The sequence below is a fragment of the Mycobacterium sp. genome (assembly GCF_036273375.1).
GTDB lineage: Bacteria > Actinomycetota > Actinomycetes > Mycobacteriales > Mycobacteriaceae > Mycobacterium.
The window spans coordinates 1-46,689 of the sequence record NZ_DASUHS010000243.1; the positions used below are offsets into that span (position 1 = coordinate 1).

The window sequence follows — 46,689 nt, forward strand, 5'->3', positions numbered from 1 at the left end:
CAGCTGGTGGGCGACCGTCACCGTCTTGGTGGGGCCGTTGCGGTGTTTGGCGAGAATGAAGTCCGCCTCTCCCCCACGTGGATCGTCGCGCTCGAACGCGTCGGGCCGGTTCAGCAGGATCACCATGTCCGCATCCTGCTCCAGCGATCCCGACTCACGAAGGTCCGACAGCATGGGCTTCTTGTCGGTGCGCTGCTCGGGACCACGGTTCAGCTGGCTGATCGCGACGACGGGCACCTCCAATTCCTTGGCCAAAAGCTTGAGCTGGCGCGAGAACTCGGATACCTCGAGCTGCCGCGACTCGACCTTCTTTCCCGACGACATCAGTTGCAGATAATCGACCACCACCAGACGCAGGTCGGATTTCTGCCGCAGCCGGCGCGCCTTGGCGCGGATCTCCATCATCGTCAGGTTCGGCGAGTCGTCGATATACAGTGGCGCCTCGCTGATTTCGCTCATCCGCCGAGCCAGCCGCGTCCAGTCTTCGTCGCTCATGCGACCGGACCGCATGTCGGCGAGTTTGATTTTCGCTTCCGCCGACAGCAGCCGCATGACGATCTCGGACTTGCTCATCTCCAGCGAGAAGATGACGCTGGCCATGCGGTGCTTGATCGAGCACGACCGCAAAAAATCTAGTCCCAGCGTCGATTTACCCACTCCAGGCCTGGCCGCCACGATGATCATCTGCCCGGCGTGCAGACCGTTGGTCACCTCGTCGAGCTCGGTGAAACCGGTCGGGACGCCGCGGGCGACACCGCCGTTCGAGGCGATGGCGTCGATCTCGTCCATGGTCGGCTGCAGCAGATCCTCGAGCGGAACGAAATCCTCCGACGTCCGGCGCTCGGCCACCTCGTAGATCTCGGCCTGTGCACGGTCGACCACCTCGGCCACGTCGGCGCCCTCGGCGCCCGCGTAGCCATACTGCACGACCCGGGTGCCGGCCTCCACGAGGCGCCGCAGGAGCGCTTTTTCGGCCACAATGGTCGCGTAGTAGCTCGCGTTGGCCGCGGTCGGCACCGTCGAGATCAGCGTGTGCAGATACGGTGCCCCGCCGATGCGGCGCAGTAGGTTGCGGCGGTCCAGTTCCGCGGCGACCGTCACCGCATCGGCCGGTTCGCCACGCCCGTAGAGGTCCAGGATCGCGTCGTACACGTTCTGGTGGGCGGGGCGGTAGAAGTCGCCGGGCCGCAGCCGTTCGAGCACATCGGCGATGGCGTCCTTGCTCAGCAGCATGCCGCCCAGCACCGACTGCTCTGCCGCCAGGTCCTGCGGTGGCTGCCGCCCGAAGTCCTCGCTTGGCGGCGAGGAATCCATGCCCGACGCCAGGTCATCGACGACCGCCACGGATTCCCTCCTCCCCTGAATCACGCATCCGAACATACATTCGATAGTCGGCATCGAGCGTAAGTCAAGGTGCCGACAATCTGCACGGCACAGCACCCGCACGCTCGGCGCCGGGACGACGTTAAGCGTTGCTGGCTAGTAGGCAAAGGGGGTGCTGTTTATGAAGCTGTGCATCGTGTGTGCATATCCATCGACACCTGTGTTGAGCGGGGTGTGGAGAACCTGTGGATTAATGCAAAGGGCTGGGACATCACTGCAGATACCGGCCATACAACGCCATGAAAATCGTGTGGACAAGAATCTCTACGGCGTGTCGTGCCAGGTTACTGCCCCGGGCGTGTTGGCTTTCCGGCATATTTTCCCAGCGTTACGGGCCGGTAACGCGTGGCAGCCGAATACGCCCCGGAAACAGTTCGCCACGAAGCGCATCCGCGATCGTTGCCCCGGAGCGCGGCCGCAAGCGTGCAGCGAGACGAAGCCCGGCGGCGGCCGATCAGGGCCACCGCCGGGAATGAGCAAATGTCGGGTGCTTAGCTCTGCGCGACGACCTCGAGCGCGACCTCGACGTCGACCTCGGGATGCAGGTGCACCGCCACCGGGTGCGTCCCGAGGGCCTTGATGTGCGATTTGGGCAGCCGCACGATCCGCTTGTCCAGGTTGGGCCCGCCGGCCTTCTTGATCGCCGCGACGACATCTCCGGCGGTCACCGAGCCGAACAGCTTCCCGGAATCCGCTGCCGTCTTCACCGGCAGCGGCACTGGGCCGAGCCCCTGGATCGCGGTCTTGAGTTCATTGGCGTGCCCGAGGTCGCGCACCGCCTTGGTTTCGCGGGCCCGGCGGATGGCGTCCGCCTGCTTTTGGGCGCCGCGGGATGCCACGATCGCCAGGCCGCGCGGAAGCAGGAAGTTGCGGCCGTAACCGTCTTTGACCTCAACAGTGTCGCCGACGGCACCAAGGTGGTCGACGTCACCCGTCAGAATCAGCTTCATCGTTTCGTACTTTCGGTAGGCCTCGGCGGCTATCGCGCCGAGGAGGTAAAGGGCAGCAGCGCCACCTCGCGGGCGTTCTTCACCGCGATCGCGACGTCGCGTTGGTGCTGCACGCAGTTGCCGGTGACCCGGCGCGCGCGGATCTTGCCGCGCTCACTGATATACGTGCGCAGCAGCGCGGTGTCCTTATAGTCGATCGCTTGTCCCTTCTTCGAGCAGAAGATACATTTACGCGCCTTGACCGGCTTTTCCGGAGCCGGGCGCCGCTTATTGGACTTAGCCATGTCTGTCTTTCTTTTCGATTCCTACTGCTGAGTCTTGGTCAGAACGGCGGTTCGTCGTCTCCGCCGGCGAACGATCCCGAAGCCGGGGCACTGCCCCACGGGTCGTCAGCGGGTGCGCCGCTCGCCGGCGCCGATTGCTGGCGGGATCCACCACCACCGCCGCCGAAGCCACCGCCTCCGCCGCCACTGCGGCTGGCCTTGTTGACCTTGGCTGTGGCATACCGCAGCGAGGGGCCGATCTCGTCTACCTCGACCTCGAAGACTGTGCGCTTCTCACCTTCACGAGTCTCAAACGAACGCTGCTTGAGCCGGCCGGTGACAATCACACGGGACCCACGCGTGAGGCTCTCCGCGACGTTCTCGGCGGCCTCCCGCCAGATGTTGCACCGCAGGAACAGCGCCTCGCCGTCTTTCCATTCATTGCTCTGCCGGTCATAGATCCGAGGTGTCGACGCCACGGTGAAGTTCGCGACGGCGGCGCCCGACGGCGTGAACCGCAATTCGGGGTCGGCGGTCAGGTTTCCGACAACGGTGATAGTGGTGTCACCAGCCACAATTTCCTCCTGGGTCCGCCGCTTGGGTGGTGGGTGTCATGAGCGTACTTTCGCTGAGCTCTCCACAGCCTAAGCAAGTGCGCCGACGAGAAGCACGCGACGCAGCCAAGGCTGTTAGTGCTTGTCGGTGCGCATCACCTTGGTGCGCAGTACCGACTCATTGAGGCTCAGCTGGCGGTCGAGCTCCGATACCGTCGCCGGCTCGGCTTTCAGGTCGACGACGACGTAGATGCCTTCGGCGTGCTTGGCGATCTCGTAGGCCAGGCGGCGCCGGCCCCAGATGTCGACCTTGTCGACGGATCCACCATCCTTGCGGACGACGTTGAGGAACGTCTCCAAGGACGGAGCAACGGTGCGCTCGTCGAGCGTGGGGTCAAGAATGACCATGATTTCGTATGGACGCATGGAAACCTCACCACCTCCTCTGGTCTGTGCGGCCACGGACGTTCCGTGGCAGGAGGGTCGCCTGCGTCGGCAACCGCATCAGGCTACCGGATACCGGGCTGACCAAAGAAATCCGGCCGATTGGACAACCTCGCTACTGCCGGGCGGCCAAGTATTCGTCGGCCCTCGCCACCGTCGCGGGATCCGCCTTGGCGAGCGCGCCCGAGTCGAAGGGCGGCTGCGGATCGTATTCGATGAGCAGCTGAGCCGCCTGTGCGGCCTCGCGATCGACGAGCAGTTCTACCAAACGCAAAGCCATGTCGATGCCGCTGGACACCCCGGCGGCGGTGATGATCCGCTGCGGCAGGTGTTCGACGACCCGTTCCGGCACGTAGTAGGCGCCCAAACCGTTGAGCAGGTCGGCAGCCCGCCAATGGGTGGCGGCGGTGAGCCCGTCCAGCAGACCTGCCGCAGCCAGCAACAGGGCACCGGTGCACACCGAGGTGGTGAACCTGGTGTTGGGGTGCACCGCCTGCAGCCACGCCCGGATAGCCTCGTCATGAACCAGCTGCCGGGTGCCAATGCCGCCCGGGAATACCAGCACATCGGGTGCATCCACCTCATCGAAGGTGGCGTCACAGCTGACACCGAGCATTCCGTTCTCGGTCCGCACCTCACCGCGGTGATGCCCGACGAACACGACGTCGATCGACGGAATGCGTTGCAGCACCTCGTAAGGACCCACCGCGTCGAGCGCGGTGAATCGCGGAAAGATCGGAATGGCGACCTGGGTCATGGCCTGGCGCCGCTTACGACTGCGGGTTGTTCGTCCGCGTCATCGGATACCGGGATTCTGGAACGGCGCGATCCAACCGGCCGCAGCCAGTCCGGCAACCAACCGGGTGGGGCGTCAGGCGCGCGATCGAACGGTCCGCCCGCCGGATCGTCCACCCGTGCGCCCCATCGCACCAAATCCTCACCGGGTCGGTATATCTGGCGAACCACCAACGCGCACATCATGATAACCGCGAGGTCCCGCAGCAGCACGGTCGTGGTGAAGAACTGTTCGGGCAGCGAGCGGTTCGGGTTGCCGTACAGGTAATACATCCGCGGCACCCACACCAGCGCGTCGACGGTCATCCATGCCAGCAGGACCCGGCGATGCGGCAGTGCCAGCACCGCCAGCGGCACCAGCCATAGCGAGAACTGCGGGCTCCACACCTTGTTGGTCAGCAGGAAAGCCGCGATCACCAAGAACACCAGCTGCGCCACCCGCGGGCGTTGTGGCGCCGTCAACACGATGTATGCGATTGCGGCACAACATGACACGAACAACACCGCGACGACAGTGTTAAGCAGCGTCGGCGGCTGCCAGAACCCGAGCTTGGCATCGAATCCCCGCCATCCGGTGAACGACTTGATGACGTTGTACAGCGAGTCCATGTCCTCGCCGCGACGCGTGTTGAGCCGGAAGAACTCCGACCAGCCGCGCGGAAAAAACACCAGCACAGGCAGGTTCACCAACAGCCAGGTCACCCCGGCAGCCACCGCGGTGCGGACCCACGCGCGCAGCTGCCCGGTTCGGACTCCTAGCAGCAGCATAGGGCCCAAGAACAGCAACGGATACAGCTTCGCCGCGGCGCCCAAGCCGATCAGCACGCCGGCCAGCACCGGTTTTCGTCGCGCCCAGGCCAATAGCCCGGCCATCGCGAAAGCCGTTGCCAGCGCGTCGAAGTTGGTGAAAATCTGAAAAATCAAAATCGGCGAGCCCGCGACCAATGCCGCGTCCCAGATCCGCCGCCCGGCCAGGCCCGCACTCGCCCTGACGGTGGCAAGCCAGGCCAGCGCCAACCCGAATGCCGCGACATCGAAGAACATCACCACCTCGGCGACCACCGGAAGCGGGGTGAGCTTGCTCAGCGCTGTGTAGGTCTTAGCCAGGGCCATCGACACGTACTGATAAATCCCCGTCAGCACCGGATACTCCATGTAGCGAACCGCGGGCTGGCCGTCGTAACGGATCTGCTGGGCGCCGGTCGAGTCGGTCTCGACCCAGCTCGACTTGTAGGGAAACTTGCCTTGACTCAACAACTCTGCGCCGTAGAGCGGCACGGTATCGGAGTAGCACAACTCGTAGTAAGCGCGTTGATTATTCCAGTTGGCCACCCGCTGATCGCCGGCCCCGGTGCCGGTGCTTTGCAGACAGGCCGCCTTCGTTGACCAGCCCAGCGCCAGGAAGACCAGCGCTATCAAAAACATCACCCGCAGCGGGGTCATCAGCCGAGAGCGGCCGATCAGCGCGTGCCGGCCCACCGGTCCCCCGACGACGTCGGCGAGCGCGGCGCCCAGGAAGTCGGTGCGGCTCGGGCAATCTCGGTTGTCGGCGCTGCGCAGATCCGCGGCGAGCCGCTGCGGTGAAGTGGTCGCGCCGTGCTCCGCGGCGTCGGTCACGGTGGCGGTGGCGGCGCTTGGGGTCCACCCGGCGGGACGCCACCACCCGGGGGGCCACCAAACGGCCCGCCCGGTTGCGGACCACCCGGCGGGCCGCCGGGCGCCGGTGGCGCCGCGGTGATCGTCGTGGGCGGACCGACCGGAATGGTGATGCCCGGCGCCACCTCGATGGTGGGCTGGATGACAGTCTCCGATGGCGGCGGAGGCGGCGGTGGCGCAACGGGCACGCCCGCGTAACCGCCGATCTCCGTCGGCTTGGGGAAGGATTCGTTGGATGTGCCCTTGAGCGCGCCGTCCATCGTGGACTTCCAAATATCCGACGGTAGCCCCGAACCGTAAACCGGTCCGCCCGAACTGGTTACCAGCGGGCTATCGCCTTTGGCCGTGCCGACCCACACCGCCGTCGACAGCGATGGCGTGTAGCCCACCATCCACGCGTCCTTGTCGGAGGTGGTGTCACCGAGCTGGGTGGTGCCGGTCTTGGCCGCCGACGGCCTGCCGCCGGCTAGGGCATGGCCGCGGGAATAGGCGGCGATCGGAGCCATGGCCGCGGTGGTGTTGTCGGCAACGGCCTTGGGGATCCGTTGCTCGTTCTTGTTGTCGGAGTTGGCGGCGTCGAAGAGAACCTGGCCGTCGGAGTTGACGACCTTTTGCACGAAGTGCGGTTGATGATAGGTACCGGAGGCAGCCAGCGTGGCGTAGGCGGAGGCCATGTCGAACACCCGGGTTTGATACTGGCCCAGCACAACTCCGTTGTTCGGCGGGCCGCCCTTGCCGTCCTCGGAAAGGGTGTGGTCCACACCGGGGAAGCTGGTCGCGACGCCGGCTTGGTGGGCTGCATCGGCGACGGCCTGCGGTCCCCCCTTGAGCTTGAGCATCAGCCGGTAGTAGGAGGTGTTGAGCGATTGCTTGAGCGCCTGGGCGATGTTGCAGGTCCCGCAGCTCTCACCGTCGACGTTGGTGATCTTGATGCCATCGACCGTCAGCGCTGAGCTGTCCACCTGGTAGCCCAGGCCGATCCCCTGCTCGAGCGCGGCGATAAGGCAGAACACCTTGAACGACGACCCGGTCTGCAGCCCGGCCTGGGCGAAGTCGAACCCGTTGGCGTCGGTGCCGCCGAAGTATGCGCGTATGGCGCCGTCGTGCGGATCGACCGAGACCGCGGCCGAACGCATATCGGGGTCTTGGCCGTCGAGGTACTTCGACACCGCCTTCTCCGCCGCCTGCTGGGCCTTCGGGTCGATCGTGGTGGTCACCTGCAATCCCTGAGTGTTCAGGGTCCGCTCGTCGATGTTGAACAGCTCCATCAACTCTTTGGTCACCTGACGCTCGATCAGCCCATTGGGCCCGGTCGTCTGGTTCTGCGCGCGCGCCTGATCCGGCGGCACGGTCGGCGGGAACTGCTGAGCGGAACGGTCACTCGGAGACAGCGCCTTGGTTTCCACCATGCCGTCGAGCACCCACGCCCAGCGCGCACGAGCGCCCTGCGGATCGACGGCCGGGTCCAGTGAGGACGGCCGCCGGATGAGCGCCGCCAGCAGTGCGCCTTCGGAGACCGTGAGCTGCTCGACGGGTTTGTTGAAGTAGGCCTTGGCGGCGGCTGAAATTCCGTAGGCGCCGCGCCCGAAGTAGATGATGTTCAGATAGGCCTGCAGCACATCGTCTTTCGACCACTCCCCCGACATCTTGGTCGCGATCACCAGTTCCTTGGCCTTACGCATCAAGCCGCTGACTCCGTGCTGGGCCGAGCCCACCAGCGCGTTCTTCACGTACTGCTGCGTGATCGTCGAACCGCCCTGCAGGTCACCGCTGCCGAAGAGGTTGTTGTTCAGCGCACGCACGAAACCGGTGAAATCGAACCCCGGGTTCGAGTAGAAATTGCGGTCTTCGGCGGCGATCACCGCCTGGCGCACATGCACGGGAACTTGGTTGATGTTGACGTCGACTCGATTGCCTTCCGGCGGGATGATCTTGGCGATCTCCGAGCCATCACTGGCCAGGATGGTCGAAACCTGGTTGGTGCGAAGGTCACCCGGTTTGGGAATGTCGACGATGAAGTACGCCATCGCGAACGTGACGATCGGCAGCAGCACCAGCACCGCCGCACTGAGGTACGCCCCTCGCCGGACCCACAGCCAGTTGATCTGCTCGGTCCAGGCCCAGTCGCGCCACGGTGGGATGGGCCGCCCGCCGGGACCGCCGGGCCCTCCCGGGCGACCGGGCCGCCGGGGCGGAGGGGGCGGTCCGCCGGGCGGACCACCGCCGAGGCTCGCCCGCTCGGGCCGGCCGGACGTCGGCCCCCGGCTGTCCAGTGCGGCCTTGACCTCGTCGAGCGCGTCGCGCCGTAAGGGCGCCGAAGGGGGGCCGGCCAGCGCGGCTTTGACTTCCTCGATGGGATCCGAGCGCCGGGGCGCCCGGTCATCTTTGACCGCCGGCAGGATCGTTGTCATTCGATCATCGGGTGGGGCCTGACGGCGACGGTTGATCGTGGGCGGCGCCTCCCGGCGTTCGGGATCGCGCGGACCGCCGTCCGGACGGTGCGGGCCCGGACGGTCGTCAGAACTCTGATTGCCTACATGCTCAGTCGCTGGCCCACGTTGGTCACCGGACGACTGGTTGTGGCGTCCTTCGTTATTCAATGGCCGTGCGGGCGTTGTTGCGCGCCGTCCGCGTGCGTCCGGTGCCCCTTGGAGGAGGTGCCGTGCGAGCCGCACCGAGCACATATGACTTGACGAGATGGTTCCAGCTGCAGGTCCGGCATACCTCCACCACGTGGACCGCGAACTCCTCGAAGCGGGTTGCCAGCATCACCAATTCTTCGGCCGTGCGCGCCGAGCCCGACACCGCACCGAGGTGTTCCCCGAATACCCATGACACCAGCGTCAACTGCTCCTTGCGGCAGATCGGGCACATGACCTGGCTCGGTTTCCCGTGAAACTTGGCGGCGCGCAGCAGATACGGGTTCGCGTCACAAACCTCGGACACACCGGTGCGGCCCGAGTACACCTGGGCCAGCAGTGAGCGCCGCCGGAGCGCGTAGTCCACCACTTGTCGCTGCAGTCGCACGCCCACCAGAGTACGTCGCCATCTCGAGCAGGGATACGCAACCGAACCGTGGCGGTCCGTGCGGGGTAATCGACGGTGGTTTCTGCGCCAATCGGGGACCGGACTTCTACGATCATCCCCGTGGCGAAATGGCACGGGACAACGCTGGCCGGTGGCGCGACAACGACTACGCCAAGGACTCCGACCGCCAAGACACCTGCATGGTCCTCGACGACGCCATGGCGGATGGCGAGCTCTCCGCCGAAGAGCACCGCCATCGGTCTAACTGGATTCGCGCGCGCGTCGCTACCGCCCCAGCAGTCCCGGCTCTGGGAGTGCACGGGCTTTTCGAAATGCGATAGCGCCGGCGCTAGCACGTTTAGAAGTCGCCTCATGGGTGCCACGGCGGTGCCCGTGTGGCTGGTGTGGCGGTAGGCCGGATCGATTGTTCGCGCCGAGTGAGCGCGCTTTCGCTGTCCCTGTATGTCTCCAGCGACTACGGAGGCGGACACGTCACCTTCTCAGGCGACGGCATCGTCAAGCAGACGAGTCTGCCCGCGTAAAGGCCGGTCCCGCGGCGATTTCCACGCCCACGCCCTGTGACGAACTCCAAACCAACAGTTAGTGGTGTTGTGGCTAATATATCGAGACGATACGATTGCGCGAGGCGTCGAACCGTCGTAACCAGCCACGCAGATCTTTTTCAGGAGGTGAATCGATGCTGGAGCTTGCCATCCTGGGTCTCCTGATCGAGTCGCCGATGCACGGCTACGAGTTGCGCAAGCGGCTGACCGGTCTACTCGGTGCGTTCCGGGCGTTTTCGTACGGATCGCTCTACCCGGCCCTGCGGCGCATGCAGGCCGAGGGGTTGATTGCCGAGAACGCCGCCCCGGCCGGGACGCCGGTTCGGCGGGCCCGGCGCGTCTACCAGCTGACCGACGAGGGCCGCCGGCGCTTCGGGGAGTTGGTGTCCGACACCGGTCCCCACAACTACACCGACGACGGCTTCGGGGTACACCTGGCGTTCTTCAACCGGACTCCGGCAGAGGCGCGGATGCGCATTCTGGAAGGCCGCCGCCGTCAGGTCGAGGAAAGGCGGGAAGGTCTGCGCGAAGCAGTTGCGCGGGCCAGTAGCTCGTTCGACCGCTACACCCGTCAGCTTCATCAATTGGGGCTCGAGTCCAGTGAGCGCGAAGTCAAGTGGCTCAACGAGCTCATCGCTGCGGAGCGGGCTATGCCCGGCCTCTCCGAGCAAACGTAAATCCCTGCACGAACCCAGCATCCCAGTCAGTGGTTAGAGGTTAGGAGAACGCCCATATGAGTGAGCAGAACGCGCCGCAGGCGTCGACGGAGGTACGAGTCGCCATTGTCGGCGTCGGTAACTGCGCGTCTTCGCTGGTTCAGGGCGTGCAGTACTACTACGACGCCGACGCGAACAGTGCCGTGCCCGGCTTGATGCACGTGAAGTTCGGCCAGTACCACGTCCGCGACGTGAAGTTCGTCGCCGCGTTCGACGTGGACGCCAAGAAGGTCGGCTTCGACCTGTCCGAGGCGATCTTCGCGTCGGAGAACAACACCATCAAGATCGCCGACGTGCCGCCCACCAACGTGACGGTGCAACGCGGCCCGACGCTGGACGGCATCGGTAAGTACTACGCCGACACCATCGAGGTGTCCGACGTCGAACCCGTCGACGTGGTCCGGGCGCTGCGCGAGGCCAACGTCGACGTGCTGGTGTCGTACCTGCCGGTGGGCTCCGAAGAGGCCGACAAGTTCTACGCCCAGTGCGCAATCGACGCGGGCGTGGCGTTCGTCAATGCGCTGCCGGTGTTCATCGCCTCGGACCCCGTGTGGGCCAAAAAGTTCGCCGACGCCGGTGTGCCGATCGTGGGTGACGACATCAAGAGCCAGGTCGGCGCGACCATCACCCACCGCGTGATGGCCAAGCTGTTCGAAGACCGCGGTGTGCAGCTGGACCGCACCATGCAGCTCAACGTCGGGGGCAACATGGACTTCCTCAACATGCTCGAGCGCGAGCGCCTCGAGTCCAAGAAGATCTCAAAGACGCAGGCCGTCACCTCTAACCTGCAGCGCGAGTTCAAGACCAAGGACGTGCACATCGGCCCGTCCGACCATGTCGGCTGGCTCGACGACCGCAAGTGGGCCTACGTGCGGCTCGAGGGCCGCGCCTTCGGTGACGTGCCGCTCAACCTCGAGTACAAGCTTGAGGTCTGGGACTCGCCGAACTCCGCGGGCGTCATCATCGACGCGGTGCGCGCCGCCAAGATCGCCAAGGATCGCGGTATCGGCGGTCCGGTGATCCCGGCATCGGCCTACCTGATGAAGAGCCCGCCGCAGCAGCTGCCTGACGACATTGCGCGTACGCAGCTCGAAGAGTTCATCATCTCGGGCTGAGGACCGACGTGCGGCCGGGCGCCCGCGCCCGGTTTGCCGAGACGGTAGCGCCCTGAACCATTAACTGTGGTTCCGAAGTGCTAGCCCATGCGCTGGCGCATTCGCAGATCACCTAATGGTCGGGCGCGATACCGATGTGGCCGGTGAGGCGCAATCGCCAAAGCATCGACACACTGCTGTGCAGGTGCTTAGCATCATGTCTCGATGACCGTTCAGCCCGCAGCGTTCCTGCGCACCACGCTCCCCCTTGACTTGTCCGGGCTCGCCGGACTCGACAGCGGTCGCTACCACTCCATCTGGCTGCCCGATCACATGGTCAGCTTTTGGCCGGACTCCATCTGGACGCCCGAGTTCACCGACCTGGCCACCGCTTCCCCCTCGCCGCACCGCCACTTGGACGGGCTCGCGGTGGCGGCCGCGGCGGCCGTGCTGACCGAGCGGGTTCCTCTGGTCAGCGCCGTGGTCGATACCGTGCGCCGCCATCCCGCCATGCTCGCGCAGACGGCGTTGACCATCGATCACCTCGCCAAGGGGCGTTTCATCCTCGGACTGGGCAGCGGTGAGAGCGAAAACACGCTGCCCTACGGCTTCGACTTCTCGCGTTCGGTCAGCCGCTTCGAGGAAGCGCTGGCGGTGATCCAGTTGCTGTGGCGCAGCGACGGCCCGGTCGACTTCGACGGCCAGTTCTATTCGCTGCACCATGCCCGTTTGGACACCGAACCCTACGAGGGCCGGCTGCCGCCGATCTGGATCGGCGCCAGCGGTCCACGGATGCTCGACATTGCGGGCCGGTACGCCGACGGCTGGTGGCCGGCGGGCGCCTGGACTCCATCGCACTACGCCCAGATGCTCTCCGCGGTGCGGTCATCCGCCGAACGCGCCGGCCGTGATCCGATGGCGATCACCCCCTGCTTCATCCAGGTGTGCCTGATCGGTGCGGACGACGACGCCCTCGCCGAGATCCTGCAGGCGCCTCTGGTCAAGGCCTTTCTGCTGCAGGTCTCTGCAAAGACGCTGCACGGCTTTGGATTTGAACACCCGATGGGCGAAAACTGGCGCGGATTCCAGGACATCGACCCGGCCGTACTCACCCGGGAACGGATCGTCCAGTTTCTGGACAATGTGCGCCCCGAGATGGTCCTCGCCCTCGTGCCCCACGGCACACCGAAAGAGGTAGCCAAGATCGTCAAGACGTACGTTGACGCGGGCCTGCGTGTGCCCAAGATTCTCGACTACGGCGCCATGGCCGGCTTGGAATACGCACAGGCTTCGGCAGCGAACGTCCGTGCGGCCGAGGATGAGCTGGTGCGACTCTGCGGAGACCTGTCGTGACAACACGTTTGGACGCCGCGGACATGCTCGCCGCCGCCGAGGCGGAAACCGGGCTGCGCGACTACGGCGATCCCACCTTGCCCGAACGTTTCGCCGTCGCCGTCGACCACCTGAACGATCTGGGTATGGATGCCGATGGCCGCTTCGAAGCCGCGCAGGTGTGTCGTTGGCTGCTGACGTCGCGCCTCGAACTCATCGAGGACCGCAACCGCTACCCGATCGGCGCTGAAGTGATCGCCGCGCCGATGTTCGTCACTGGCGAACCCCGCTCGGGGACAACGCTTATGCACGCCCTCATGTCGGTCGACCCGCGAGCCCGGGCGCTGCGGTTCTGGGAGGTGATGTACCCATCCCCGCCACCGGGACTGGCCACAACGGACGACGACCGCCGAACGCGCGCCGACGCCGACTGGCGTGAGATCAACGCGAAGATGCCGAAGTGGCTGCACAGCCATCCCTACAACGACATGCTGGGCGACGGCCTTCCCGAAGACGAACGCACCTGGGCGTTCGACTTCCGGGTGATGACCCCCACCGCGTGGTGGCGGGTACCGATGCAGTCAATGGTCGGCGGTCTGGCAACCGACCCGGCTGCGCAATACCGGCTGCACAAGGCCATGCTGCAGCAGTTGCAATACCGAAGATCGCGAAAGTACTGGGTACTGAAGGGTTTTCATGGCTTCCGGCTCAAGGAGATGTTCGACACCTACCCCGACGCGACGCTGGTGTGGCTACACCGCGATCCGGTGCAGGTCGCGGCCTCACGCACGATGATGATGACCGACATCGCGGAAGGAATGGTCGGTCCCGTTGACCTCCACGCCCAGGCGAAGCTGCATTTGGAGTTGACGCGCGCCGGCGTCGCCAACACGATGAGCAATCCCATGGTGGACGATCCGCGCATTCTGCACATCCGCTACACCGATTTCGTCGCCGATCAAGTGGGCACGGTGCAGCGCTACTACGCATTCGCCGGCCGCGAGGTCACGCCCGAAGCCGAATCCGCCATGCGCGACTACCTGGCCAACAATCGCGGCGACCGGTACGGCAAGTTCCGCTACTCCACTCAGCTGCTGGTCGATATCGGCGAAGACCTTGATGCGCTGCACGCCGAATTCCGCCCGTTTCGTGAACGATTCGGCGTCGAGATCGAATCCCGTGACTGACGTGACGACGCCGCACAAACGCCTGTCGGTCCACGACGTCACCTTCTTCGGCGCTTCGTTGGCCGAAATGGAACAGCATTGGGCGGCACTCGGTGTGTCGCGATTGAGCGTCTTGGACAGTGAGCTGCTCGACCCACAATTCTCAAAGCTATTGCAGCGCAACATCTACACCGTCGAGGCGGTGTGCCACATCTTCGGCGGTGGCCGGCTGGACACCGCCGCGCGTGCGGCACAGGACGCGCTGCTGCCGGTGATCGACGCTGCGGCCGGGGTGGGTGCGCGCGTGGTCTATATGCTGACTGGCGGCCGGGGCACACGGACCTGGCCGCAGGCCGCCGACCGCTTCAGCGCAATGATCGCTCCCTGCGTCGAGCACGCGAAGCAGGCGGGCGTGGCGCTGGCGATCGAGAACGCCTCGAGCCTGTACGCCGACATTCATCTCGCCCACACCCTGCGCGATACCGTGGCGCTGGCCGAGATGAGCGGGCTCGGCATCTGCATCGAACTGTTCCACTGCTGGGCGGAGGGCGATTTCGAAGCGATGGTGCAACGGGCATTGCCGCGGACCGAGCTCATTCAGCTCAGCGATTACGTGCTGGGCGACCGGGCGCTTCCGGGTCGCGCGGTGCCCGGCGACGGCGCGATTCCGCTCGAAACGTTCATTGCCCAAGCTCTGGCCGGCGGGTACGCGCACGGATTCGACCTGGAGCTCATCGGGCCCCGCATCGAAGCGGAGGGCCGCTTGCAGTCCGCGCGACGCGCCTGCGACGCCGTCGGCGCGATACTGAGCAGATTGGGTGCCTGACAATGGGTTTCGGCGATGGTCGCGATGACGAGGCGCTGCAATCGGCATGGACCGAATTCTGTGCCCAGCTGCAGCGCGCGGGCGAACGGGTCTTCAAAGACGCCAACCCGACCGCCGCATTGCAGCGCGTTGATGCGTACCGGTTTCTTACCCAGAACCTCGGCCAGGCCTTCGATCTGGCGCTCGAAACCCGCGACACCGGCTACCCGGTGCTGCACACCTTCTGCGGCCCCACCCGCAAGCTGGGCGGGGACTGCGCCGACTTCACCTATCAACAAGCATGGATCGACGGACACTCGACCTACCGGCTCACCGGCACCCGCGGCACCGCGCGCTTCTTCAACGTCACCGTGCAGGGGCGACGCACGCCCGGCCCAGGCGTCTTGCACGAGCCCTTCGGCGACACACCGCAGGCCAACCTGCTGGGCCATCAACTCGATATCGATAACGACGGACGGTTCGAGCTGTACATCGGCGGTCCCGAGCGGGGGCCGAACTGGCTGCCCACCACGCCGGAGTCACGAAAACTGTTCATCCGCCAAGGGTTTGACCGCTGGGACGAATCGCCGGCGCGGATGCGCATCGAACGCATCGACATGGCCTCTCCCAAGCCCTTGCCCACCCCTGCCGACATGGTCGACGCGATGCGCTGGGCCGGTGATTTCGTCACCGGTCTGATGTCCGATTGGCCTGAATTCCCCTTCAACTACGGCGGCGTGGACGCCGAGGACCCGAACACGTTTCCGCGCGTCGGCGCCACCGACGCCGACAACAAGCGCGGCCGAGCCGCCGCCAACATGTATTGGGAGCTGGCGGCCGACGAGGCACTGATCGTCGAATTCGACGCCCATGACGGGCTGTGGATGTTCACCAACATGGGGGTCTTCTTCAACAGCATGGACTACCTGTATCGCCCGGTGAGCTACACACCGAGCCGCACCAAAACCGACCACGACGGCCGCATCCGGCTTGTTATGGCTCACCGTGATCCCGGCGTGCACAACTGGCTGGACACCCAGGGCTTCGAACGCGGCAATCTGACCTACCGACACATGCTCGAGGGCGAACCCGCCGTGCTGGACACCCGGGTGGTCAAGCACGACGAAGCGCTCGGCGCTCTGCCCGAAGGAACCGCCATGGTGAGCCCACCGGAGCGCACCACCGCGATGTGGGAACGCTTCCATGGCATTCGCCGCCGCTATGTCCTCTAGACGCCGGCGCTAGTGTCAAAGATCGTGACCGAGATCTCCGAAGACGAACTGGCCGGCCTGTCCGAATTCTCGCTGCTGTCCGAAAACGCCGAGCAGGCCGGGGTCTCCGGGCCCCTGCCCGAAGCGGAGCGCGTCGAGTCCGGCACGGGCGAAAGCAGAATCAGCGCCTTGCGCTGGGGCAGCACTCCCCCGCGGATCGTATTCGTGCATGGTGGCGGCCAGAACGCGCACACCTGGGACACGATCATCGTCGGCATTGGTGAACCCGCGCTCGCGGTCGACCTGCCCGGCCACGGCCACTCCGCCTGGCGCGAGGACGGCGACTATTCGCCGCAGCACAATGCAGACACCTTGCTGCCGATCCTGCGCGAGCACGCAACGACGGCCGACCTCGTCGTCGGCATGTCGCTGGGCGGACTGACCGCGATCCGGCTAGGCGCGGTCGCACCCGAGCTCGTCAAGGAACTCGTGCTGATCGACGTCACCCCCTCGGCGCTGCAACGCCATTCCGAGATGACCAAGGAGCAGCAGGGCACCGTGGCGCTCATGCACGGGGAACGCGAGTTCCCCAGCTTCGAGGCCATGCTGGACTTGACGGTCGCCGCCGCGCCGCACCGCGAGGTGAAGGCGCTGCGCCGCGGGGTGTTCCACAACTCGCGCAAGCTGGAAAACGGCAAGTGGACGTGGCGCTACGACGCCATCCGCACCTTCCCCGACTTCGCGAGCCTGTGGGACGACGTCGACGCCTTGCCCGCACCCGTGACCCTGGTGCGCGGCGGCTCATCGGGTTTCGTCAGCGACGAGGACGCGGCCGAACTCGCCCGTCGCGCAAAGCATTTCCGCGCAACGCACGTGGTGGAGAATTCGGGACACTCCGTGCAGAGCGACCAACCTCGCGCGTTGATCGACCTGCTGCGCGGGGTGCTCGACGCACGCTGAGCCTACGGTGGGGGGATGCCGTTTCCGTTTCCGATCCGCATCGGTGTCCAGCTGCAGCCGCAACACGCGCCGCAGTACAGCCAGATCCGCGATGCCGTGCGCCGCTGCGAGGACATCGGCGTCGACATCGCCTTCAACTGGGATCATTTCTTCCCGCTCTACGGCGATCCCGACGGCGGGCATTTCGAATGCTGGACGATGCTCGGCGCCTGGGCCGAGCAGACATCGCGCATCCAGATCGGCGCGCTGGTGACGTGCAACTCCTACCGCAATCCGGAGCTCCTGGCCGATATGGCCCGCACTGTCGATCACATTTCCGACGGCCGGCTCATCCTGGGCATCGGTTCGGGTTGGAAACAAAAGGACTACGACGAGTACGGCTATGAATTCGGTACCGTCGGCGGTCGCCTGGACGACCTGGCGACCGCACTGCCTCGAATCCAAGCTCGGCTGGCCAAACTGAACCCGGCTCCCACCCGCGACCTCCCGATCCTGATCGGCGGGAAGGGCCCACGAAAGACGCTGCGAATGGTCGCAGAATTCGGCGACATCTGGCACGGCTTCACCACCGTCGAAACCTATCCGGCCGCGGCGGCCGCGCTGGAGGAACATTGCGCCGCCGTAGGGCGCGACCCGTTTACCATCGAGAGGTCGGCCGGGGTCGAGAACAACAGCGGTGTTCGCCGCGGCGAGGGCATCGACGGGTTGATCATCAACGCCGAAGGCCTCACCGCGCTGGGCGTGACGCTGCTGACCGTCGGAGTGAACGGCCCGGACTACGACCTGACCGCGGCCGAAGCGCTGTGCAAGTGGCGCGATAGCCGTTAAAGCGGCCGCGCCGCATCAGATTCATCGGCCAAACACCTAAACGCACGCGCCAATTCGTGAGAAACTCTCACCGCTAGATGGTCGAACCGTGGTGTGAAAGAGACTCAACCAAAAGATGCCGAAGAAATACGGGGTCAAAGAAAAGGACCTGGTTGTTTCGCACATCCTCCACCTCTTGTTGACCGGGAAGCTGCGCACTGGGGACCGCGTCGACCGCAATGAAATTGCGCTGGGCTTGGGAGTGAGCCGCGTCCCTATTCAAGAGGCGCTGGTCCAACTCGAACACGACGGCATTGTGTCCACGCGCTATCACCGTGGCGCATTCGTCGAGCGGTTCGACGAAGCCACTGTCCTCGAGCACCACGAACTCGACGGGCTGCTCAATGGGATCGCGTCCGCCCGCGCGGCGACCAGTCCAACGCCGCGGATCCTCGGACAGCTCGATAGGCTCATGCGCTCGCTGCGCAGCGCCAAGGATTCGCGCGCCTTCACCGACATCGCCGCCGAATACCGGCGCACGGTCAACGACGAGTACGCCGGTCCGCGACTGCATGCCTCGATCCGCGCCTCGCAAAACCTCATCCCCCGCCTGTTCTGGACGACCTATCAAAGCGGACGCGACGAGATGCTGCCGTTCTACGAAGACGAGACCTCGGCGATACAGCGGCGCGACCCCGAAGCCGCGCGGGCAGCGTGCGTCGAGCGCTCCTTTCTGATGGCCCAGACCATGCTGGCCGAACTGTTCCGCCGGCGGGTCTTCATCCCGACCGACGACTTCAGTCGGGTCGTTCCCGGCCCGCTGCAGGTCATCTCCAACGCGGACACCGTCCGCGGCGAAGCATCGCTGTCGCTTTGAACCGACTCTGAGCGGGCCGCGTCGCCGTTCAGTCGTTACGGTGACAGTGATGAGTTCGCGCGGGGGCCAGCACACCAAGCGCCGCGGAAGGGCATTCGGCCTGGCCGCGACAGTCCTCATCGCATGCGGCGTCGCGTTGGGTGGACCCGTTGCGCCGGCGGCCGCCGACTGGAATCAGTGCGCGCCGGCCGGCGTGGACAGCGCGCGGACCCTCCCTAAAGACCTGACCGAGAACCCGGCCACCGGCGAGGACGACCGCGACACAACGGCATCGGTCGAGCCAATCAGCGCGGTCGACGTCGGCGCCTTGGGCCTGGGCACCCCGGGCGTCCTGACGGTCGGCACGCTATCGGACGCCCCGCCCAACATCTGCATCAATCCCACTGGCGAATTCAGTGGCTTCGACAATCAACTGCTGCGTGCCATCGCCGACAAGCTGGGTCTACAGGTCCGCTTCGTCAGCACCGACTTTTCCGCGCTGCTCGCCCAGGTGGCGTCCCGGCGGTTCGACGTCGGCTCGGCAGCGGTCAAGGCCACCGACGCCCGTCGGCACACCGTCGCATTCACCAACGGCTACGACTTCGGGTTCTATTCGCTGGTGGTTCCGCCCGGTTCGGCTATCCACAAGTTCAGCGACCTCGCGGCGGGCCATCGCATCGGCGTCGTGCAGGGCACGGTAGAGGAGTCGTACGTCGTCGACGTACTACATCTGCAACCCGTGAAGTATCCGGGCTTTGCCACCTTGTACGCCAGCCTCAAGTCCCGCCAGATCGATGCGTGGGTGGCGCCAGGAACCCTCGCGGCGACCGTCATTCGCCCGGGTGACCCGGCGGTGGTCGCCGCGAATACTTACAGCCCAGGCAATTTCGTGGCTTATGCGGTCGCGCAAGACAACAAGGCGTTGATTGACGCGCTCAATTCCGGGCTGGACGCCGTCATCACCGACGGCACCTGGGGGCACCTGTACACCCAATGGGTGCCGCGGACGATGCCGCCCGGCTGGAAGCCCGGCTCCAAAGCCGCGCCCATCCCCAAACTGCCGGACTTCGCCGCGATTGCGAAACAACATCGCTCGCCCGCGGGCCCACCCGCCCCGAAATCACCGCTGGCCCAGTTGGGTGATTCGTTCTTCGACTGGAATATGTACCTACAGGCCATTCCCATTCTGTTCACCACCGGATTGCCCAATACCTTGATTCTGACCAGCAGCGCGCTCGTGATCGGCCTGGCGCTGGGGATGGTGTTGGCGATGGCGGGAATCTCGCACCGGCGCTGGCTGCGTTGGCCGGCCCGGGTGTACACCGACATCTTCCGCGGGCTGCCCGAAGTGGTGATCATCTTGCTGATCGGGATGGGCATCGGCCCGTTGGTCAGCGGGCTGACCAACAAGAATCCCTACCCGCTCGGCATCGCCGCACTGGGATTGATGGCCGCCGCCTACATCGGTGAGATTTTGCGCTCCGGAATCCAAAGCGTCGATCCCGGACAACTGGAAGCGTCTCGGGCGCTGGGCTTCAGCTATGTCACCGCGATGCGCCTGGTGGTGGTACCGCAGGGAATCCGCCGCGTACTCCCCGCGCTGGTCAATCAGGCCATCGGGCTGTTGAAGGCCTCCGCGCTGGTGTACTTCCTCGGCCTGATCGCCGATCAGCGGGAACTGTTCCAGGTCGGACGAGACCTCAACGCCCAGACCGGAAGCCTGTCGCCGTTGGTGGCGGCCGGTCTCTTTTACCTGCTATTGACCATTCCGCTAACGCATTTGGTGAACTACATCGACACCCGCCTTCGCCGCGGCCGCCGCGCCGCCGCGGCAGAGGACGACGCCGACATGCTTGCGACGACGTTCGGGCAGGAAATCACGTGACCTCCGGCATTCACGCGCGTACGTCAGTCTCGCTGGCGGCCAAAGACGTTCACCAAACCCTGGGCGAAAGCAAGGTGCTGCGCGGGGTCGATATCGAAGCACCCGCGGGCAGCACCGTGGCGATCATCGGGCCGTCTGGCTCGGGCAAGTCGACACTGCTGCGCACCTTGAACCGTTTGCATGAGCCTGACAGCGGCGACATTCTGCTGGCTGGCAGATCGGTGCTGCGCGATGATCCCGACGAGCTGCGCCAGCGTATCGGCATGGTGTTCCAGCATTTCAATCTCTTCCCGCACCTTAGCGTTCTGGAAAACGTTGCGATGGCTCCACGAAAGTTGCGACGTCTGCCGGCCGGCGAGGCCCGCGACCTGGCGCTGACCCAGCTGGACCGAGTTGGCCTGAAGCACAAGGCCGGTGCCCGGCCCAGCATGCTGTCCGGCGGGCAACAACAGCGGGTGGCGATCGCCCGTGCGCTGGCAATGGCGCCGCAGGTGATGTTTTTCGATGAGGCGACCTCGGCGTTGGATCCCGAAATGGTCAAAGGAATACTGCAACTCATTGCCGACCTTGGCGCCGATGGCATGACAATGGTTGTGGTAACCCACGAAATGGGATTCGCGCGGTCGGCATCCGACGCCGTCGTGTTTATGGATCACGGCAAGGTCGTGGAATCGGGCCCCCCTGAGCAAATATTCGACGCCGCAGAGACCGAACGGCTGCGGCGGTTTTTATCCCAAGTGCTTTGATCTCAACTATCTACTGGGCGATAGCCTTGTAAGCACCTCATATCGGGATAGACTCCCGATTTATGGCAGACAGCGAATCGACCCCGGCCGAGGTAGCCGAGCTCGCCGAAGGTTTGCACCGCGCGCTGTCTAAATTGTTTGCCATTCTGCGCCGTGGAGACCCCAGCGGTGCGGCGGCCGGAGAGTTGACCCTCGCGCAGTTGTCGATCCTGGTCACACTGCTCGACCAGGGCCCGATCCGGATGACCGATCTCGCCGCACACGAACGGGTGCGGACTCCCACCACGACCGTGGCGATCCGCCGGCTGGAGAAGGTGGGGCTGGTCAAGCGTTCCCGCGACCCGTCCGACCTGCGTGCGGTGCTCGTGGACATCACCCCGCGGGGGCGCGCTGTCCACGGTGAATCACTGGCTAATCGGCGTGCTTCGCTGGCCGCGATGCTGAGCCAGCTCCCGACGTCCGACCTCAATACCCTGATGCAGGCGCTGGCGCCGCTGGAACGGCTGGCCTCCGGTGACCCGGCGTCCGGACCAGCCGGCGTGCCACCCGCACGCAAGGAAGCCTGAAAATAACTCCGCATCAACGCTTTTCGGTTTGCGTCTACGGTGTCGGTAAACTGCAGGGCATGCCCAACGCACTCATAACCGGCGCCGGCGGCGGTATCGGATCGGCCATTGCCACAGCGCTGGCACCCACGCATACCCTGCTGCTGGCCGGCCGGCCGTCCGATCGGCTCGACGCGGTCGCGGAGCGACTCGGGGCCACCACGTTCCCGCTAGATGTCACCGACTCCGGCGATATCGAAGCCGCCTGCGAAATTGTGGACGAACTCGACGTGCTGGTGCACAACGCGGGGTTGGCGATACCCGGCAGTGTTGCCGACTCGAACGTCGACGAATGGCGTGCCACATTCGCCGTGAACGTCTTTGGACCGGTGGAACTTACGCTGGCGCTGCTGCCGGCGCTGCGGCGGGCCCGCGGGCAGGTGGTGTTCATCAACTCCGGCTCGGGCCGCACCGCTTCGCGGGATATGGCCTCGTATTCGTCCAGCAAGTTCGCGCTGCGCGCCTTCGCGGATTCGCTGCGCAGCGATGAACCGGAGTTGAGGGTGACGACGATTTATCCGGGACGGACCGACAGCGACATGCAGCGAGAACTCGTCGAATTCGAGGGCGGCACCTATGACCCCGCCAACTTTTTGAAGCCCGAAACGGTCGCGGCCGCGGTCGCCAATGCGGTGGCCACCCCGCCTGACGGTCATATGCACGAGGTGGTGCTGCGGCCCGCCGAGCGCTAAGCGGCACTAGACGACCAGGTTGACCAGTCGGCCCGGGACCACGATCACCTTGCGCGGATTCGCACCCGCCAAAAACGCCTGGACCTTTTCGTCGGCGAGCGCGGCGGCCGTCAACGTGTCCTGATCGGCATCGGCGGCCACCAACACGCGTCCGCGCACCTTGCCGTTCACCTGAACCGGGTACTCGACCGTGTCGTCGACCAGATAGGCGGGGTCGGCGACCGGGAAGGGACCGTGCGCGAGCGGGGTCTGGTGACCCAGTCGCAGCCACAACTCCTCGGCCATATGCGGGGCCAGGGGCGCCAACATCAACACCAGCGGCTCGACGGCCGCACGCGGCACCGCGTCGCGATGCTCCTTGGTGAGATGGTTGGTGTATTCGATCAGCTTGGCCGCAGCGGTGTTATTGCGCAGTGCGGCATAGTCTTCCGCGACGCCGGCGATCGTCCGATGGAGTGCTCGCAGCGTATCGGTCGCCAACTCTTGTGCCGGCTCGTCGATCACGCGGGTGTCACCGGTCTGCTCGTCGATCACCAAACGCCACACGCGCTGCAGGAAGCGGTGGGCTCCTACGACGTCCTTGGTCGCCCAGGGCCGGGAGGCCTCCAGCGGGCCCATCGACATTTCGTAGACACGCAGGGTGTCGGCGCCGTAGTCGTCGCAGATCTCGTCGGGCGAGATCGAGTTTTTCAGGCTCTTACCGATTTTCCCGAACTCCTGGAAGACTTCGACCTCTCCCCCGGGCCCCGGGTAGACAAAACGGCCGTCCCGTTCGACCACTTCTTCCGCCGGGACGTACGAGCCGCGAGCGTCGGTGTAGGCGAAGGCCTGGATATAACCCTGGTTGACCAGCCGGCGAAAGGGCTCACTAGAGCTCACATGGCCCAGGTCGTAGAGGACCTTGTGCCAGAACCGCACATACAGCAGATGCAGCACCGCGTGTTCGGCGCCGCCGACGTACAAGTCGACACCGCCCGGATCCTGCGGCCCATGCTCAGCAGGCCGCGGACCCATCCAGTAGGCCTCATTCTCCTTGTCGCAGAACCTTTCCGAATTATGTGGATCGGTGTAGCGCAGTTCATACCAGCAGCTTCCGGCCCACTGCGGCATCACATTGGTGTCGCGGCTGTAGGGCTTGAGGCCGTCGCCGAGGTCCAGATCGACGTGCACCCACTCCGTCGCCTTGGCCAGCGGCGGCGAGGGCTCGCTGTCGGCGTCGTCGGGGTCGAACAGCACGGGCGAGTAATCCGCCACGTCAGGCAGCTCGACCGGCAGTGCGGCTTCGCTGAGCGCATGCGCACGCCCGTCCGCGTCGTAGACGATGGGAAACGGTTCGCCCCAGTAGCGCTGACGGGCGAAAAGCCAGTCACGCAACTTGAATTCGATGCGCGCCCAGCCGCGACCCTCGGCCTCCAAGCGCGCGGTGATCTTTTCCTTGGCCGCGGCCACATCCAATCCGTCCAGGTAGCCGGAGTTGATCAGCACCCCGTCGCCGGCGTAGGCGGACTCCGAAATGTCGCCGCCGGCAATGACTTCCACAATCGGAAGACCGAACTCGTGGGCGAAGTCCCAGTCGCGCTGATCGTGGCCGGGGACCGCCATGATCGCCCCGGTGCCGTATCCGGCCAGCACGTAGTCGGCAATGAAGATCGGCACCGGTTTCCCGTTGGTGGGATTGGCGGCGTAACTGCCCAAGAAGACGCCGGTCTTCGCTTTACTCTCCTGGCGTTCGAGGTCCGACTTGGATCCGATCGCCTGCCGGTAGGCGGCGACGGCCTCGCGCGGTGTGGCGGCGCCGTACGTCCAACGTGAGTCGGTGCCATCCGGCCAGGCGGCCGCCGCCAACTCGTCGACCAGATCGTGCTCGGGCGCCAGCACGAGGTAGGTGGCGCCGAACAGCGTGTCGGGCCGGGTGGTGAACACCTCGATTTCGACCGTCTCGCCGTCGGCACCAGTCGCCGCGAACAGCGCTTTGGCGCCGGTGGACCGGCCGATCCAGTTGCGCTGCATCGTTTTGACCGGCTCGGGCCAGTCCAGTACGTCGAGGTCGTCGAGCAGCCGGTCGGAGTATGCGGTAATTCGCATCATCCACTGCCGCAATCGTTTCCGGAACACCGGGAAGTTGCCGCGGTCGCTGCGCCCGTCGGCGGTCACCTCTTCGTTGGCCAGCACGGTGCCCAGACCGGGGCACCAATTCACCATCGAGTCCGCCCGGTAGACCAGCCGGTGGCCGTCGATCACGTCGGCGCGCTCCCCCGCCGACAGCCCGGACCAGTCCCGCCCGTCCTCGAGGCCGCGGGCGCCGGAATCGAATTCGGCGACCAATTCGGCGATGGGGCGTGCCTTATTGGCGGCGGTGTCGAACCAGGCGTTGTAGATCTGCAGGAAGATCCACTGGGTCCACTTGTAGAACTCGACGTCGGTGGTGGAGAAGCTGCGCCGGCTATCGTGGCCGAGGCCTAGGCGTCCGAGCTGGCGCCGGAAATTGACGACGTTGGCCTCGGTCCGGGTGCGCGGATGGGTTCCGGTCTGGACCGCGTACTGCTCGGCGGGCAGCCCGAATGCATCGAACCCTAACGCGTGCAGCACGTTACGGCCGGTCATCCGGAAGTAGCGGGCGTACACGTCCGTTGCGATGTAGCCCAATGGGTGGCCGACATGCAGCCCCTCCCCCGACGGGTAGGGAAACATGTCCTGCACGAACAATTTGTCGTCGGGGACCGGGGCTCCGTCCGCCGGTGCCAGCGAACCGACCGGGTTGGGCACGTTGAACGTCCCAAGCTTCGCCCAGTTCTCCTGCCACGCGCCTTCGATACGACCCGCCAGCGCCGCGGTGTAGCGATGCGGCGGCGCCTCAGAGTCGGGCGCGGCGCCGCCAGAGCTGCTCGCTGGCGAAGCGGTCGGGGAGTCGGTCACCTGAACAGGGTATAAGGGCCGACACGTCGGGTCCGCCGGCCACAGGTTGGTCTCGGTTCCGTTGCGCGCCGATCAGAGGTTCATCCCAGGTGTGTTTCGACCCTGTTCACCGCCTTTGACCTCTAGTTACAGTCAGCCACTATCGACGGGTTCTGGTAGGCAGCCATTGGAAGGACCGACGCAGATGATTGAGATCGTCCCCGTCCACCGGGCACTCCTCGGCGGTGTGGTCGCTGGCCTGATGGGTCTGGCGGTTGTTGCGGGCGGCACGGCATCGGCAGACCCGGTGCCTCCGGCGCCGACACCCGTCCCCGCGGTTCCCGCGCCGGCGCCGCAGAACCTCGGGCCCGAGCTGGTGCCGCCGAGCAGATATCTCGCGGCCCCGCCGGCCGGCAACCAGATCGCCCCGCGGGCGACCGCCACGGCACCGGGAACCACGGCTCCGGCCGCGATCACCCCGGCGGCTCCGGTTCCGGCGACGTCCGGAACGATCCACGAATTCCTGCAATCGAAGGGCGTGAAGCTCGAGGCGCAAAAGCCCCAGGGCTTCAATGCACTCGACATCACCCTGCCGGTGCCCGCGCGCTGGACCCAGGTGCCTGATCCCAACGTGCCCGATGCGTTCGCGGTCATCGCCGACCGGCACGGCAGCAGCATCTACTCGTCGAATGCGCAGGTCGTGGTGTACAAAGTGGTCGGCGACTTCGATCCGAAAGAGGCCATCACCCATGGCTACGTCGACAGCCAGAAGCTTCTGGCCTGGCAGCCCACCAACGCCGCGATGGCCGATTTCGGCGGCTTCCCGTCGTCGATCGTTGAAGGCACCTACCGCGATGGTGACTTGACGCTCAACACGTCGCGGCGCCACGTCATTGCCACGTCGGGACACGACAAGTACCTCGTGTCGCTCGCGGTGACCACCGATCGCGCGGTGAGCGTCGCCGACGCACCGGCCACCGACGCCATCATCAACGGATTCCGCGTCAGCGCTCCCGGTGCGGCCGCCCCGGCGCCGGCGCAGGCTCCCGCCGCCTCTCCGGTTGGGCTGCCCGCTCAGGCTGCCGTCGCTGGACCGGTCGCGCCTGCCGCTCCGGCACCGGCCGCTGCTCCGGTCGTCCCGGCGCCGGCAGTGGCTCCAGTCGCGCCTACCGCCCCGGCACCCGGCGCGACGCCGCTGGTACCGCTCGCCCAGACGTCACCCGCGGCCCCGGTCGGGCTCCCCGCGCAGGCGCCGATGACAAATCCGCAGCGCACACCCAGCCTGTTGGCCATGGTGCCGGGACTGCCCCCGCTACCGAACTTCTCGTTCCTGCAGCACTAAAGGGCGGCGGCGCCGGCACCCGCAGAGCCGGGTGCGCGGGCCGGTGACCCGGCTCGTATTGTGAGCCCATGCTGATTGCGGGCGTGCTGTGCATGTGTGCGGCGCTGGCCTCGGCGGGGTTCGGCACCTGGTCGCTTGCGCACAACCGCAATTTCGGCGCCACCGCATTGGCGCTGCGCGCGATGGCGCCGACGCAGTTGGCGGCCGCCGTGATGCTGGCAGCCGGCGGCGCGGTGGGCGTGGCCGCGGTCCCAGACACCGCGCTGGTTGTGCTGGTCGTCTGTGTGGTGGGCGCGCTGGGAACGTTGGCCGCGGGCTCGTGGCAGAGTGCGCGCTTCGCGCTGCGCCAGGAGGCAGCGGCGCCCGCCTGCGCCGGCAGCTGCGCCGGCTGCACGCAGTCGTGCCACTGAACTGAACCGGGGAAGAGGCCCTAATTTCGGCTGACGTCGATGGGGTGGGTGGCGAGCAGCGAAAGCGGCAGCGGCTGGCGACGCAGGACTTGGCCCCACAGGTCGGACCTCGGTCCGACCAGCACGTCGGATGGCAAGGCGGACAATACAATCCAGTCGTCGCGTTCGATCTCGCCTTCCAGCTGACCGATAGTCCAGCCCGAGTACCCCGCGAAGATCCGCACCCCTTCGACCAGTGGCGCGATCACGTCGGGGTCGGCGTCCAGATCGACCATGACCACCCGGCCGTCCACGTGCCGCAAGCCCGGCACTTCTTCGGGATCGGCGCCGACGCGCAGCGTCGCCAGACACAGCGCCGCGTCACGCTTCACCGGCCCGCCGATGAACATCGTCTTCGGCTTGGCCGACAGCTTGGTCCACTGCGGCAACACGTTGTACACCGCTGTTTCGCTGGCGCGGTTCAGGACGACGCCCAGCGTGCCTCCGTCGTTGTGCTCGACGATGTAAATCACGCTGCGCCGAAAAGTCGGTTCGAGAAGGTCGGTGTTGGCGAGCAGCAAAGTGCCCGCGCGCACCCGTTGCGCGGCAGGTGCGACGTAGTCCTCAGGATCCTCCGGCGGTGGCACCACACCATCATCGCATCCGGTGCATCGTGGTCCGGGGCAATCGAGAGCGTGGGCCAGGGGGATTTGTACTGTTATTAAGCGGCTCTGATCGCGCGAGCTTTGCCAGCCCCAATCGTGGAAGTCGGTTTCGGTGATCCCAACCCGGATGCAGTCCAGCGCACCCGTAGAAATTTGGCGGTCGGCGCGCGGTTTGCCTGATTTCTGGCGGCTGCTGCAGGTGCGCGTCGCGAGCCAGTTTGGTGACGGTTTGTTTCAGGCGGCGCTGGCCGGAGCCCTGCTGTTCAACCCTGATCGGGCCGCCGATCCGCTTTCCATAGCGCGCGCCTTCACGGTTCTGTTCTTGCCGTACTCGCTGCTGGGTCCGTTCGCTGGTGCGTTGATGGACCGTTGGGATCGGCGGCTGGTGCTCGTCGGCGCCAACGTGGGCCGGCTGATCCTCTTCGCCGCGATCGGCACGATCCTGGCGATGCGGGCCGGCGATATAGCGCTGTTGCTGGGCGCCCTGTTCGCCAACGGATTGGCCCGGTTTGTCGGGTCCGGGCTGTCGGCGTCGCTGCCGCATGTGGTGCCGCGCGAGCAGGTGGTGACGATGAACTCGGTTGCCACCGCATCCGGGGCCATCGCGGCGTTCTTCGGCGCAAACTTCATGCTGGTGCCCCGATTCATCTTGGGGGCCAGCGACAAGGGCGCCTCGGCGATCGTGTTCATCACGGCGATTCCCGTGTCGATCGCGTTGCTGTTGTCCTGGCGGTTCGGTGCGCGGGTGCTGGGCCCCGACGACACCCGGCGAGCGATCCACGGACCCGTCATCTACGCGGTGATCACCGGCTGGTTGCACGGCGCACGCACGGTGGCGCAGCGTCCTACGGTCGCCGCCACCCTGTCCGGCTTGGCCGCCCACCGGATGGTCGTCGGCATCAACTCGCTGCTGGTTTTATTGCTGGTCCATCACATGCCCAATCTCAAGGGTGGGGGATTCGGCACTGCCCTGCTGTTCTTCGGCGCCGCGGGCCTGGGCGCCTTTTTGGCTAATGTCCTGACACCACCCGCGATCCGCCGCTGGGGACGCTACGCGACGGCAAACGGCGCGCTGGCGACGTCGGCGATCATCGAGGTCGCCGGCGCCGAGCTGCTCGTCCCGGTCATGGTCGCGTGCGGCTTCTTGCTCGGCATCACCGGGCAGATGGTCAAGCTTTGCGCCGACACCGCGATCCAGATGGACGTCGACGACGCTCTTCGCGGGCATGTGTTCGCGGTGCAGGACGCGGTGTTCTGGGTCGCGTTCATCGTCTCGATCACGGTGGCCGGCATCTTGATTCCCGACGACGGGCACGCGCCCACCTTCGCGCTGTTCGGATCTGTGCTCTACCTGATCGGCCTGGCCGTGCACATCATCATCGGTCGCAGCGGCGAGACGGCGAGCGATCGTTAAGGTACAGACGTGAGTTGTTCGACCTCCGCAGCCGATAGTCGAGGGCGGCGATGACCGGTCCCGCGCCCATGGTCGACGACCTGCGTGCCGAGAGCGACGCGCTCGACGAGCTGGTCGCGCCATTATCGTCCGACCGCTGGGCCGACCCGACGCCGGCGCCCGGCTGGACCATCGCACACCAGATCGGCCACCTGCTGTGGACCGATCGGGTCGCTCTGATCGCGGTCACCGACGAGGCCGGATTCGCCGAGGTGTTGTCGGGCGCGGCCGCCGACCCGGCGGGCTTCGTAGACAACGGCGCCGAGGAGCTGGCGGCACTGGCGCAGGCCGAGCTCCTCGCCGACTGGCGGCTCACCCGGGGACGGCTGCACGACGCGCTGCTCACGGTGCAGTCCGGTCGCAAGCTCCCGTGGTTCGGCCCACCGATGAGTGCGGCATCGATGGCCACCGCGCGCCTGATGGAGACCTGGGCACACGGCCTCGATGTCGCCGATGCCCTGGGCGTGACGCGACCCGCGACCGAGCGCCTGCGGTCGATCGCTCACCTGGGGGTACGCACCCGCGATTTCGCCTTCGCGATCAACGATTTGGCGCCACCGGCCGAGCCGTTTCTGGTCGAGCTGCGTGGTCCCGGCGGCGACACGTGGACCTGGGGGCCGGCCGATGCCGAGCAGCGAGTCAGTGGGTCCGCGCAGGATTTCTGTTTCCTGGTCACTCAACGGCGTCCGTTGAGCGCCCTCGACATCACTGCCCAGGGCGCCGACGCCCAGCGCTGGTTGCAGATCGCTCAGGCTTTCGCGGGGCCTCCCGGCGCCGGTCGATGAGCGCGTGAAACGCGCGAAGAGAGCCGGGGCCCATCAATTCACGCGCCGGTCGATGAGCGCGTAGAGCACGCGTCAGTGCAGCGGCCCGCCGTAACTCGCCTGGTTCTCGGCCTCAGCCTCCTCGCGCAGTGCGGTAATCGCGACGTTCAGTCTTTCGGCCAACTCGACGTGGCCGTACCCGGTCATCACCCCGGGATGCAAAGTCAGTGTCAGCAACCGGCCATCGGAATTCGCAACTGCGTAAATGTCACCGAGGTCGACACTGTAGGTGACGGCTTCGGCCTGCGCCACAAGGGCTTCCCACTTGTCGGCCGCCTCGCTCAGTTCCCGAAGAACCGATTCGACGAGATCCTTCTCGCTGAGATTCGCGCGACTGCCCGAACCCGCCACCATGACAGTATCGTCGACCCCTCCGACCAGCGTCAATTCATATGCGAGCAGGTTTGCGGCAAACCGCCGGGCGCTCACCCGGCAAGCTTTTGATACCAGGCTAGGTGGTAGTTCGCGGACACAGCGTCTCCGCTGGCGATGCCCTCGGTGGCGGCCATCAACAGGCACTTGAGCAGGAGCGCGGGATTGACGTTCGGATACTGAACCAAGAGCTGGTAGCGCGAGGTATCGAGATGGACCCGCAGGACGTCGACCTCCTGGTCGACGACAACCGTTCCCGCGGCGGCAGCTCCGGCCAGCCTCAGCACGATCTTGGGCAAATCGTCACGCCCACGCGTGGCCGCGCTCAGCACGCTCGCAAGATCATCGATGCCGGGCAAGGTGCGTGGCTCCACCGACGACCTGGTCGCGGTGAAGTTGACTGAGCGGTGCAACGAATCACCGGGGGTGTACGTGACGACGCGCGCCGTTTCGCCGATCAGCGCGGCGACCCTGCCGCTGCGACGCTCGGGTTCCAACAACCGCACACCCCCCGGAAGGTTGATGCCTGAAGGTATCCAACCGTGAGCGAGATCGGTGACCAGTACCGTCGTGCCGTCGCCACGATCTCCGATCGCCCAATTCAGGCGCGGCTCCTGCCGGACCACGAACTCGAGCAACCGGTTCAGCCGCTCATTGTCGAAACCCGCTGAGGTTGATGGCTTTTCGGTGCTGGGCCGGGTGGCGGAGGAGGCCCTGTCGCGTTCAGCAACGACGGGCGTAGCGTCGGCCGCGGCAGGCGTGGCTTCGGCAACGGGTTCCTGCGGCTCCGCGTCAGTGGTGTCCGGCTCGTCGACGACCGCGTGGTGGCGACCGGAGTCGGCCTGGTCCGAAGCCGGCTCGGGCGCACGCTGCACCGGTTCGAACGCCGGCTCCGCCTGCGTGACCACCGGAATGACCTGCGTCTGCTCGAGATGCGCTGCGTCGGCGGTGCCCGCAAGCTCATCCTCGTTAGTGGTCGGCTCGCTGGCCGCCTCCTGTTGGTTCCCACCGACCGGCTCGAAGACGGCGTGGTGGCGACCGGAGTCGGCCTGGTCCGAAGCCGGCTCGGGCGCAGGCTGCACCGGCGCCGTTGCCGGCGCCGGCGAAACAGGTTTGTCCCTGACCACCGGGATGACTTGGGTCTCGCCGAGATGTGACACATCGGCGGTGCCGCGGGCGGCGTCGTCGGCAGGGGCTTCCTGCCGGGGTGCCTGCGGTGTGCCGGGGTCGGCGACTGGCTCGACCGCAGACTCTCGACGACGCCTTCCTCCCGGGTGTGGGGTTGCCTCCGCTGGAAGCGGCGTGGGCGCCTCGGCGACGGGCTTTGCCTCGCGGATTGCCGGCAGCACCTGCGTCTTTTCAGGGTCCGCCTCGGACGGCTCGAGCCTCGGTGGGGGACTAGCGGGGGCGTGGGCTCCACTTCGCATGGCATGCAGATAACGAATCGTCGATTCCACTCGGCGCACCGCACGGCCGCGGGCCTCGTCGATGACTCGCGCCTCCGCCGCCTGACGGGAAAGGTCGGTCATTCCCGATCGCTTGAGCAACTTCAGCTCATCGTTGGCGGCATGCGCAATTCGTTGCAGGTCGGCCTTGAGATGTTCAGCGAGAGTGGCAGTTTCGGCTGTGGCCGTCGACAGTTCGGCAGGCCACAACCCGCCTGTCACCCACGGGGTGCAGTCGATAGGGGAGCTGAAAGCCGGCATCGCCAGTGATTCCCGGGTAGCTCTCCGGAGGCGCTGACGCGCCGACATCCGACCGAAGACCGCCACCGGCTAAGCGTACCGGGACGCGGCCGGCGACTTATGCGGTCGGTGAATTGTGCGGTCGCAAGGCCCTGGGTAGCGTAAGGGCATGGCTGATTCTGCACTGCAGCAGCAACTCGATGAGGTGCGCGCCTTCCTCGCTCGCGCGCGAGAGTTGTTCGGCCCCAATCCGGTAGAGCCGCCAACCGGTGTCGCTCCCGATCCCAACGCGGCTAGGCCCCGGTTACGCTAGGCCTGCGGCTCGCCTGACAACCCTCTAGATCGCGCCGTTACGGCGGCGCAGTTTGTGCGCCAACAACTTCTCGATGGCCGCATCAAGGTCGCGGGGGGTCGGGACCACTGCGGAGGGGGTGTGCCCGGCCGCGACGATCTCGTCGCGGATTTCCAGCAACGCTTTGAGGCATGACACGTCGGCGGTCAGCAGGATGCCGTGCGCCAGCGTCTCAGCGTCGGTTTCCATCGCCTCTTCGCTCAGCGCGACGCTGTGCATATAGCCGCCGCGGCAAGAGCGGACAAGAATGTGTCCGCTCGGGTGAACGGTGTCGAACGCGGGATTCGCGTCGGTCATCGACCGCGGTCGACGATGTCGCCGAACTTCCCTGCCGCCTCCTGCTCATGCTGTTCCCACATGGTCGCCGACACGTTCAGTTTGTCGGCCAGATCGGCATGGTCAGCAGCTTGCTGCTCATAGCACTGGCGTCGAAGTTCCAGCAGCTCACGGCCCGCGTCGCGCAGCTCACTGAAGATCGGCCCGAGCGAATCGAGACTCTCTTGGATCGCGGCGTGCGACGACGGGACGGTACGCAAGTACTCCGAGGTGTCCTGGTGATGCGCGGCAGCCTGACGTAGGTGCGCAGGCACTACATGAATTGAATCTGCCATCCGCTGTCTCCTGTTGACGACCGCCGGTTGCGCCGGCGAGTTCAGTTTTGTCAGGTGGTCGACGAGGTCGCCGGCCGGGTAGGTGTCGGTGGGTCAGGCTTGGCCGACGTCGTTACTGCCGCGTTCGACGCCGGCGGATGCTCCCAGCCTAGGAAGCTCGGCCCGCTCACGGTGGCGATGTGTTGAATTTGGCCATCGAGAAGCGCCTTGCCGGGGCCAAGGGCGAGCGCGTGACGATCGGTGAACATCCCGATATCGCCGGGCGCAACCTGCAGGGAATCGATGGGACTGGGCACCGCGGTTCCCGGCGGGGGAATGGTCATTCCCTGCTGTTGGAAGGCCTCCGCTATCGGGGCGCCGCCGACGGCGGCCGTGATCGCCGCTGCCAGCTGCGGGTTAGCAGCGGTGACCGTTTCCCCGTCGGGCAAGGTCACCGGTGTCGGACCGGCCGACGGCTCATCGGATGACGTCCCGTGCCGGGCATCGGTCCCGTCGCCTGGCTCGTTGGAGGCGTCGCGCGAGCTCGGGTCCTGGTCCTGGTCCTGGTCGTTAGGCAGCTCCTCGTCGGCCAGATCCTCCAGAGCCGGATCGGTCCTTTCGCCGCCCTGCAGCCCGGAGAACGGAAGTTCGCCGGGTCCTTGCCAACCGGCCATCGACGCGGGCAGAGAACCAAGCCCCGGGAGTGACCCGCCTCCGAAGGTAGGCATGGCGGGCGCCATCGGCTGCTGCGGTATGGCCGGCATCGCGGCCACGGTGGCCGGATCCGGCCCTGAAACATCGCTGGACAGCCCGTCATCGTCGGCCAATAAGGAGTCCAGCAGCGGATCCCATTCGGCGTCGACATCGTCGGTCACAGCGCCCGCGGGTCCATCACCAACCGGCACCGCGGCTCGCGGGCGTTCGCCTGGGGCATTCGGTTCACCCTTGGAGGCGTCGTACAGCGACGTCCAGGCGGCCATCAGCGCCGACTTCGACGTGTCATCCAGGCTGGCGTTCAGGACGACCTCGCGGATGTCTCGGAGCTTGCCGATGAGAAACCGCTGGAAGTCACGCGCCCCCGCCGGGGTATCCAGGTCCGACCTGGTCCGGACCGCGGCTTCGGTGTCGTGTTGCAGCTTGGTGAGGGCTTCGCGGCCATCAACCGCATGCAGGTGCGCGTTCAGGATCGCCGAGATTACCTGCAGGTCCAGCTGCGAGCTCGCCGAGTTCTGTTGTGCAAGCGCCGCTTCAGCGTTGGCGATAGCGTCGGCAGCATCGCCGGTTTCGCGATCCGGCGGTGCCGTGGCTTCGGCGGCCGGCCGCCGCACGGGTGGATTGGCCGTCGTTCCGGCGCCGAACGCGCCGGCGTGCTGTTGGCGGATCTTGCGCAGGATTGCCTCGATCTGTTCGGGGCGGGTGGTCGGGGTGAGCACGGCGGTCACTTCGCCCGGCGTTAAACCCGTCTGCCATGCGCTCGGATCACCGGTGCGATCTCGGACGTATTTGACCGCGGCAAGCAGGTCGTCGTAGGCCGACATCAGCCCAGCAGGAGCCGGCGCAGCTTGCACGAACGCTGCTGCGGGAAATGACGCGGCCCCTCCATGTTCGGCGACAGTACTGCGGGGCATAGTTGCCGACAATTCACTGTGCTGCACGGTGTGGACTGGCTCTGGTTAGCGACTGTCGGCGCCGTACTGGGCCCGAAGGCTCTGCAACACAGCAGCTTTCGCCTGACCGAATTCGCGCGCTTCGGCCACGACCGACGCGATCTCGCGTTGCTTGGCCATCAGAAACTTTCGAAACTCGCGCGCGCCCATGGGGGTATCGAGGGCGAGGTCCCCCTGGTTCACAGTCGCGTGGTCGATCTGCTCGGCGATGGAGTCCAGTCGCCTGACGCTCGCGCCCGCTGCGTCGTGAGCGCTGGTCAGCACCTCGTTCAACACCCGATCGGCTTCGGACGCGATGCCGTGCTGACTCGCCAGCGCCGACTGCCGCGCCTCAACGGCCTCTAACGAGGGCCCGGGTTGTTCCGGCATCGGCTCACCCCATTCATCGTGCCCGCGTCACCGGGCGGTCTCGGCTTGTCATATCGGACGGCGGATCGCAACGTTGTTGCCCAGTCGGCTTATTCGCACCGAGGCACCCGAATAGGGCGCCTCCACAACCAGGTTGTTCCCGATGGCCAGCTGCACATGGCCGGCGTGCGGAAACACCAGATCACCGGGCCGCACCTGGGAACGGGGCACCGGGATGCCGTCGTTGATCTGCTGATACGTGGTGCGATCCAGGTGAATACCGGCCTGGGCGTAGCTCCACTGCGCCAGCCCGGAACAGTCGAACTGGTCGGGTCCGGTCGCGCCCCAGACATATGGTCGGCCCAGTCGAGACAATGCGGCGCGCACCGCCAGCCCGGCACGGTCGTTCGGCAGCCCCCGCAGTACAGGAACCCCGAGCCGATGGTCGCGCCGGAGCCGATAACGCAAGGCCAGCAGTTCAGCGTAGCGGCGTCGCGCACGCAAGCGCGCCGACACGACGTGCGCCCGCTGGGCCCGCAGCCGAGTCACGCGGCGCCGCATCGCCTCCCGCTGGGCCAAGGGCGTCGCCGGCCTCTCGGCATCCGCGCGGGCCGCGTCCAGGACGCTTCGGGTCAGGTCGCTGGCCTGTGCTCGACCGCGGTGCGCGCGGGTAATGATTTCGGTGGCCGCGGCGTCGGTGCCGGCCGCCGCGGTGAGGCGTTGCCGGCTGTGGTCCACCGCGAGTTGGTAACCGCCGTGCGCCATCTTGTCGCTCAGCCTGGCCGCTCGCTGCAACGCATTGCGGTAATGCGAGCTGTCTGCGTTCAGCGACGACGGCTGGGTGCTGCCGGCGAAGAGTTGATGGGCACGGCTCAACGCCTCGACTTCGGATTGATTCACGATGCCCCCTCGTCGTCCTGGCTTGCCTCTTTTTGGCCCGACTCGACCGCGTCGGTGAATGCGCGGACGCGGGGGAGAGCACCCGGCGCGATCACCCCCCGATTGCGGATATCCCACATCTCGTCGACATTTACGCCGACCAGGGCGGCAATGACTGTCTCCGGTAACGACGACTGGGCGCATGCCCGGTCGAAACGGGCGCTCAAGCTGGTGGGCATCCGCTTTAACAGCGCCGCACGCGTCGCCTCCAAAGCTTGGAGATGCTCCATCAGCCGGTCTGTCGAGTCGGCGCCGGCGTTCACGGCCACCCGCCAGGAGCTGGCGGCGAGCATCTCTGCCTTCACGCACTGCGCGATCACAGACAGAATATACGTCTCATATTCGTTTGATGTTGTCGCAGGCAATCGATCGATGACGGATTTGAGAGCATCGAGCTGCGCTTCGGCATAGCCTTCCAGCACTTCCGTGTCGCTATGACGGTCAACCACCACCGGTCCGCTGCGCCGCGCGGGCATGGGAGCCGGCGGCTGCACGGACATCAGGCGCGCCAGCTCGGCATCCGGATCGGCGGCCACCAACAGCCGTGAGTAGGTGCCCGGCGGCAGGCCGAGGCCGTTTTCAATCTTCTGAACTGTACTTTTGTGCGGTTTGCGGGCACCACGCTCGAGGAAGCTGAGGCCCATGATGCTCACCCCGGTCGCGGCGGCGAGGTCGGCTAGTGACCAATCGCGTGATTCACGCAATGCGCGGATAGCCGCACCGGCCGACTCACGGGTCACCGCACGCTCCGGCCATGGGCCGGATATTACACAGCCAGTGGCGTCGATAGCGGTATATACGTTTTTGTCACGTTTCTCTTGCGCTGAGCCTGCGCTTCTGTATACGCTTCTTTCTACGTTTCACGCTCGACAAGGAGACCGATATGGGACACCCATGCGCAGTCAATCCGGAACTTTGGTTCGGCTACCCCGACGACGACGGTGGTGACGGCGCCGCGAAGGCGCGCGCATACGAGCGGTCGGCCGCCGAGGCGCGGATCCAATGCTTACGCCGCTGCCCGCTGGCGCAACAGCGCCGCTGCGCCGCGCACGCCATCGCGCACCACGAGGAGTACGGCGTGTGGGCCGGGGTGAAGCTGCCGGGCGGCCAGTACCGCAAGCGTGACCAGCTCGCTCACGCACACGACGTCCTGCGGCGCATCGCCGCCGGCGAGATCAATGCTCGACAGCTGCCCGAGAACGCGGCGCTGCTGGCACGTCACGAACACGAGTCGGTCGCGGTGGCCGCGGTCGTGCTCCACCTCCCGCTGGCGCAAGTTAAACCCCGTTCGGCTGCCTGACATTTCGTCGAAAGCCGCGATAGCAGTTTGCTAAGCCGGTCAACGGGGTAGTCGGGGTCGGCAAGAGAGTCTGTCGACCTAGAGGCGCCCCCATGACGTTCGACCTGACCCCGACGGCAGCACAACACGACCTCGCCCGGCGTACGCACGAGTTCGCCGAATCCGTAATACGCCCAGTAGCGCTCGACTATGACCAGCGACAGGAATTTCCCTGGGCCGTGCTGGAAGAGGCGGCCCAGCGCGGTTTCTACAGCCCGCTCTTTTACCGCGATCTGATCGGCGATCCGACCGGCATCTCGCTGCCCATGTTCATGGAGGAGCTGTTCTGGGGCTGCGCGGGCATCGGGTTGGCCATCGTCATGCCGGCGTTGGCACTGTCAGCGATCGGCCAGGCCGCTTCCCCAGAGCAGATGCTGGAATGGGCGCCCGAATGTTTCGGCACGCCAGGAGATCTCAAACTCGCGGCGTTGGCCATCTCCGAACCCGAGGGCGGCAGTGACGTGCGTAACCTGCGCACCTTCGCGCGCCGCGACGGCGACGACTGGATCATCGATGGCCACAAGATGTGGATCGGCAATGGTGGCATTGCCAATGTGCACGTGGTCAACGCAGTGGTCGACGAGGAGCTCGGCCATCGCGGTCAAGCACTGTTCGTAGTGCCGGGCGGCACACCCGGACTGAAGCTGGTGCGAAAACTCGACAAGCTGGGCTGCCGGGCGTCTCATACCGCCGAGTTGCTCTTCGAAGACGTGCGCGTTCCGGGCGCCAATCTACTTGGCGGACAAGAAAAGCTTGAACACAAACTCGCCAAAGCACGGGAAGTCGTGGCGGGCGGAAAGCGGTCCGGTTCGGCGACGTTGGGCACCTTCGAGCAGACCCGACCCATGGTCGCCGCCCAAGCCATTGGCATCGCCCGCGCGGCGCTCGAGTACGCCACCGCGTACGCCACCGAGCGCGAGGCTTTCGGCGGCCCCATCATCGACAATCAGGGCATCGCATTCCCGCTGGCGGAACTGGCGACCCAGATCGACGCCGCTCGGCTGCTCACATGGCGTGCATCGTGGATGGCGGCCAACAACGTCCCCTTCGAGCGAGGCGAGGGCTCGATGTCGAAGATGGCCGCCAGCGAAGTCGCGGTCAAGGCTACCGAACGCGCTATCCAGACCATGGGCGGCTGGGGTTACATCACCGATCATCCGGTCGAGAAGTGGTATCGGGATGCCAAGCTGTACACCATCTTTGAAGGAACCAGCGAGATCCAGCGGATGGTCATCTCCAACGCGCTGGGCGCCGCCGTGGGCACCCCGCCGCTGCATGTGGTGTTGGAGCCGTCCGGCGGACCGCTGAACCGGGTGTTCGGGCGAGGGGCCCCGCTGCGATCCCGGGCCGCCGACAACGCGCTGTCTGTGAAGGATCGCGTGCCCGAGCCCATCATGCGGCTTGCCATGAAGGTGCTGCGGCCCCCGCGCAAGTAAGCACGCCGGGTACGGTCGCGGATGAAGGCGCAGCATTGAGGACCCCGCGACGGAGGGTGGACGATGAGCAATCTTGAAGTCGCTCCGGCCGAAGTCGCCTGCGCTGCTTCACAATACCTGGGCGCCTCTTCGACGGTGGAAGTGCTGCAACCGCGCGAGGTTCCGTTGGGTGGCCCCAGGGCGATGCGGGTGCAACGCACCCTTCCGCAACGCCAGCGTTCGCTCGTCGGGGCATGGTGTTTCATCGACCATTACGGCCCGGTCGACGCGAGAATGGACGTCCCACCGCATCCCCACACGGGACTACAAACCGTCAGTTGGTTGTTCAGTGGGGAAGTGGAGCACCGCGACAGCGCCGGCGTACACGCGGCCGTTCGGCCCGGCGAGCTGAATCTGATGACCGCGGGGGCTGGCATCTGCCACTCGGAAGTCTCGGCCGATACCGGCGCCCCGCTGCACGGTGTCCAGCTCTGGCTGGCATTGCCCGCACCCGATCGCGACACCGGGCGAGACTTCGCCCATTACGCGCCCGCGCCCCTGGCACTGCCGGGTGCGAATGCGCGCGTCTTTCTGGGCGAGCTGGCCGGCAGTCGGTCGCCGGTGCCGACGTTTACGCCGTTGCTGGGCGCCCAGATTGACCTCGAGACTGGAGCCACCCTGGACATCGACGTGGACCCCGCCTTCGAGCACGGGGTGCTGTGTGATTCCGGGACCATACACGTGGACGGGACGGCCCTGGCGGTCGCCGAGTTGGCATACCGAAGTCCCGGCCGGCCCCGGCTGCAGGTGCATAACGCGGGGGAGGGACCCGCGCGGGTGCTGCTGCTCGGCGGCACGCCGTTCGCCGAAGAGTTGGTGATGTGGTGGAACTTCGTCGGACGAAGCCATGAGGACATCGTCAACTACCGCCGACTGTGGGAGGACGCCGACGACCGATTCGGCGCCGTCCAGGGATACCGGGGAGCGTTCGCCCGGCTGCCCGCCCCGCCGCTGCCGACCGCTCGGCTGCGGCCCCGGCCTACACCGCAAAGAAAGGGAAGCACAGATGACAACCGATAAGACCGGTGTGGAAGCCACGGTTAGCCTTCAGGACGGCAAGTACACGATCACCGTCGAGGGTAAGACCGTGGGGCTGGCTGATTTCGCCGACCGCGGCGATCAGCGCGTCTTCTACCACACCGAAATCGATCCGGCGTACGGCGGACGTGGGCTGGCGACCATCCTTGTCGAGGAGGCGCTCAACGAGGCCCGGGATGAGGGCAAGCGCATCGTTCCGGTGTGCTCGATGATCGGAACGGTGCTCAAGAAGCATCCGGAATTCGACGACATCACCGACCCGGTCACGCCGGAGATCACGCAGTGGGTGCGTTCATAGCGAGGTGCTGATTCTCGTTCGGAGTTCGAATCAGAATTCACGGCGACCGGACAATCAATATTTCAGTGCTGCGGAGGGGAAGCCTGCCGTCGACTGCAGCTAGATTACGGACGATAGAATTGTTCAAAGCCCGCCTTGCCTAGCGATTTCCAGAATTTCGTCTAATGATCTTAGCATTATGTGGCTGAAAATTGTCGCATCGCCCACGACTAAAGTGGCGCAGTCACCTTCCAGGCACAGTTCAATATTTCCTTTCTCTAACTTGGAAACTTCAATGCCGGCAGCGTATCCCAATTTATAGAGGTCGGTGCCTAACGGGCCAGACGCCAAGCCGGAGCGAGCGAGCGTTGCCCAATCCCAAATTAGATACTTTTCTACCAGGTCAAAACTCGAAAACGTGGCAACGTCATTGCGCCTTTGACCACGGTCATCGACCATGTCGATTGCCCAGCAATTTTTGTTATCGCGGAGATGGACCGAATAGTCATTGGCTCTGAATACAATTTCGCAGTCATCACAGCTTAACAAGGTTGACACGCCATCCAACCCGGCTTTGGGTGCCCACTCTGTCCAAATGTCTGACAAATGCGAAAAATTTACCATTTCACCGTATCCGCAGTACTACGCCAAAACGTTCGAGCTGTTCCACAGTACCATTTGTGCCATCTGGTTTGATGATTCGGTATTGCTGACCTCCACCCGGTTGATGGAACCACGGCGCTGCCTCCGATCCTTCTATATGCCAACCAGGCGGCAGCGCAGACGGATCTTGCACAACGTATTGGTAGAAGGGTTTGGCAGCACTTCCCGGAGGCAGTGAAAGTTCAGCAAAGGGTGTTCCCTCGGGAGCCATGTACGAGCCCCCCGGATTGCCGAATCTGCTGAGAATGGAGCCTGGGGTGAGATGAGCGTCGGGCACGACAGTCCCGGGCACCGCGTACGGCTTGGTCGGCAACATGTCCTCGGGATATCGCAGGCTACCGTCGGGGTGGGTGAATTCCGGGCCCGGCTCAACAGGGTGATATCCGTCGAACAGAGGGTGGTCCGAGGCAAGCGGAGGCGGCGGCGGGTGATCTGGCGGTAGCGGTGGTGGGCTATCAGGCAATGCAGGTGCGTGAGGTCCTGCCGGCGCGTGTTCGACGGGTACGTCTGCCAGTGGCGCGTGCTCGACCGGGGGTGGCTCAAGAGGGTGGGTGCCCGGTACCGGCCCTCCGGGCAGCGGTGTATGAGAAGTGAGGTTCCGCTCGGCGATTTGAAAGTGTTCCTCGGCTCCGGCCAGTGCGCGGGGAAACACGTTGTCAGCGGTCAGGCCCTCCAACATTTGGCGGCTGAAGAGCATCTTCACGCCTTGCACAAGCGCTTCGCCGCCCGCCTTGAGCTCCGGTGCCCCGACCGCCAGGGTGATGGCTGTAAACAGCGGTTCAGAGGTGGCTTCCACCCGCCCGGGGTCCGGCGTGCGCATGCCGGTCAACTTGCCGCCATTGAAGGTGTAGTACGTACCGGTGGCTTGGTCGAAGAACTCACCCGTGCCGTTCTTGAGCTGGCCGTAAGCCTGTACGGACTGCCCGTTGACGTTGTAGGTGAACATGAAATGCCCGTCGGGGGTGATGTTCACCGACGCGGGGTCAATGCTGTTGTAGTCGGGAATCTTGCCCAGGTCGTCGAGAGCATGAGCAAGATCGGCTTTGAGCTTGGGCAGCCTGGCGCTGGCAGCGTCGCCTTCCGGTGAGCCCGGCCCGTGGGTATAGAGGTCTGCCGCGGCTTTGTTGAGCGCCTCCTGCGCGGCGCGCACCTTGGCCATTTGGTCCACAACAGCCTGATTGGTGACTTGACGAATATCGGCCAACGCGGCCTGTTGGGCGGGCGGCGGCGGGCCAACACTGTCAGCGTCGGCGCCATGGAGGGGGGCGCCGTCATACCCTTCGGCGTGAAGGCTGTTCAGCGACTTCTGCAGGCCATCGGAGTAGCCGTTGCGAATTGATTGCAGATCGGCGAGTGCTGCCCTTGTGTCGCGCAGGGCGTCGTCTTCGCACGTGTTGATGAAGGCATGTACCGCTTCTTTATCCGCCGCGCTGAGGCTTTTGTCGTTGTTCAAAAGGTTGGCGGCCTGGACAACCGAGTCCGAGATGCTCTTTAACTGCGCATCCAAGGTGGCGATCCGCGCTGCGCCTGCCTTTTGTGCGTCGGCCAACGTCGCGGCGATGTTCTCGAGGTCCGCGCCGACCTTGGGTAGCTGCAACGACTGCGCTCCCAGGGATTTCACCACCCGCTGCACTTCTTCGGAGTCGTTGATCGGATGGCCGCCATCCTGGTGGTTCCAGGCGGCTTCGAAGCGGGTGCGGGCTTGCTGGAAAGCGTTGTCGGACTCCGCAGTGCAGCGGCCCGCGCGATGAAAGGCACCGGCTAGATTCGAAATCTGCAACGGGCTGCCAGCCTGCAGGCTTGCATTAATCGCCCAGGGGTCTCCGCCAGCTTCGGCGACGAGCGCCTTCTCATCTATATAGGGAAGTCCCATGACACCGTCGATGGCTAGCTAACTCTGGGCATCTCATCGCGGGTAGCATCTCCACCCCTTCTGAGCTGCCATAAGGGTACTTATCCCGATAAAGGGGTCAATTCACTACGCGTCGCCCGGGGGCCGCGACGGATGCGCCGTAAGCGTTTGGTCCTGGCGTCTTTTCTGTCGTGCCGGGTCGAGCCCTATTTAGGGGTCGCCCGCCCCAGCGCGTATAGCGCCATCCGCCGATTGACCATGTCGTGTTCGCCGAGGAATACGCAACTCAGGGACTCGCAGAGTCGCCGCACCGTCGTGTTGCGATGGTCTGGATCGAACATGATCCGTTGACACGCGGGGTCTTTGACCAGAATGCTGGCGATGACCTTGCGGAGTATCAGGGGACCCAGGCCGCGGTTCACCAGCTCCTCGTCTGCGATTGCCCCATGCAGTCCCAGATCGTGTGGCTGACTGTCGTAGCACCGGGCGATCGAGTCCTTGGCGGCCCGGTAGATCTCCATGTAGGCGCGGTCCACACCTTGGATGCTGAGAATGAGCGGCCGCGAGTAAGCGCCGTCGACCTGGGCGCGTAAGTGGTTGCGCCAACGGGCCACCGGCCAGTCGTACTCCCAGGTGGCGGCCAAATGTGGCCGGTTCATCCACTCCGCCACGATCTCCGCATCTGCCCCGTCGGGGTCGGCGACGCGAATCGTGTTCGGCAGCGCCAATTCCGGAACCGGCGGAGGCGGAACCTTGCGGACGGCCTCGGCGATATCCGTGAGCTCGCGAGGGAGTATGGCTGCGGGCAACCCGGTCGTCACGAGGGAAGAATGCTGAGCGGCTGATCGTCGACGGTGTAGGGCACAACGGGATTGGAGGACGTCATGATCCAGACCCTACCGGGTCTAGTTAGGTAAGGCTACCCTGACTAGCATGGGCTGGGTCACCGCCGCGGCCGACGCGCATTGGCCGCTCGCTGGTGCCCGCGGTCTGCGGCCTGCCCGCATCCACGGTGGCTATCCCTAAGTTCATCTAATCACCGCGGCCACAACAACTTTGAATCTCGCCGCGTCGGCCTCCTGAGTCGGTTTGGTGCGAAATGCCCAGGTCCGGTCTGGAATGATGGTCCCGTGACAGGCCCCTGCGCCGAATGTGGTTTCACGTATGACCTGCGGCAAGCCATGACCGCCGGCAACGCCATCCGCGCCGCGGCCGCAGAGGTTGTCGCGCTTCTGTCTCGTGACGGTGACGACGTGCGGCTGCGTGTGCGGCCCGACGTATGGTCTCCGCTGGAGTACGGGTGCCATCTGCGTGATGTGCTGCTCGTGCAACGCGAACGGGTGCTCGCGGCTCGGCGGGTCAATGGCGCCGAATGCTCGTCCATGGGTCGCGAGGAGCGGGCCGAGCACGACGGCTACACCGAACAGGACCCCGTCGAGGTCGCCCGTCAACTCGCCGACGCCGCAACGCTATTCAGCAATGTGCTAGCTCGGCTCGCCGCCTTCGACTGGGACCGCACGGTGGTCTATCACTACCCTGAGACCAGTGAGCGGTCGCTGCGCTGGGTTGCGGTACACACCGCGCACGAAATGCAGCACCATCTTGTCGACATTCGCCGCCAACTATGACTACGGGCCGGCGTGCTGCGGGGAAGCTGAATCCCCGGCGCTAGAGTGCCGTCGACCAAGGCATCGACACGATCGTCATCACATACCGCAACCAGAACGGCGACCCGGTCAACTAGGGCTTGAACCTTCCGGGACAGCGCGGCCCCGCGTTCATCCCCACAAACACGAAAAGGGTCACGACCTCTTTCGAGACCGTGACCTTTTCGTAGAACCGCTCAGTGTGGGCGAAGGGGGACTTGAACCCCCACGTCCCGAAGGACACTGGCACCTGAAGCCAGCGCGTCTGCCATTCCGCCACTCGCCCGGAAAAACAACCGATGGACCATATCACTCTAATGGCCCGATTCCCGAACCGGCGAAGTGGGACCCGGAGCCGTACCGCACCGTGCAGCCGGCGGCCCACACGGCACTGAACTGGGACGATGCAGTTCTTACGATTTCGAAAGTGCCGCAGCGACACGATGTCCCGATACGATGCGGGAGTGATCCAGCACCGGGGTGATTCGTTTGCCGTCCAGCGGCAATACCTGATGGTAAGTGCACGCGAACGGTAGGAGATGAGTAGCCAACGGGGGCTGGTCGCGCGGATCGAGCGCAAACTCGAGGCGACGGTAGACAACGCCTTCGCCCGGGTATTCGGTGGATCGATCGTTCCACAAGAGGTCGAAGCCCTGTTATGCCGGGAGGCGCGTGACGGAGTCCAGAAACTTCACGGAAATCGCCTTTTGGCCCCCAACGAATACATCATTACCCTCGGTATGCACGACTTCGAGAAGGTGAGCGCCGATTCGAATCTCACGTCGAGCGCTTTCGCGAGGTACTTGGCTGACTACATCCACGAACAGGGGTGGCAAACGTATGGTGAGGTGGTCGTTCGGTTCGAGCAGTCGTCGAACCTGCGCACCGGCCAGTACCGCGCCCGCGGTGCTGTCAACCCTGATGTCCAGCCCCGCCCGACGGCCGACAACTCCGTCCGGCCACAATCAAATAATGCGTTCGGCGAAGAACGAGGAGTAGCACCAATGACTGACAATTCTGGCTACCGCGGGGCTCAGGGGCCGGGCCGGCCCGGCGACGAGTACTACGACGACCGCTACGGGCGTCCGCAGGACGAAGCGCTCGGTGGCCCAGAGCCGCAGGGAGCACCCGACCAGCGCGGTGGATATCCTCCCGAGCAGCAAGGCTACCCACCTCAGCAGGGTTACCCGCCGCCCCGCCAACCCGAGCAGGGCGGCTACCCGGAACAGGGCGGCTACCCCGAGCAGGGACCCGGCGGCGGCCACCCTCAACAGGGCTACCCGGAACAGCGCGGCTACCCCGACCAACAGGGCCAGGGCGGCTACGCCCCCCAGCAGCAGGGCTACCAAGACCAGCGCGGCTACCCCGAGCAGGGGCAGGGCGGCTATCCGCAGTCGTACGAGCAGCGTCCCCCCGCGCCTGGTGGCTACGGCGGCCAGGGCTACGACCAGGGGTACCGCCAGGGTGGCGGCTATGCCCCGCCCGGCGGTCAGCAGGGCGGTGGTCAGCAGGGCTATGGCGGATACGGCGATTACGGTCGCGGTCCGGCCCGCCAGGACGAGGGCAGCTACGCCCCGCCCGAACAACGACCCGGGTACCCGGATCAGGGCGGTGGGTACGACCAGGGCTACCAGCAAGGCGGGGGATACGGCCGCCAGGACTATGGCTCCGCCGAGTACACCCAGTACTCCGAGCACGCTCAGGGCGGAACGTACGGCGGTCAAGCCGGCGGCTACCCGGAGGCCGCCAGCCCCGAGTACGACTACGGCCAGCAGGCGGAGTACGGCCAGCAGGCGGAATACGGGCAGCAGGCGGACTACGGTCAGTCCGCCGACTACGGGCAACAGGGTGGTTACGGCGGCTACGGCCAGGGCGGTTACGGCGCCGGCGGAACCACCATCACCCTTCAGCTCGACGACGGCAGCGGCCGCACCTACCAACTGCGCGAGGGCTCCAACATCGTGGGCCGCGGACAGGATGCTCAGTTCCGGTTGCCTGACACGGGCGTGTCACGGCGTCACCTCGAGATCCGCTGGGACGGACAGGTCGCGCTGCTTTCGGATCTCAACTCGACCAACGGGACCACGGTGAATAACGCACCGATCCAGGAGTGGCAGCTGGCCGACGGCGACGTGATCCGCTTGGGCCACTCAGAGATCATCGTCCGGATCCACTAAGCCACTGGGCTTAACGCTGCCGTGCTTTGCCCCGTGTCATCCGCCGTCCAAGTATCGTGACGTAGCCGATGTGCTCGGAGTCACGGGCGCCAGGGATGCGACGCTAGGACGGAAAGGACGCCAGATGCAGGGACTGGTACTGCAGCTGACGCGCGCCGGCTTTCTGATGCTGCTGTGGGTATTCATCTGGT

The 46,689-nt window shown here is 65.5% G+C and carries 45 protein-coding genes, 1 tRNA gene and 3 pseudogenes; 26 read left to right on the forward strand and 23 right to left on the reverse strand.

What is annotated here, in order from left to right:
• The 9 genes from dnaB to VFW69_RS21375 all read right to left on the reverse strand — a co-directional run.
• On the reverse strand, positions 1-1,344 hold a 1,344-nt coding region (gene dnaB, locus VFW69_RS21335; RefSeq protein ID WP_526504312.1), incomplete at its 3' end, for a replicative DNA helicase.
• A 530-nt stretch (positions 1,345-1,874) separates the two neighbouring features.
• Positions 1,875-2,333 carry a 50S ribosomal protein L9 gene (rplI, locus tag VFW69_RS21340; protein ID WP_526504314.1) on the reverse strand — a complete coding sequence of 153 codons (459 nt, stop codon included), beginning with the start codon at positions 2,331-2,333 and terminating at the stop codon, positions 1,875-1,877.
• Positions 2,334-2,362: 29 nt separating this feature from the next.
• Positions 2,363-2,617: a 30S ribosomal protein S18 gene (rpsR, locus tag VFW69_RS21345; RefSeq protein ID WP_526504316.1), complete on the reverse strand. Its 255-nt coding sequence runs from the start codon at positions 2,615-2,617 to the stop codon at positions 2,363-2,365.
• A gap of 38 nt (positions 2,618-2,655) precedes the next feature.
• On the reverse strand, positions 2,656-3,171 hold the full coding sequence (locus tag VFW69_RS21350) for a single-stranded DNA-binding protein (protein ID WP_526504317.1): 516 nt from the start codon (positions 3,169-3,171) through the stop codon (positions 2,656-2,658).
• 114 nt (positions 3,172-3,285) lie between these two features.
• Positions 3,286-3,576, reverse strand: a complete 291-nt coding sequence (gene rpsF / locus VFW69_RS21355) for a 30S ribosomal protein S6 (RefSeq protein ID WP_007771721.1) — start codon at positions 3,574-3,576, stop codon at positions 3,286-3,288.
• Positions 3,577-3,709: 133 nt separating this feature from the next.
• Positions 3,710-4,351, reverse strand: a complete 642-nt coding sequence (locus VFW69_RS21360; protein WP_526504321.1) for a DJ-1/PfpI family protein — start codon at positions 4,349-4,351, stop codon at positions 3,710-3,712.
• The gene (locus VFW69_RS21365) at positions 4,348-6,006 is read right to left on the reverse strand and encodes a glycosyltransferase family 87 protein (protein ID WP_526504323.1); all 1,659 of its coding nucleotides are present in this window, start codon (positions 6,004-6,006) and stop codon (positions 4,348-4,350) included. The genes VFW69_RS21360 and VFW69_RS21365 overlap by 4 nt, the downstream gene beginning before the upstream one ends.
• Entirely contained in the window at positions 6,003-8,645 is a 2,643-nt protein-coding gene (locus tag VFW69_RS21370; protein WP_526504325.1) for a transglycosylase domain-containing protein, read from the reverse strand. The genes VFW69_RS21365 and VFW69_RS21370 overlap by 4 nt, the downstream gene beginning before the upstream one ends.
• Positions 8,638-9,072 carry a DUF5318 family protein gene (locus VFW69_RS21375; protein WP_064883320.1) on the reverse strand — a complete coding sequence of 145 codons (435 nt, stop codon included), beginning with the start codon at positions 9,070-9,072 and terminating at the stop codon, positions 8,638-8,640. Before VFW69_RS21375 ends, VFW69_RS21370 begins: the two co-directional genes overlap by 8 nt.
• A gap of 120 nt (positions 9,073-9,192) precedes the next feature.
• Here VFW69_RS21375 and VFW69_RS21380 point away from each other — a divergent pair.
• The 14 genes and pseudogenes from VFW69_RS21380 to VFW69_RS21445 all read left to right on the forward strand — a co-directional run.
• A pseudogene (locus VFW69_RS21380) lies at positions 9,193-9,332 on the forward strand (DUF1707 domain-containing protein); the annotation flags it as partial.
• A 437-nt stretch (positions 9,333-9,769) separates the two neighbouring features.
• A complete protein-coding gene (locus VFW69_RS21385; RefSeq protein WP_067934864.1) occupies positions 9,770-10,312 on the forward strand; it encodes a PadR family transcriptional regulator in 543 nt (180 codons plus the stop codon).
• Between the two features lie 56 nt (positions 10,313-10,368).
• Complete coding sequence (locus VFW69_RS21390; RefSeq protein ID WP_526504328.1) at positions 10,369-11,466, forward strand: inositol-3-phosphate synthase; 1,098 nt, start codon at positions 10,369-10,371, stop codon at positions 11,464-11,466.
• 204 nt (positions 11,467-11,670) lie between these two features.
• The gene (locus VFW69_RS21395) at positions 11,671-12,798 is read left to right on the forward strand and encodes an LLM class flavin-dependent oxidoreductase (RefSeq protein ID WP_526504330.1); all 1,128 of its coding nucleotides are present in this window, start codon (positions 11,671-11,673) and stop codon (positions 12,796-12,798) included.
• Positions 12,795-13,964, forward strand: coding sequence for a sulfotransferase (locus VFW69_RS21400; RefSeq protein ID WP_526504332.1), 1,170 nt, complete (start codon positions 12,795-12,797; stop codon positions 13,962-13,964). The genes VFW69_RS21395 and VFW69_RS21400 overlap by 4 nt, the downstream gene beginning before the upstream one ends.
• A gap of 1 nt (position 13,965) precedes the next feature.
• Positions 13,966-14,769: a sugar phosphate isomerase/epimerase family protein gene (locus VFW69_RS21405; RefSeq protein ID WP_526504334.1), complete on the forward strand. Its 804-nt coding sequence runs from the start codon at positions 13,966-13,968 to the stop codon at positions 14,767-14,769.
• Between the two features lie 2 nt (positions 14,770-14,771).
• A complete protein-coding gene (locus VFW69_RS21410) occupies positions 14,772-15,980 on the forward strand; it encodes a DUF1214 domain-containing protein (RefSeq protein WP_526504336.1) in 1,209 nt (402 codons plus the stop codon).
• 24 nt (positions 15,981-16,004) lie between these two features.
• Positions 16,005-16,919, forward strand: a complete 915-nt coding sequence (locus VFW69_RS21415; protein WP_526504338.1) for an Rv0045c family esterase — start codon at positions 16,005-16,007, stop codon at positions 16,917-16,919.
• A 15-nt stretch (positions 16,920-16,934) separates the two neighbouring features.
• Complete coding sequence (locus VFW69_RS21420) at positions 16,935-17,747, forward strand: LLM class F420-dependent oxidoreductase (RefSeq protein WP_526504340.1); 813 nt, start codon at positions 16,935-16,937, stop codon at positions 17,745-17,747.
• Positions 17,748-17,862: 115 nt separating this feature from the next.
• Positions 17,863-18,603: a GntR family transcriptional regulator gene (locus VFW69_RS21425; RefSeq protein WP_526504342.1), complete on the forward strand. Its 741-nt coding sequence runs from the start codon at positions 17,863-17,865 to the stop codon at positions 18,601-18,603.
• A 49-nt stretch (positions 18,604-18,652) separates the two neighbouring features.
• Positions 18,653-20,467 (forward strand): ABC transporter substrate-binding protein/permease, encoded by a 1,815-nt coding sequence (locus VFW69_RS21430; protein ID WP_526504344.1) that lies wholly within the window; start codon positions 18,653-18,655, stop codon positions 20,465-20,467.
• Positions 20,464-21,213 carry an amino acid ABC transporter ATP-binding protein gene (locus VFW69_RS21435; RefSeq protein ID WP_526504346.1) on the forward strand — a complete coding sequence of 250 codons (750 nt, stop codon included), beginning with the start codon at positions 20,464-20,466 and terminating at the stop codon, positions 21,211-21,213. Before VFW69_RS21430 ends, VFW69_RS21435 begins: the two co-directional genes overlap by 4 nt.
• 62 nt (positions 21,214-21,275) lie before the next feature.
• Positions 21,276-21,779 (forward strand): MarR family winged helix-turn-helix transcriptional regulator, encoded by a 504-nt coding sequence (locus VFW69_RS21440; RefSeq protein ID WP_526504348.1) that lies wholly within the window; start codon positions 21,276-21,278, stop codon positions 21,777-21,779.
• Between the two features lie 59 nt (positions 21,780-21,838).
• On the forward strand, positions 21,839-22,510 hold the full coding sequence (locus VFW69_RS21445) for an SDR family oxidoreductase (RefSeq protein ID WP_526504350.1): 672 nt from the start codon (positions 21,839-21,841) through the stop codon (positions 22,508-22,510).
• Between the two features lie 6 nt (positions 22,511-22,516).
• Here VFW69_RS21445 and leuS read toward each other — a convergent pair whose 3' ends face one another.
• Positions 22,517-25,426, reverse strand: coding sequence for a leucine--tRNA ligase (gene leuS, locus VFW69_RS21450; RefSeq protein ID WP_526504352.1), 2,910 nt, complete (start codon positions 25,424-25,426; stop codon positions 22,517-22,519).
• 184 nt (positions 25,427-25,610) lie between these two features.
• Between leuS and VFW69_RS21455 the strand changes: the two genes are divergently transcribed.
• Both VFW69_RS21455 and VFW69_RS21460 read left to right on the forward strand, forming a co-directional pair.
• A complete protein-coding gene (locus tag VFW69_RS21455; protein ID WP_526504354.1) occupies positions 25,611-26,747 on the forward strand; it encodes an LpqN/LpqT family lipoprotein in 1,137 nt (378 codons plus the stop codon).
• 68 nt (positions 26,748-26,815) lie between these two features.
• Entirely contained in the window at positions 26,816-27,157 is a 342-nt protein-coding gene (locus VFW69_RS21460; RefSeq protein WP_526504356.1) for a hypothetical protein, read from the forward strand.
• A gap of 20 nt (positions 27,158-27,177) precedes the next feature.
• Here VFW69_RS21460 and VFW69_RS21465 read toward each other — a convergent pair whose 3' ends face one another.
• On the reverse strand, positions 27,178-27,786 hold the full coding sequence (locus VFW69_RS21465; RefSeq protein WP_526504358.1) for a YqgE/AlgH family protein: 609 nt from the start codon (positions 27,784-27,786) through the stop codon (positions 27,178-27,180).
• 96 nt (positions 27,787-27,882) lie between these two features.
• Between VFW69_RS21465 and VFW69_RS21470 the strand changes: the two are divergent.
• Both VFW69_RS21470 and VFW69_RS21475 read left to right on the forward strand, forming a co-directional pair.
• A pseudogene (locus VFW69_RS21470) lies at positions 27,883-29,215 on the forward strand (MFS transporter).
• A 50-nt stretch (positions 29,216-29,265) separates the two neighbouring features.
• Positions 29,266-30,039 (forward strand): TIGR03084 family metal-binding protein, encoded by a 774-nt coding sequence (locus tag VFW69_RS21475; protein WP_526504360.1) that lies wholly within the window; start codon positions 29,266-29,268, stop codon positions 30,037-30,039.
• Positions 30,040-30,111: 72 nt separating this feature from the next.
• On the opposite strand, the gene VFW69_RS21480 is transcribed toward VFW69_RS21475, so the two are convergent.
• Positions 30,112-30,432 (reverse strand): DUF2710 family protein, encoded by a 321-nt coding sequence (locus VFW69_RS21480; protein ID WP_526504390.1) that lies wholly within the window; start codon positions 30,430-30,432, stop codon positions 30,112-30,114.
• Between the two features lie 71 nt (positions 30,433-30,503).
• On the reverse strand, positions 30,504-32,222 hold the full coding sequence (locus VFW69_RS21485; protein WP_526504362.1) for a DUF5632 domain-containing protein: 1,719 nt from the start codon (positions 32,220-32,222) through the stop codon (positions 30,504-30,506).
• An 82-nt stretch (positions 32,223-32,304) separates the two neighbouring features.
• Between VFW69_RS21485 and VFW69_RS21490 the strand changes: the two genes are divergently transcribed.
• Complete coding sequence (locus VFW69_RS21490) at positions 32,305-32,448, forward strand: hypothetical protein (RefSeq protein ID WP_526504364.1); 144 nt, start codon at positions 32,305-32,307, stop codon at positions 32,446-32,448.
• Positions 32,449-32,472: 24 nt separating this feature from the next.
• Here the strand turns inward: VFW69_RS21490 and VFW69_RS21495 are convergent, their stop codons facing one another.
• From VFW69_RS21495 to VFW69_RS21520, 6 genes are all read right to left on the reverse strand, one after another.
• Entirely contained in the window at positions 32,473-32,784 is a 312-nt protein-coding gene (locus VFW69_RS21495; protein ID WP_526504366.1) for a DUF2694 family protein, read from the reverse strand.
• Positions 32,781-33,098 (reverse strand): ESX-1 secretion-associated protein, encoded by a 318-nt coding sequence (locus VFW69_RS21500; RefSeq protein ID WP_499917397.1) that lies wholly within the window; start codon positions 33,096-33,098, stop codon positions 32,781-32,783. Before VFW69_RS21500 ends, VFW69_RS21495 begins: the two co-directional genes overlap by 4 nt.
• Before the next feature lie 50 nt (positions 33,099-33,148).
• On the reverse strand, positions 33,149-34,615 hold the full coding sequence (locus VFW69_RS21505; protein WP_526504368.1) for a DUF4226 domain-containing protein: 1,467 nt from the start codon (positions 34,613-34,615) through the stop codon (positions 33,149-33,151).
• Positions 34,616-34,750: 135 nt separating this feature from the next.
• Positions 34,751-35,113, reverse strand: coding sequence for a DUF4226 domain-containing protein (locus tag VFW69_RS21510; RefSeq protein WP_526504370.1), 363 nt, complete (start codon positions 35,111-35,113; stop codon positions 34,751-34,753).
• Positions 35,114-35,161: 48 nt separating this feature from the next.
• Positions 35,162-35,992, reverse strand: coding sequence for a C40 family peptidase (locus VFW69_RS21515; RefSeq protein WP_526504372.1), 831 nt, complete (start codon positions 35,990-35,992; stop codon positions 35,162-35,164).
• Positions 35,989-36,771, reverse strand: coding sequence for a helix-turn-helix domain-containing protein (locus VFW69_RS21520; protein ID WP_526504374.1), 783 nt, complete (start codon positions 36,769-36,771; stop codon positions 35,989-35,991). The genes VFW69_RS21515 and VFW69_RS21520 overlap by 4 nt, the downstream gene beginning before the upstream one ends.
• A gap of 143 nt (positions 36,772-36,914) precedes the next feature.
• Between VFW69_RS21520 and VFW69_RS21525 the strand changes: the two genes are divergently transcribed.
• From VFW69_RS21525 to VFW69_RS21540, 4 genes are all read left to right on the forward strand, one after another.
• The gene (locus VFW69_RS21525) at positions 36,915-37,331 is read left to right on the forward strand and encodes a WhiB family transcriptional regulator (RefSeq protein ID WP_526504376.1); all 417 of its coding nucleotides are present in this window, start codon (positions 36,915-36,917) and stop codon (positions 37,329-37,331) included.
• 92 nt (positions 37,332-37,423) lie between these two features.
• On the forward strand, positions 37,424-38,806 hold the full coding sequence (locus VFW69_RS21530) for an acyl-CoA dehydrogenase family protein (protein ID WP_526504378.1): 1,383 nt from the start codon (positions 37,424-37,426) through the stop codon (positions 38,804-38,806).
• 63 nt (positions 38,807-38,869) lie between these two features.
• The gene (locus VFW69_RS21535) at positions 38,870-39,865 is read left to right on the forward strand and encodes a pirin family protein (RefSeq protein ID WP_526504380.1); all 996 of its coding nucleotides are present in this window, start codon (positions 38,870-38,872) and stop codon (positions 39,863-39,865) included.
• The gene (locus tag VFW69_RS21540) at positions 39,852-40,181 is read left to right on the forward strand and encodes a GNAT family N-acetyltransferase (protein WP_526504382.1); all 330 of its coding nucleotides are present in this window, start codon (positions 39,852-39,854) and stop codon (positions 40,179-40,181) included. Before VFW69_RS21535 ends, VFW69_RS21540 begins: the two co-directional genes overlap by 14 nt.
• A 123-nt stretch (positions 40,182-40,304) precedes the next feature.
• Here the strand turns inward: VFW69_RS21540 and VFW69_RS21545 are convergent, their stop codons facing one another.
• The 3 genes from VFW69_RS21545 to VFW69_RS21555 form a co-directional block, all read right to left on the reverse strand.
• Positions 40,305-40,718, reverse strand: coding sequence for a hypothetical protein (locus tag VFW69_RS21545; protein WP_526504384.1), 414 nt, complete (start codon positions 40,716-40,718; stop codon positions 40,305-40,307).
• A gap of 67 nt (positions 40,719-40,785) precedes the next feature.
• On the reverse strand, positions 40,786-42,696 hold the full coding sequence (locus tag VFW69_RS21550) for a putative alpha/beta hydrolase (RefSeq protein ID WP_526504386.1): 1,911 nt from the start codon (positions 42,694-42,696) through the stop codon (positions 40,786-40,788).
• 185 nt (positions 42,697-42,881) lie between these two features.
• Complete coding sequence (locus VFW69_RS21555; protein WP_526504392.1) at positions 42,882-43,472, reverse strand: acetyltransferase; 591 nt, start codon at positions 43,470-43,472, stop codon at positions 42,882-42,884.
• Between the two features lie 384 nt (positions 43,473-43,856).
• Between VFW69_RS21555 and VFW69_RS21560 the strand changes: the two genes are divergently transcribed.
• Positions 43,857-44,303, forward strand: a complete 447-nt coding sequence (locus VFW69_RS21560; protein ID WP_526504394.1) for a DinB family protein — start codon at positions 43,857-43,859, stop codon at positions 44,301-44,303.
• Positions 44,304-44,524: 221 nt separating this feature from the next.
• Here VFW69_RS21560 and VFW69_RS21565 read toward each other — a convergent pair.
• Positions 44,525-44,607, reverse strand: a tRNA-Leu gene (locus tag VFW69_RS21565).
• A gap of 253 nt (positions 44,608-44,860) precedes the next feature.
• Between VFW69_RS21565 and VFW69_RS21570 the strand changes: the two genes are divergently transcribed.
• Both VFW69_RS21570 and VFW69_RS21575 read left to right on the forward strand, forming a co-directional pair.
• Positions 44,861-46,498 carry an FHA domain-containing protein gene (locus VFW69_RS21570; protein ID WP_526504388.1) on the forward strand — a complete coding sequence of 546 codons (1,638 nt, stop codon included), beginning with the start codon at positions 44,861-44,863 and terminating at the stop codon, positions 46,496-46,498.
• Positions 46,499-46,622: 124 nt separating this feature from the next.
• Positions 46,623-46,689 (forward strand): annotated as a pseudogene (locus tag VFW69_RS21575) (FHA domain-containing protein FhaB/FipA); the annotation flags it as partial.

Coding starts and splice junctions, on each gene's coding strand:
- VFW69_RS21540 (WP_526504382.1), top strand. CDS start 39,852: ATGACAACCGATAAGACCGGTGTGGAAGCCACGGTTAGCCTTCAGGAC.
- VFW69_RS21445 (WP_526504350.1), top strand. CDS start 21,839: ATGCCCAACGCACTCATAACCGGCGCCGGCGGCGGTATCGGATCGGCC.
- rpsR (WP_526504316.1), bottom strand. CDS start 2,617: ATGGCTAAGTCCAATAAGCGGCGCCCGGCTCCGGAAAAGCCGGTCAAG.
- VFW69_RS21385 (WP_067934864.1), top strand. CDS start 9,770: ATGCTGGAGCTTGCCATCCTGGGTCTCCTGATCGAGTCGCCGATGCAC.
- VFW69_RS21390 (WP_526504328.1), top strand. CDS start 10,369: ATGAGTGAGCAGAACGCGCCGCAGGCGTCGACGGAGGTACGAGTCGCC.
- VFW69_RS21460 (WP_526504356.1), top strand. CDS start 26,816: ATGCTGATTGCGGGCGTGCTGTGCATGTGTGCGGCGCTGGCCTCGGCG.
- VFW69_RS21530 (WP_526504378.1), top strand. CDS start 37,424: ATGACGTTCGACCTGACCCCGACGGCAGCACAACACGACCTCGCCCGG.
- VFW69_RS21500 (WP_499917397.1), bottom strand. CDS start 33,098: ATGGCAGATTCAATTCATGTAGTGCCTGCGCACCTACGTCAGGCTGCC.
- VFW69_RS21550 (WP_526504386.1), bottom strand. CDS start 42,696: ATGGGACTTCCCTATATAGATGAGAAGGCGCTCGTCGCCGAAGCTGGC.
- VFW69_RS21490 (WP_526504364.1), top strand. CDS start 32,305: ATGGCTGATTCTGCACTGCAGCAGCAACTCGATGAGGTGCGCGCCTTC.
- VFW69_RS21395 (WP_526504330.1), top strand. CDS start 11,671: ATGACCGTTCAGCCCGCAGCGTTCCTGCGCACCACGCTCCCCCTTGAC.
- VFW69_RS21510 (WP_526504370.1), bottom strand. CDS start 35,113: ATGCCGGAACAACCCGGGCCCTCGTTAGAGGCCGTTGAGGCGCGGCAG.
- VFW69_RS21495 (WP_526504366.1), bottom strand. CDS start 32,784: ATGACCGACGCGAATCCCGCGTTCGACACCGTTCACCCGAGCGGACAC.
- VFW69_RS21410 (WP_526504336.1), top strand. CDS start 14,772: ATGGGTTTCGGCGATGGTCGCGATGACGAGGCGCTGCAATCGGCATGG.
- VFW69_RS21360 (WP_526504321.1), bottom strand. CDS start 4,351: ATGACCCAGGTCGCCATTCCGATCTTTCCGCGATTCACCGCGCTCGAC.
- VFW69_RS21535 (WP_526504380.1), top strand. CDS start 38,870: ATGAGCAATCTTGAAGTCGCTCCGGCCGAAGTCGCCTGCGCTGCTTCA.
- VFW69_RS21560 (WP_526504394.1), top strand. CDS start 43,857: ATGACCGCCGGCAACGCCATCCGCGCCGCGGCCGCAGAGGTTGTCGCG.
- rpsF (WP_007771721.1), bottom strand. CDS start 3,576: ATGCGTCCATACGAAATCATGGTCATTCTTGACCCCACGCTCGACGAG.
- VFW69_RS21475 (WP_526504360.1), top strand. CDS start 29,266: ATGACCGGTCCCGCGCCCATGGTCGACGACCTGCGTGCCGAGAGCGAC.
- VFW69_RS21420 (WP_526504340.1), top strand. CDS start 16,935: ATGCCGTTTCCGTTTCCGATCCGCATCGGTGTCCAGCTGCAGCCGCAA.
- VFW69_RS21570 (WP_526504388.1), top strand. CDS start 44,861: ATGAGTAGCCAACGGGGGCTGGTCGCGCGGATCGAGCGCAAACTCGAG.
- VFW69_RS21480 (WP_526504390.1), bottom strand. CDS start 30,432: ATGGTGGCGGGTTCGGGCAGTCGCGCGAATCTCAGCGAGAAGGATCTC.
- VFW69_RS21505 (WP_526504368.1), bottom strand. CDS start 34,615: ATGTCGGCCTACGACGACCTGCTTGCCGCGGTCAAATACGTCCGAGAT.
- rplI (WP_526504314.1), bottom strand. CDS start 2,333: ATGAAGCTGATTCTGACGGGTGACGTCGACCACCTTGGTGCCGTCGGC.
- VFW69_RS21440 (WP_526504348.1), top strand. CDS start 21,276: ATGGCAGACAGCGAATCGACCCCGGCCGAGGTAGCCGAGCTCGCCGAA.
- VFW69_RS21455 (WP_526504354.1), top strand. CDS start 25,611: ATGATTGAGATCGTCCCCGTCCACCGGGCACTCCTCGGCGGTGTGGTC.
- VFW69_RS21425 (WP_526504342.1), top strand. CDS start 17,863: ATGCCGAAGAAATACGGGGTCAAAGAAAAGGACCTGGTTGTTTCGCAC.
- VFW69_RS21430 (WP_526504344.1), top strand. CDS start 18,653: ATGAGTTCGCGCGGGGGCCAGCACACCAAGCGCCGCGGAAGGGCATTC.
- VFW69_RS21525 (WP_526504376.1), top strand. CDS start 36,915: ATGGGACACCCATGCGCAGTCAATCCGGAACTTTGGTTCGGCTACCCC.